Source organism: Paraburkholderia unamae, from assembly GCF_003268775.1.
GTDB classification, from domain to species: Bacteria; Pseudomonadota; Gammaproteobacteria; order Burkholderiales; family Burkholderiaceae; genus Paraburkholderia; species Paraburkholderia unamae.
The window spans coordinates 1-57671 of sequence record NZ_QLSU01000003.1; the positions used below are offsets into that span (position 1 = coordinate 1).

Below are 57671 nucleotides of genomic sequence, written 5' to 3' on the forward strand. Positions count from 1 at the left end.
TCCACGCGCACGCCGCTGAACGTGAGGTGGCCGTTCGAGACGTCGTCGAACACGGCCGCGTCGCGGTACTGCACGGGCTGCGTGAGGTAGCCGATGAAGCGCCACTTGCCGATCTCGTAGTCGGCCCACAGCGCGTCGAACGCCTGGCGCACGTTCGGGCCGTCTCGCACCGAAACGAAACGCTGCAAGTCGAACGCCATTTCCTGCCGCCCCACGCGCGCCTTGAACGTGCCGCCGCCCACGCCGTAGACGAACGCCACGAACGCCTGCTCGATGTCGAGCGGGTTCTTGTCCACCGGTGTGACGGAGTCCTTATCGAACGGCCGCGCGTCTTCGAGCTGGAAGAACGCCTGCACGTGCTCGCCGAAGCGCGCGTCGGCGTGGACTTCGGCGCGCTGGATCACCCAGTTGTCGGGGCGTGCGCTGCCAAGGCCGAAGAGCGGCGTGTTGTTGAGTTCGAACCGCTCGCGCAGGTTTGCGCCGAGCGAGAGATACCAGGTGGGATCGTTCCTCGAAAGCGGGATGTACTTGAGTCCGTCAAACGGCCTGTGCGGCAGGCACGGATTCGCGAGCACGCCCCAGTTTTCCTGCCAGCGGTTGAAGCCGGGCACGGGGCGCTTGACGTCGCATGCGCCAGCGGGTGCGTCGTCGGCGTACGCCGCGCTTACCTGGAGCGCGGCGAGCGTGGCAAGCGCCACGCTCGCGTAGCGACGCGTCGGCCCGCGCGCTTGCGACCGGGTTCGCCCCGTCACGCGCTTCATGGCGCTTGCGATTCGATTACGCATGCCGCTTACTTCGCGCGTTGATGAATCTCCGCGACGTAACCGCCGGGAAACTCGACCATGGCCGTGCGGCCTTCGGCGTTCTGCGCGGGCGCCACCAGCACCTTCACGCCGGCGGCCTGCGCCTTTGCGAGCGTGGCGTCGAGATCGGCGACCTCGTAGCCCGTCGTTTCGCGGCCATACGGGTAAGGCAGCTTGCCGTCGGTCACGAACACCAGCATGTTGCCGAAGCCCGATTGCAGACGCACGCGGCGAATCGTTTCACCGGGCTTGCCGATTTCGGCGCCGTCCGCCTGGCGGTTATTGGACACGATCTTGCCGTGCGAGAAGCGCACGAAGCGCTTGATGAAGTTCTGCGCCTCGTACTTCGACACATACACGCGATTGTCGGGCACGAATTCCAGCGGCGCATACGAAGGCGCTTTGGTGTGCCAATAGAGCTGCATCGTGAGACCGCCCGGCCACTGGATGATGGCGTCCTTGCCGATCGGGTCGTCGAACGTGTCGACGAGCACGTCCGCGCCCGCCGCGCGTGCGGCGCGCACCGCCTTGTCGATGTCGGTCACGAGATAGCCCGTGCGCTCGTTGCCGAACGGGTACGGAACGGGCGTCTCGAACGCGAACACCGAGAGCATGCCCACCGGCGTCTGCACGTATTGCGAAGCCGTCTTGCTGGGCGTGGGCGTGACCGTGAACACGGCGCGCGGCGAAGCCTTGCCGCCGAAGGTCGCGAGAAAGCTGTTCACGAAGGCGTCGATGTCGTTGCCCGAAACATAGACGTGCGTGGTGTCGTATTGCGCGCCAACGGAAACATCGGGCGCCTCGACCGGCTGCGGATAGTACGAGTACGTCGCGTCGTCTGCCATCGCGGCCGTGAAAGGCAGCGACAGACCCACGGCGATGCTTGCCGCAACGAGCGCCCGCAGCGAACGGTTGAATGAAATGAAGCTCAACGCAAACTCCTTGGTGATCCAGAGAAAATGAAGGGGGTGAAGCGCGACGGCCCGCCGTCACGCGCTTTCACGCCCGATTCGAAACGCGCCGCAAGCGAGCACGCCAAGCAGCACGAGCGGTACGATCAGCGCCCAGAACGCGCCGACCAGCCAGCCCAGCGCCCCGCCGCCCGCGCCCAGCGCAAACGCGAGCACCGGCGGCAGCGTGCGCACGAGCCGCGTGCGCGCTTCGCCCCGGTCCACGTGCGCGGTGCCGGGCGCGAGCAGATCGAACGCATCGATCACGGCCTGCGTGACATTGCCCGTCATCACCGTATTGGCGGCCACGCCGCGCGTCGCGAGGCGCGCGTGTGCGTTCTGCACGCCCATGCCGGCCGCGCCCAGCAACCCGCAAACGATCGTCAGGGGCGCGTTCGAGTTGGTGATGGGCGCGGCGACAATGCCTGCGACCATGAAGGCAACGAGGAAGGCGATCTGCAAGATGTAAAGCCCGACCGCGCGCGTGCTTTCGGGGCGGGCGCGCAACTTGTCGTCGAGCAGGCGCGCGACGACAATGCCGCTCACGAACGCGGGAAACGCCAGCAGCTTGATCGACAGGCCGTTGCCCGCACCCGCGAGCCCCGAGCCGATCAGGATGAAGTTGCCCGTGACGTGCGCGGTGAACAGACCGTACAGGGCCACGAAGCCAAGCGTGTCGACATAGCCCGCGACGAAAGCGAGCACGCCGTTCTCGCCGAGTAGCGAATCGAGCATGCTTCCCGCGAATCGTGCCCGCTCGCTTAGTGTTCGTTGCTGCATGATGCGTCGCTTGCGGGCGTGATGGTTTTCATGGTGCCGTCCTGTGCGCTCAACGCCGGGGCGTGAGGAGCGCACGAGAAGTGGCGGGACCGGCCCGCCACCAGTGCGGTCCCCAACGAGATCAGATACGACATGTAGCACTCTCCAGGCGTCGCCGGTGAACGGCGATGCGGACTAAAAAATGAGGCCTAAAGACGACGCCCCCCTGCATCCCCTACTCCAGCCAGGGCGAACCCAGGATCTGCCCGCAAAAATTGATGCGGCGGTAGTCGGGATCGATCCGGTCCAGCACGTCGGCACACTGATTGCCCACGGTCGTTTGCGGCCGAAAAGCGAGCCCGCGCCCGAAGGCGCAAATGACCTCCTGCTTGTAGCCCTTCCCGCGAGGAAACGTCGCGAGCACGCTTGCCCGCTCGTGCTCCGTGTACAGATGCAGGTTCGTGCCGATCAGATCGGTGCGAACCGCCGCCGCGAGCAGATCCGAAAGCGGCGTCACCCGTGCCGGAATGCCAGGCGACGTATGCAGGGCGATCGCCAGCCACGCATCATGCTGCTTCTGGCTGTTCGCGCCGTAGTGGTGCAGCAGATGCCGGGCCGCGTCGGCGCTGTCGATTTCATAGCGCATGGTCGAATGCGAGTACGCGGGGCTCAGCCCCATGTTCGCGTACATCGCACTGACGTAAAGCGAATCCGTGTCGCATTCCATGCCGCCGCGCTGCGCCCTGAGCATCGCGAACATGAACACCCGGTTGGCGTGCCCGATCAGGATGGGCGGCAACGTGGCGCATGCGCTTTCGACGGCCGCGGTCGCCACAGGCGTACGCGGAATCCGCACGCCAGCGACTTCGCTGACCGTGCGCCACGACGCTGTTTGCATAGAAGTCCTTCCGGATATCCCGATCGTTATTGACGGTTATCGACGTGAGCGCGGCGCGCGCGGCGTCGATGCGTTTCATGGCCGCGTGCTCCGGTTCAGAACGCGAAGCAACTGCAACCCAGCGCGCCCCAGAACCCGTTCTGGTCCGATACCGGGGCGTTGCTGCGCCACGCCCGGCCGTGCGCGTGCTGGTGAATGCCGCACAGGTTCACGCAGGCGTCGCTGCACGACTGCGCGGGCACGGCGGCATGGAGCGCGGTGACAGGCTTGTAGCGCGCGTAGCCGCCGAACTCGGCCACGGGCGACCACGAGGGGCTCACCGGCAGCGCGGGCGGGCTCAGGGCGTCGAACTCCGCGTCGGCATACACGATGCGTCCGCCCACGACGGTCAGCACCGAAGTCAGATGCTTGATCGACTCTTCCTCGATGGTGAAGAAGTCGTCGCTGAGCACGGCGAAATCGGCAAACTGGCCCGGCACGAGCGCGCCCTTCTTCGTTTCGTCGTTCGAGAACCACGCGCTGCCCACCGTGTAACGGCGCAGCGCTTCCATGCGTTCGAGCCGGTCGCGCTGCGCGTACATCGGCGTGCCGCCCACCGTGCGCCCCGAAACGAGCCAGTAGAGCGAAACGAACGGGTTGTAGCTCGCCACGCGCGTGGCGTCCGTACCCGCGCCCACGGGCAGGCCCGCTTCCAGCATCCTGCGCACGGGCGGCGTGTGGGCCGCGGCCTCCGCGCCGTAGCGCGCGATGAAATACTCGCCCTGGTAGGCCATGCGATGCTGCACGGCAATGCCGCCGCCCAGCGCCGCAATACGCTCGATGTTGCGCTCCGAAATCGTCTCGCAGTGGTCGAAGAACCAGCGCAGGCCGTTGAACGGCGTGTCGGCGTTCACGCGCTCGAACACGTCGAGGAAGCGGCTGATCGACTCGTCGTAGGTCGCGTGCAGGCGCCACGGCCAGCGGTTCTGCACCAGCAGGCGCACCACGCCTTCGAGTTCCTTCTCCATCTCCTCGGGCAGATCGGGGCGCGGCTCCAGGAAGTCCTCGAAGTCGGCGGCCGAAAAGACCAGCATTTCGCCCGCGCCGTTGACCTTCAGGAAGTCGTCGCCGTCGCCGGGCCGCGTGGCCTTCACCCAGCGCGCGAAGTCTTCGATCTCGCGCTTCGCGTTCTGCGTGAAGAGGTTGTAGGCGATGCGGATCGTGAGCTGCTCGCGGCGCGCCAGCTCCATGATGACGGCGTAGTCGTCGGGGTAGGCCTGGTAGCCGCCGCCCGCGTCGATCGCGCTCGTCACGCCCAGACGGTTCAACTCGCGCATGAACTGGCGCGAGGAATTCATCTGGTCGTCGATCGGCAGCTTGGGACCTTTGGCAAGCGTGGCGTACAGCAGGCCCGCGTTGGGCCGCGCGATCAGCATGCCGGTGGGATTGCCGCGCCGGTCGCGCTGGATCTCGCCGCCCGGCGGATTGGGCGTGTCGCGCGTGTAGCCGACAGCGCGCAGCGCCGCCGCGTTCAGCAGCGCGCTGTCGTAGAGGTGCAGGATGAAGACCGGTGTGTCCGGCGCGATGGCGTTGATCTCGTCGAGCGTGGGGCCGCGCTTTTCAGCGAACTGGAATTCGTTCCAGCCGCCCACCACGCGCACCCATTGCGGCGCGGGCGTGCGCGCGACCTGCGCGCGCAACATCTCCAGCGCGTCCTGCAACGACGGCACGCCGTCCCAGCGCAACTCCATGTTGAAGTTCAGGCCGCCGCGAATCACATGCAAGTGCGAGTCATTCAGACCGGGAATCACAGTGCGGCCGTTGAGATCGATACGGCGCGCGTCGTCGCGCGCCCATTGCATGACATCGCGCTCGTTGCCGGACGCGACGATCTTGCCGTCGGCAACCGCGAGCGCCGTGGCGAACGAGCGGCGCTCGTCCTGGGTCGCGATCTTGCCGTTGTAGATCACGAGGTCGGCAATACGCTGAGGTTGATCGGATGCGCTCATCGACGCTCTCCTGTGTCTTGAGTGAATTCTTTTGTAGTCCGAATCGCGTGTAACACTCGCGTCACACGCGCGCCACACCCCGCACCGGAGGGTCCGGTCTCGGGCGTGCAGTGGCCTGCCGAGACCACTTCGCCATGCGCCGCATCCGGAATATCGCTTCGGCTTTCAAGGACTTCGCAAAGGGTTCACTTTATGGAATCCGCACCTGAAAGTCCTGTGTAAAGCCTGAAGATTTATGATGGCTTTTCTGAGCGCGAGACGACGCGATTCAAGCCGCGCCGTGTTGGCGGCGCGGCTTGAATCACTTTCCCTTGCGCTTTTCAGCCGGGATCGTCGCGCACAGTCGGCGCGATGATCGTCAGGCCTTGAGGAAGGCGAGCAGATCCGCGTTGACCTGATCGACGTGCGTGCTGCACATGCCGTGCGGCGCGCCCTGGTAGATCTTGAGCGTGGCGTTCTTCACGATCTTCGCCGAGAGCTTCGCCGAGTCGTCGATCGGCACGATCTGGTCGTCGTCGCCGTGCAGGATCAGCGTGGGCACGCTGATCTTCTTCAGATCGTCGGTATAGTCGACTTCCGAGAACTGCTTGATGCACTCGTACTGGCCTTTGATCGAACCGGCCATGCCTTCGCGCCAGAATTCCTGCACGAGGCCTTGCGAGACCTTCGCGTTCGGGCGGTTGAAACCGTAGAACGGCGTGGCGAGATCGAGGTAGAACTGCGAGCGGTTCGCGGCCACACCCGCGCGAATGCCGTCGAACACCGACATCGGCAGACCGTTCGGATTGTTGGCCGTCTTCACCATGATCGGCGGCACCGCGCCGATCAGCACGGCCTTGGCCACGCGCTTCTCGCCGTGGCGGCCAATGTAGTGCGCGACTTCGCCGCCGCCCGTCGAATGACCCACGAGCATCGCGCCCTTCACGTCGAGCGCGTCGAGCACGGCGGCCAGGTCGTCGGCGTAGGTGTCCATGTCGTTGCCCTCGGAGGGCTGGCCCGAGCGGCCGTGGCCGCGGCGGTCATGGGCGATCACGCGGTAGCCCTGGTTCACGAGGAAGAGCATTTGCGCGTCCCAGGCGTCGGCGCACAGCGGCCAGCCGTGCGAGAACACCACCGGCGTGCCCGTGCCCCAGTCCTTGAAGTAGATCTGCGTGCCGTCCTTGGCGCTCACGTAGTTGCCGCCGTGATGATGACCCGTGCCGTGCGCGTGCGCAGGCGCACCGGCCGTGGTGGCCGCTACGGCCGGCAGGCTCGACATGGCGGCCATGGCGCCGGCCATGCCCGCGCCCGCGGAAAGAATGCGGCGGCGCGAGGTGAGAATGGTATCCGTATTGGTTTGCTGCGTAGTCATGTGTTCTCCGTCGTTGCTTCGCCGCGGAAGGCCCGGGCGAGCTCACTGCGTTCAGGCTGATAAGCGATGGGCGGACAAACCGTGAAACGTCGAGCGGTCTGCACCCCGATTTCGCTACCGCAGCTTAGCGACGCGGAAAAGCCATGTCTTTTGTGAAACCTGAAGAATCCTGAAACAGAACTTCAGAAAGCTGAGTGCGGGTGTTCCCCACACGCTATATGACGTCGGCCATGTCGATGTCGCGCAGCCCCGGCATGTCGAGTTCGCGGCGCAATGCGGCCAGCTTGCGCGTTTCGGGCAAGGACGGGGGCTCGCCCTCCTGTCCCTGCGCCGCATGCTCCCCGCCGAAGCGCTCGAACGGCGCGAGCAACGCGCGGGCCTCGCGAGGCGCGCCGTCCTGCGCCAGCGACTCGCCGAGATCGAGCGCCGCGCGCAATTCGAACAGCCACGCGCCCTGCTCGCGTGCCAGCGCCATCGCCTGGGCCAGCTTGCGATGCCCCGCCTCGATGAGGCGCGCGCGCGTCTTGTCGCCGGCTGCGTACCCCCCGCGCGCGCGAGAGAGGTCCACCTGGGCGCTCGTGCGCATCAGTTCGGCGTCGAACGCGTGGTCGCCATCCGAGGCGGTGCGCCGCTGCGCCTCGTCGATCGTCGCGAGCGCCTCGTCGAGCCGCCCTTCCCGCACCAGCGCTTGCGCGAACGACACGATCAGCGGCGAGGTGAGCCTGCGGAACCCGCGAGCCTCCAGGCTCGCCAACCCCGCTTCGAGCCGGGCGATCCCTTCCTCGTGGCGGCCCGCGTCCAGCGCGAGCTGACCCGCGAGGCATTCGCCGTAGTCTTGCCACGCGTCGAAGCGGTTGAGCGCCGCTTGCGAGCGCAGCAACGCCAGATGGCTCGCCGCGAGTTCCGACTCCCCGCACGCCAGCGCAATGGGCACCGCGACGACCGCGAGCAGATGGCACAGCGAAGGCTCCAGCATGTCCGCGCGCACGAGGTTGATCGCGCGCTCGATCAGGTCGAGCGCGAGCGTCGTTTCCCCCTGCATCCACACGATGCGCGCGAGCGTGCCCGTGCCGAAGATGCGCGGCTCCATGCCGAGGTCGGTGTCGGCACGGCTTTGCGGTCCCGTGACCTCCAGCGACGCGAGCGTGCGCTCCAGCCGCTCGCGCGCCTGTTCGAGTTCGCCGAAGCAATGCAGCGAAGCCGCCAGCGTCGCGCTCGCACAGAGTTTTTGCCACGCCGAACCACCCCGCTGCGTGCGCGCCTCGAAACGCGTGGCAAAGCGCAGCGACGCATGAATGTCGCCCGCGGTCATGGCCGCATTCCACAGGCCCCACATGGCGCGCGCCTCGAAAACGGCGTCCGCGCAACCCGTGGCCCGCTCCAGCACCCGGCGCCAAAGCGGGGCGGCGTCGGCGGCCGCGCCATCCGTCATCAGGAGCGCGGCCGCGTACGCGGAGCACACGCGCATTTCGCAGGTGGCATCCACGGCGCCCTTGGGCAATGCGTCGAGCGTTTCGAGCGCAAGCTGTGCGCGCTCGCGGCATTCGTGCACCAGCGAAGCGTCGAGCAGCGTGCCCACCAGCGAGCCCGCCAGCGCCACGCCCAGCGCCGCGTCGCCATCGGATGAAAACGCCCAATCCCACGCACTGCGCGCCGCGTCGAGCGAGGAATGCGCTTGCGCGCTCTTGCTTCGATGCGGCACGAGGGCCGAGCGATCTTCGATCTGCCGCTGCAAATAACGTAGATGGCGCTGCGCGACACGTTGGACTTCGCCTTCGTCATGGAGCTTTTCCATGGCATACGCGCGGGTCGACTCCGTGAGCCGGTACAGCGCGATCGCACCGTGAAACTCAACCGTGAGCAGCGATTTCGCGGCCAGTTCGCCGAGCGCCGTGATCGCTGCCGCGATCGGCACGCCGGGCTCGGTCGCCACGGCGCAAACGGCGTCGAACGCGAACGTGCCGGCGAAGAACGCGAGGCTGCGGAACAGCCCCTTCGCCTCGGCGTCGAGCAGCGCGTAGCTCCAGTCGAAGGTGGCCCGCAGGGTCTGGTGGCGCGGCAGTGCAAGACGCAAGCCGCCACTCAAAAGATCGAGCCGGTCGTCGAGCCGCGCCGCCACGCCCTCGATGCCGAGCGTCGCCACGCGCGCCGCCGCCAGTTCGATCGCGAGCGGCAGGCCCTCCAGTTGACGGCAGATGTCCGCCACCGCCCGGACGCTGGCTTCGTCTGCCGCGCAGCGCGGCGCGATATCGCGTGCGCGCTGAAGAAAGAGCTGAACCGCGCCATGATCGAGCATGGCTTCGACGGTATCCTCCGTGGCGGGCACGGCCAGCGGCTCGACGCGATAGACGGTTTCCGCACGGATGGTGAGCGGCTCGCGGCTCGTGACGAGCACGCGCAGCCAACGCGCGTGCGCGACGAGATTCTCGGCAAGCTCCGCCACTTCATCGACCACATGCTCGGCGTTGTCGAGCACCAGCAGCACGCCTTCCGGCGGCATTCTCGCGAGCAGCGCGCGCGTGTCCTGCAAGACTTCGGCGGGCCCCACCTGAAGGGCCAGGGCCATTGTAGCCAGCACGGACTCGCGCGAACTCGCGGAGGCCAGTTCGACGAAGCAGACGGTGCGCGCGAAATGCGCCTGCGCCATCTCGGCAACACGAATCGCCAGCGCGGTCTTGCCGATGCCGCCTGCGCCGACGAGCGTGACGACGGCCGACTCGGCCAGCTTCGCGACCACGTTCTCGACATCCGCGTCGCGGCCCACCAGCGTCGTGGGGCGGCCCGGCAGATTCGAGGCGAGCGTGCCCTGCTGCGCGAGCGGCGCTTGAGGAATGAGAATATAACCGCGGCCCGTGACAGTTTTGATCAGCTCGCGATCGGCCTCCAACGCCTTGCGCAACGCCGCGATATGCACTTGCAGGCGATTTTCCTCGACGATCTGGTCGGGCCAGACCGAGTCGATGATGTCGTCTTTGGTCACGATCGAGCCATTGGCCCGAAAGAGCACTTCCAGAATGTCGAACGCACGCGCGCTGATGCGCAGCGGCAAGCCGTTGCGCAGAATCTCACGCTGCTCGAAGTTCACGAGCAAGGCGCCAATTTTGATCATGGACGTTCCCTTGAGCCGCCGGACGAAGCGGCGCGATTACTGCCAATACTGACTGGTCAAGCCTGCCATCAACGATCACGCGACTGGATTGTAAGCGTGGCGTAACGCACGAGTCTTGAAGAAAAATGCACACTGAGTGCCGGCCGCGCTTGCCAGGCCAACCCGCTTGAAACAGCGAATAAAAGCATCGTATGCACCGTTTTGATGCAGGATACGATGGCCTTTGGACAAAACTGCTCAAACGGCGTCTTATCCGGCTGCGCAGACGGATTAAGAATTAACGGGATGCGCCTGGGTTAAGATGGGTTCGAACGGCCTTGCCCAACGGCCTGAATTCCCTCCAACTTGCCCCCAATTACCATCAAATCGCCATCGAATTGTCTTATTGGATGGCAATTAGCGTGATCGTGCGAATTTAAATGCCATTATCCTCAGACATGTTTTTTAGCGCTTGCAACGCCAATCGCGCGTTACGATATAATCATGCGAATTGTTTTTGACATGTGACGATTGCCGCGAGCGTGGTGACTTCACGCTGTTGCGCAACCGTACGAGCCATTCCGCACGAAAATCCGCCCAATGTCGCTCGCTAACGAAATCAGCCCGTCTCCCGCCGCTGCGCCGATCAAGCGCGACGGGCTCGGCTGTACCGCGAGCCGGTTGCGCAAGGATCTGCATATCGGCAGCGGCGACCTCCAGATCTACCGCAAGGGGATGGACGACGCCCGGGCGGAGCGCGTCTCGACCGAGGCCAGCGATCGCGGCTTTCTGGCCGGCATTGCGTTACAGGGCGGGCATCGGCGCCATCTGTTTCGCGGCGCGCGCAGCGAAGAGCGCCGCTTCGATTCGAGCTCGATTTATCTGCGCGACTTTTCCGAGCCGTATTCCGCCGAACTTCACGGCGATTTCGATTTCGTTCTGGTCGAGCTGTCGCCCGAATTCCTCACCCGTCTCGCCGACGAACACGATAGCCCCGTGATCCGCGGGCTCACCTGCTCGCCGCGGAAAAAAGACCCCGTCCTCTATCATCTTGCGAGCGCGCTGGCCGCAACCACCGACGCTTCCGGACCGTTGAACAAGTTGTTCGTCGACCACGTCGGCCTGTGCATCGGCATCCATATCGCCCGTCAATACGGCAACTTCGCGCACCATGAAACGCAGGCCAAAGGCACGCTCACGCCCGCACAGGAAGCGCGCGCAAAGGAGCTTCTGCTGCTGCGCTCGGACAGCGGCAACTCGATCGGCGACATTGCGAGCGAATGCCACCTCTCGCGCGCCTATTTCATTCGCGCGTTCGCCCGGACCACGGGCCGCACGCCGCATCAATGGCTGCTCGAACAACGCGTTACCGAAGCGCGCGTGCTGATCGAAACCACGGAAAAGCCGCTCGCGGAAATCGCCATCATCTGCGGCTTTTCGGATCAAAGTCACCTGAGCCGGGTGTTCCTCAAGCTATGCGGCGCCACGCCCGGCGCGTGGCGGCGCGCCGCGAGGCGCTAGGGCCTCGGGCCCGCTCGCACGCGCGAAGTTGCGCGCCACGCAATCTGGTGTTGCGCGGTCATGGCATTCTGTTCCCACGCCTTCCCGTATAGCCTGCTCATGACACATTTTTGTCTGGAGCACGCTTCGTGGAACGCACACAACTCGTCCTTGCGTACGACTTCATTTGCCCCTGGTGCCGGATCGGCCATCGCAACCTGAAGGCCGGCGCAAAGATAGCGGATTGCGAGAACCGCTACGACATCACCTTTCTGCCATTCGAACTGAACCCGGGCATGCCGCGCGACGGCATGAACCGCCGCGCCTACCGCACGCGCAAGTTCGGCAGCCTCGCGCATTCGGACATGCTCGATGCGACCGTGACGGCGGCGGGCGTGGCCGCCGGCGTTCATTTCGACTTCGGCCGCATCGAACGCACGCCCAATACGCGCCTCGCTCATCGCCTGATCCATCACGCGCTCGGCGCGGGCACGCCTGAACAGGCCGAACACCTCTACGACGCGATTTTCCGTGCGTACTTCGCGCAGGGCCGCGATATCGGCGACCTCGACGCACTGGTGGATCTCGCGGCGAGCCAGGGCCTCGACGCCGAGGCGGCACGCGCCTACCTCGGCTCCGACGCGGGCGACATCGACATCGAGGCTTCGCGCGTGAAAGCCGACGCACTCGGCATCCGCTCGGTCCCGACGATAGTCGTGGACAAATTCATCGTGAACGGCGCACAACCGCCGGTTGTGTTCGCCAAGGCGCTTCAAGGGAGATTCGCATGAGCCGTGATACTCAACAACACGCCGTCGTGGTGGGCGGATCGCTGGGCGGACTCGTCACCGCAGCGGCGCTGCGCGCGGCCAACTGGGACGTGACTGTCTACGAGGCTTCGGCGCACGAACTGGAAAGCCGCGGCGGCGGCGTCGTGTTGCAGCCCGATGTCACGCAGGCCTTCGAGTTCGCGGGCGTCGCCGTGCCGCATCCACCCGGCGTGCTCTCCGGCGACCGGATCTACCTCGATGAATCGGACCGCATCGTCAGCCGCTTCTATATGCCGCAAATGCAAACGTCGTGGAGCCTGCTCTACAAGGCGCTAAAGCGCGCGCAGCCGGACGGCGGCTTGCGCGCGGGCGAACGCTTCACCCGCTTCGAGGACGATGGCGAGCGCGTCACGGCGCACTTCGAAAGCGGCCACCAGCACACGGCCGATTTGCTGATCGGCGCGGACGGCGTTCGATCGACGCTGCGCACGCTGCTCGAACCCGAGACGCAACCGCACTATGCCGGCTATGTCGCATGGCGCGGACTGATCGAAGAACCGGACCTGCCCGCCTTCGCCGCCGATAAACTGCGCGATCGCTTCGCGTTCTCGGACGGCGTTGGGCACTCCGCGCTCGCCTACATGGTGCCGGGCGAGGACGACTCGACCGAGCCTGGCCGCCGCCGCTGGAACTGGGTCTGGTATCGCCGCTACGACACCAACGAACTGCAAGACCTGCTCGTGGATCGCGACGGCGTGCAACGGCCGTTCTCGCTGCCGCCTGGGACTGCCAGGCAAGCGGTCATCGACCGCCTGAAGGATGAAGCGCAAACGCTGCTCGGGCCGACGTTCCGCGCGCTCGTGCATGCCACCGACGTTCCGTTCATGCAGCCCATTGTCGACGTGCAAACGCGTTCGATGCGCTACGGCCGGGTGTTGCTCACGGGCGACGCCGCTTCGGTTCCGCGGCCCCACACTGCCGGCAGCACGGCCAAGGCGGCCGCCAACGCTTACGCCCTGGCGCTCGAACTGGAGGCGGCGCAGCAACCGCAACACGCGGGCGAAGGCGCGCTCAACCGGGCGCTCTCGCGCTGGAACGCGGAGCAACTGCGTGTGGGCCGCGCCATGACAACGCGAGGCATCATGCTCGGCAACCAGTTGATGCGCATTCCCGCGCACAGCGTTTAAACGACCGGACGCGTGAAGCCCATGAAAATTGCCATTGTCGGCGGCTCGATTGCGGGTTTGGCGACGGCGCTGACGCTGCGTTGCGTCGGCCACGAGGTCACGATATTCGAACGCACGGCCGCCGGCATGCGCGGCCACGGTGGGGGCGTGGCGGTCCTGCGCCAGATGATGCGTTTTCTGGAGCAGCATGGTCACGCCACGCGCAAGACGCTTGCCGTGCCGGTCGAGTGGCGGCGATGGCTGGCATCGGACGGCTCTCTCATCGAAGAAAGCCGCGAAATCGTGCCGTTTTCGTCTTGGGACGCGGTCTATCGCTCGTTGAGCGAGATGCTGCCGCCCGATGTCGTTCGCTATGGCGAAGCGGTCACGAACCTGCGAAACCGGCAAGGCGGCGTGGAAATCGAAATCAACGGACGTGAAACGCTCGCCGCCGATTTGCTCATTGCGGCGGACGGCGCGGGCTCCGGCATGCGCGCCATGCTGTTCCCCGATTATCGAGCGTCGTATGCCGGATATCTCGCCTGGCGCGGCGTGGTGGAAGAAGCGCGGCTTCCGGCGCCGCTCGTCGCCGAACTGGATAACAGCATCACGCTCCTGCGCGAACGGGATGCGTTGTTCATGACGTTTCCCATTCCCGCGCTGGATGGGGCGATCGAACCCGGCAAGCGGCGATTCAACTGGCTGTGGTATCGAAACGAACCCGACGCGGCGACGCTGAGCCGCCATCTAACGGATCGCGAGGGACATCGTCATCATGCCTCCGTGAGCCCCGGCGGGCTTTCGGCCGAAGCAACGGCGTATCTGCACGATTGCGCGCGCGCCGGGCTGCCGCCTGCCTTGCAGCAATTGATGACGCACACGCAGGCGCCATTCCTCCAGGCGATCTTCGACGCATCGAGTCCGTCGTTTGCCGTGGGACGCGTCGCGCTGGTGGGCGACGCCGCGTGCACGGTTCGCCCTCACACGGCCTCCGGCACCTCCAAGGCGGCCGACGACGCGATCACGCTTGCGCAAGCCTTGAGCGGCCTGAACCCCGCCGACGATATCGAAGGCGCGCTGGCAGCGTGGTCAACGGCGAGGCGCACGGCACTCGGCCCGCTCATCGCAAAGGGCAAGCAATTGGCGCAGTCGTTCGGGCTTGGCGCAATCACGCAATAGCGTGAGCGCGTAACCGCATGATGCAGTCGCGTCAGTCGATCGATGCCCTATTCCACCCGGCCCTCGATGAACTGGAGAAACGCCCGCACTTTTCGCGAGAGCCGCCGGTTGGGCAGATACGCCGCATAAGCGACGGCCTCGTCGCCCTGCGGCGTTACGCGGTAGTCCGCGAACAGATGCATGAGCCGCCCTGCGTTGATGTGCTCCCTGACCTGCCATTCGGGCAATAGCGCGAGCCCCTGGCCCGCGAGCACGGCTTCGAGCAGCATGTCGAGACTATTGGAAACGAGCCGCCCGCGCACGTTGATGCGTTCCTGCTCTCCCGCTCGCATGAACGTCCATGTTTGACGGGCGCGATAGCTGCCGCCGTACGCGATGCGCAGGCATTGATGGTCGGTCAGTTCGGCGGGCGTGAGCGGTACGCCGTTGTGCTCCAGATACTCGTGGCTCACCACCACCACGCGCGGATTCTCCGCCAGCTTTTTGGCAATGAGGTTGGGGTTATCGGAAGGCAGGCCGATCCGGATGGCGATATCGATACGCTCCAGCGCGAGGTCGATCATGTGATCGGCAACGACAATATCGAGCGCGACATTCGGATGCTCGCGCAAAAACGCCGCGAGGTGCGGCGCGAGCACGACGCGGTTATAGGCCGTGGGCACCGTGATGCGCAGCGTGCCGATAGGCGCGGCGCCGCTGTCGAGGATGCTTTCGTCGGCCTCGGTCAATCCGTCGAGCACCTTGGATACCTGCTCGACATAGCTCGCGCCCGCGTCGGTCAGGCTCACGCGGCGTGGCGTGCGCGTGAGCAGCGCCGTGCCGAGTTGCGCTTCGAGGGCGTCCATCAGGCGCGCCACCGACGAGGTGGCGACCCCCATGCGCTTCGCCGCCTTGGCGAATCCTCCGGCGTCTGCGACCTCCAGCAGGGTCTTGAGGGCTACGAGTTTATCCATGGCTCCATGATGCGCGTGTGGCGCGATGACATTGTGATGGGGAGGTTACACCCTAACGCCGCGCGGTTGTTGAATGCGTGTAATGAGCAATGCGACGCAAGCCGCTTTAAGGAGCCCGTTATGAGTTCCTTTAATCGTATTGCGCGCCACGCAACCTCATGACCGATTCTGTTGATATTCACGGTGTGCTTCGAGATCGATAGTCTTACGAATACCGCACGTGAGTATCAGGATTGGGACGCGGGCGCGTGAAAAAGCTATTGCAAACCGGACCGGGTGGAATAATGAAACGCATCGGAAATGTCGAAATCGATCTCGTGGCAAGAAAAGTCTATCGGTCAGGACTGGATATGACGCTGGGAACACGCGCTTTCGATATTCTCGAAGTCCTGCTTCTCGCGGAAGGCAAGCTCGTTTCCAAGGACGAAATCATGCGTAAGGTGTGGCCGGATTGCGTGGTCGAGGAAAACAGCCTGCACGTACACATGTCGGCCATTCGCCGGGCCTTTGGGAAGGACCGCGATCTGATCACGACCGTATCCCGGCGCGGCTACCGCTTGAAGCATGGCGAAGCCACGCCCGCAACCGGCGAAGCCACGCGCGCGAACACCGAGGAAAACCGTCATAACCTGCCCCGCACGCCCGCCAATCTGCTGGGCCGCGAGCAAGCCGTGGCGACGCTGTCGGCCCGCGTGTGCGAAACACGCCTGCTCACGCTGCTGGGAACGGGCGGCATCGGCAAGACGCGCCTGGCCGTGGCGTTGGGCTTCGAAGCGCTGGAAAATTTCAGCGACGGGGTATTCATGGTTTCGCTCGATTCCGCTTCGTGCAGCAAGGAAATGATCGCGAAGATCGCAGACGCAACGCTTGCGGGTTCGGTGCACCGTGCGCAGTCTCTGGCGTCGTTGACGCAGGCGCTCGCCGCAAAGAAGGCGCTCCTGATACTCGACGGCTGCGAGCTTCTGGTGGATGCGGTGGCGCACTGCGTGAACGCCGTGCTGAAAGACTGCCCCGGCATCCACATGCTCGTCACGAGCCGCGCGCCGCTGAATCTCTCCTATGAAGCGCGCGTGATCGTCCCGCCGCTCACGTCTTTAGCACCGGTTGTGCAAGCGAAACACGCCCCTGAATGCGCAGCGGTCGAGTTATTCCTCGCGCGTTTTTTTGCGTTGTGCGGAGGCCATAACATGAGCGAAGCCGGCATGGCCGCCGTGCGAAAAGTATGCAATTCGCTCGACGGCGTGCCGCTCGCCATCGAACTCGCCGCCGAAACCGCTGCGATAGTCGGACTCGACGCTTTCGCAGGCGACGTCGAGCGGCGCATCCTGGTGTTCGAGTCGCGCATGAAGGATTTGCCCGCACATCAGCGCACGCTGAGCGCGAATTTCCTGCGCAGCGAAACTACGCTCTGCGACCTGGAACGCATGGTCCTGCGGCGGCTTGCCGTTTTTCCGCGCGCTTTCGATGCGAGCGAAGCCGTTCGGATCGCCGCCGATTCGCGGCATGACGCGGCGTCCGTCGAGCATGCGCTTGCGTTGCTTGCGGAAAAATCGCTTTTGCTGCGCCGGCAAGACGGCATGAAAACACGCTTCGAAATGTTCACGCTGACGAGAATCTTCGCCCACGAGCGGCTCGCGGCGTGCGGCGAAGTGGCCGACATGCAGCGCAAATTCGATCGCCTGCGCAGGGAGCAAGACGGCCCTGCCGCGAAGATGCGCATCGTCGCCAGTCAGGCGTGGCCCTTCGCGGCAAGCCAGGGCCGGGCGCTCGACCCGGCTTGACGCGCTACCCGCTCACTTGCCGGCCGCGACGGCGTTGAGCGCTTCGAGCAGGCTCTCGGCGTCGCGGTCGCCGTCATAACGCCGGCCGTTGATGAACAGCGAGGGCGTGCCGTTGACGCCGCTGCGCAAGCCGCCGTCGAAATCGCCTTGAATGCGCTCGTCATACGCGCCTTCGAACGCCGACTTCAAGTCACCCGCGCGAAGTCCGAGATGCGCGGCGTAGGTCGTGAGCGCCCCGTCGTTCAGCGCGCTCTGGTTTTCATAGAGCACGTCGTGCGCCTCCCAGAAGCGCCCGATCGCCGCCGCGGCCTCCGACATTTCGGCCGCATGAAGCGCGTGAGGATGCATCGAAGTGAGCGGAAATTGCCGGAACACAAAGCGCAGACGCTCGCCCATCGCGTGCTGAACCGCCTTGATGACGGGATACATCGCGCCGCAATACGGACATTCGAAGTCGCCGTATTCGACGAGCGTGACCGGCGCGTCCGCGGCGCCCTGCACATGATCGGCGTGCCCCACGGGCACCGTGAGATGGCTCATGACAGATCCTGTTGCGGGGTGGAGGCGAGGCGCTGGAGGGCGTCGAGCACGCCGTCCACGCCCGGATTGATGCTGATCGGCGAGACTTCCGACCAGCGCACGACGCCTTCGCCGTCGAGCACGAAAAGCGCCCGTTCGCTCACGCCTTCCGCCGCGCGATAGACCCCGTAGCGTTTGGCGACCGCCCCCTTGGGCTCGAAGTCCGCGAGCAGCGGAAAGTGATAGCCGCGCTGCGCGGCAAAAGCGGCGTGCGACCACGCGCTGTCCACGGAGATGGCAACGAACTGCGCCTGATAGCGCTTGAACATGTCGAGCGCGGCATTGAACAAGCCCAGTTCGTCGCCGCAAACCGGGCTCCAGTCGGCCGGATAGAAGGCGAGGATGACCGGCGCGCCGCGCAACTCCGACAACGACATTTTCTGGTCCGGCGTGGCCGGCAACGTGAAGTCCGGCGCTTGCGCGCCGGGCGGTAGCGGTGAGGCGTGATGTTCGGCAAGCGACGTGTTCATGTTCTGGAACGCTCCTGATGGGCTTCGGTGAGTTGCCGCATGGCACGGCAACCGATGCGTTCCAGAATATCGCCCGACTCGACGGCCAGGCAATCATGCAATCGCATGGCGGTTTCACGAAAAAGATGGAGTGACCGAAACCTTCGTATAACGGCTTAACCGCAACGCCGCGAGCCGTCGCCTTCGCTTAACGACACGCTAATTTGAAGTCGGATATGCTGCCGTTCGGCCCCAACCATCGGCGTCCTTTTTTCCCTCTTTTGCGCTTCTCCCGCTCACTCATCGCACCCTGGAACCCGGCATCGTGACCAACGTCGAATTTTTCCACTATCTGCTCTTGTTGATCTGTGGAGCGGGCGCGCTGACATGGCTTGCCGATCGCATTGCCATTCCTCCGGCGGTCGTGCTGCTTTTTGGCGGCTGCGTGATTGCGATCGCGGGCAAGCGCGTGCCGCAAACGGACCCGGATCTGCTGCTTGCGGCCATCATGCCGCCGCTTCTGATGTCGAGTTCTTTCTATACCGCCTGGAAGGAGTTTCGCGGGGAACTGGGCACCATCGTTTCGCTCGTGCTGGGCGCGGTGACCTTCACGACGGTTGCCGTGGCGGTCACGGTCCACACCGTCAACCCGGCGTTGCCGTGGGCCGCCTGTTTCACGCTCGGCGCGATCGTCTCGCCGCCCGACGCCGTGGCGGCGAAAGCGATTCTGCAACGTTATCCCCTGCCCGCCAGGCTCGTCGCCGTGCTCGAAGGGGAAAGCCTTGTGAATGACGCTTCGGGCCTGCTGCTGTATCAAATGGCCGTGTCGGCGGCGCTCGCCGCCACCATCACGTTCGCCAGCGCGACGGGCCTGTTCTTCGAGCTGATCCTCATCGGCATCATCGTCGGGCTGCTGTGCGGCCACGTCATGTGCTGGGCGCTGCCGCGCCTGGGCGAGCCCATGCTGGGCATCGTCGTGACGTTCGTGATGGCGTGGGCGAGCTACGGCATCGCGGAAGCCGTGGGCGGCTCGGGCGTGTTGTCGGTCGTGACGTGCGGGCTCGTGCTGGGCATCCGCCAGCACCGCGTGTTCAGCGCCGATCTGCGCATCAAGGCGAAAGCGACCTGGGAAGCGGTCGTGTTCATCCTCGACGCGCTGGTGTTCATCATGATCGGCCTCGTGCTGCACGAGATCCTCGCGCGCGTCAATCACGAAAGCGCCGTGGTGATGGCCGGCCTGCGGGTCGCGCTGCCCGCAACGGCGGCCGCCATCGTCGCGCGGCTGGTCTGGGTGCTCGCCGCGGTCTGGTTGCCGAGCCGTTTGCGCGCGCGCCGTTCGGGCGGCGAGGCATGGTCGCTCGCCGAGGCCATCGTCATGGGTTGGGCGGGCATGCGCGGCGTGGTCAGCCTGGCGGCGGCCATCGCGTTGCCGGAGAATTTTCCGGGCCGCGACGTGATCGTCTTCAGCACCTTCCTGCTCATCATCGCCACGCTCGTCGTGCAGGGCGGCAGCCTCGCGCCGTTGATCCGCTGGCTCAAGCTGCGCCCCGCCGTGCGCCATACGATGTCCGAGCACGAAGCGCGCGCGCATTCGTTCGGCGCGGCGCTCGACGCGGCGAAGGACATGGCGAAACAAGGGCCCCATATTCCGCGCGCCACGCTCGATCGCCTGATCGCCGAATACAAGGTTCGCGTGACGGCGAACAAGGGCGCGCACCTCACCGGCGGGTTGCGGATCGAGGAGCGTGCGCAACTCTTGCGCATGGAGCTCGAACTCGTCGGCGTGACGCGCGGCGCGTTGCTCGATCTGCATCGCAACGGCCGGGTGGATGACGCCGTGCTCCATCGCATCGAATCGGAGCTCGATTTCGAGGAGATGCGGCTCATTCGTTTGCTGGAGCCCTAACGTCACGCAGGCTACAGAAGCGCTACGCTGCGCCCCTCACGAAGCCGGCGCGCGCCGCGCGAACACGCGCCGCGTGAGATCGAACGCGACGAGATTGCCCGACACGACCAGCACCAGGCCGACCACGGCCAGCAACGACCAGCGGTAGCCTTCGAATACCGTCGAAACCGCGAGCGCCACGATCGGGAACAGCACCGTGCAATAGGCCGCGCGCTCGGGCCCGATGCGCCCCACTAGCATCAGGTACGCGGTGAAGCCGATCACGGAGCCTGCCACCACGAGCCAGGCGAGCGCGCCGAGGTAGCGCGCGTCCATCTCGATGCGAAACGGCAGGCCCGCCAGCGCGCTGCCGGCCACGAGCACCGCGGTGCCGATCAGCATGGCCCAGCCGTTCGTGACGAGAGGATGCAGGCCCATCGACTGCATGCGGCTCGACAGCAGATTGCCCGCTGAAAAACACATCGTGCCGAGAAAGGCGACCGCCAGCCCGAGCCATACGGTCTGCTCGCCGAGATGCCCGGCCATCTGCTGCACGAACAGGCACACGATGCCGATCAGCCCTAGCACCGCGCCGCCCACCGCCGCCGGTTGCAACGGCCGCCCCATGAACAGGCGGCCATTGATCGAATTGAGCAGCGGCGCCGTGGAGAACACCACGGCGACGAGGCCGCTCGGCACGATGTTCTCGGCATAGTAGAAGCACAGGAAATTCAGGCAGAACAGCGCGAGGCCCTGGGCCGCCAGATAGCGCCATGCCGCGCGCGGCGGCCAGAGCGGACGGCGCATCGCGCGCAGCAGCGCGAACATCAGGAGCGCCGCGAGCCCGAAGCGCCAGGCGATCGAAACGGGCGCGGGCACGACGCCGAGTTGCCATTTGATGGCAATCCAGGTCGTACCCCAGATCAGCACGGTGACGAAGTAAAGCGCAAGATTCATGGACTTGGGAAAGCGTGGATTCTATGCGCTTACTATGGCGCGCTGCGCCGCCCGGCGCTTGTCCAAAATTGCGCTTTCATTTCGGGCGGCGCGGTGCGGCCCCTGGAGCGCGGCGTATACTTCCACCAGCGCTTCCACCAGCGCTGCGACCGTCGCGCCCCCTAATCCCTCAACGCCCGTTTGTTCGTGAACCGACCATGAATGCCCAGGTGCCCATCCCCGCGCTCGATCTCGCCGCGCCGCCGTTCGGGCTTCATTCGGTGTGCCGCACGCTGAGCGCGGCCAACGCCACGCTGGAGCGCTTCGCGTGGCTCGGCGACCGGCTCGCGGCGGCCGTGTGGACACGCGAAACGCGCGAAGCCGAGACCGTCTACGCGCAGCCGGGCCACCACACGCTATCGTGCTATCTCGACGGCGGCTACCGCACCGAACGGCAGAAACTGCCCGGCATTTACGGCGCGCCAAGCCGCCTGTGCGCGCTGCCGGGCGATCATGAATCGCGCTGGTGGGTGCGGGGCCACATGCATTTCATGCACCTCTATTTCCTGCCCGAGCACTTCACTCAGCGCGCCGTGCGCGAGCTCGACCAGGAGCCGCGCGAACTCACGCTGGCCGACCGCACGTATTTCGAGGACGGACGTATCGCCGAGCTGTGCCAGCGCCTCGCCAACGAAGACTGGGCGAATCCCGAAGGACTCCTGCGCAGCAACGAAACGGCCCATGAAGTGCTGAGCCTGCTGCTGCGCAGCCAGGGCGTGCGGCGGCCGGGCGTGGCGTTCAAGGGCGGCCTCTCGGTCGCCACGCGACGGCGTCTGCGCGACCATATCGACGCTCACCTGAGCGAGCCGTTGACGCTCGGCGCGCTGGCCGACGTGGCGTGCCTTTCCGAGTACCACCTTGCGCGCATGTTCCGCGCCTCGTTCGGGCAGCCGCCGCATGCGTGGATCGCGGCGCAGCGTCTCGAGCGGGCGCGGCGCTTGCTGCGCACGACCGATCTGCCGCTTGCGCGCGTTGCCGCGGACTGCGGCTATGCCAACGCGAGCCACTTCAGCCATCGCTTTCGCGATGCCTTCGGCGCCGCGCCCAACGCGTACCGCCAGGCGTTCAACCAGGCTTTGAACGCTTGCGACGCCGGCCGGTAACGCACGATGACCAAAGGAGACAACCATGGCCGAGCTTGTGACTTGCGTGTGGTTCGATGAAGGCCGCGCGCGCGAAGCGGCGCAATTCTACGCCGCCACGTTCCCCGACAGCCGCGTCGTGACGGGCCACGTCTCGCCCATACCGGGCGTGGGAGTGGGCGCGGAACTGCTGGTCGAATTCGTCGTGCTCGGCCGTCGATTCGTGGGCCTGAACGGCGGGCCCAACTTCAAGCCGAACCAGGCGGTCAGCTTCATGGTCGAGACCGATAACCAGGAAGAGACCGACCGCTACTGGAACGCCATTGTCGGCAATGGCGGCCAGGAATCGGAGTGCGGCTGGTGCCAGGACCGCTGGGGCTTTTCGTGGCAGATCACGCCCAAACGGCTGCTCGAATTCGTCGGCGGCGCCGACCGCGAAGCCGGGCGGCGCGCGATGGAAGCGATGATGACCATGAAGAAGATCGACATCGCCGCAATCGAACGCGCGGCGGCGGGATAGCCGGCGCGGCGTCCACAACGCCGCTGAAAGCCCAAACTGGCAAGCCGATGACCGCAAGATGGCGCGCGCGTCATATCGCGCATTTTTTGCGCTCCGCACGCGGCGAGCAGGGAACGATACCGGCGAGACACGCTCGTACGCGCATGGGCAGCGCAAACCGGCGAGCGCCGTAACGAACACTCACGACCCTCGTCACGCCTGCCCTGCTTTCATCGAGCGGTTCGCACGGATTCAACGCCGTGCGCATCGCCATGCTTGCGGGGGCAACATGGATTCTCGCCAGGGGCGTTCGATCGAAGTCGATTTTTTCCGCGGCATCGTGCTGATCGTGATCGTGCTCGATCACATTCCGGGCAGCGCGCTTTCGCATGTGATGCTGCACGCCTATGCGCTCTGCGACTCCGCCGAAGTGTTCGTGTTTCTCGGCGGCTATGCGTCGGCCGCGGCCTATATGGCCGTGCTCGCGCGCCGCGGCGCGAGCGCCGCGCAAGGCCGGTTCCTGCGGCGCGGCTGGGAGATCTATCGCGCCTATCTGCTCACCGCCCTGCTCACGCTGCTCACGGGCGCGCTGCTCGCGCTCCTGCATCTGAATCCGTCCGCCGCCGACCTGAGCGGCTGGGCGCCGTTCGCCACGCATCCCGTGCGCGAAACGCTCCATATCCTGCTGCTCGCGCGCCAGCCCTATTTGTCCAGCGTGCTGCCGATGTATGTCATATTTGCGCTTTGCGTGCCCGCCGTGGTGCCTCTGGCCCGCCGTGCGCCGTTCGCGGCGCTGTGCGGCAGCCTCATGGTCTGGGCATTCGCGCCGTTGTTCGCTACGCTGCTGGGCACGCTGTTCGGCGCGAACGTCGTCGCGAACTGGCCGTTCGATCCGTTCGCGTGGCAATTGATGTTCGTGTTCGGCATGCTCTGCCGCCTGCACCCCGCGCCGCCCGGCTTCAAGGGCTCGGCCACGGCGCGCTGGCTCGTACGGTGCGCCTTCGCCGCGGCGGTGGCGTTCGCGGCGGTAAAGCTCCTCATCCTGACCCAACCCATGCCCGGGGAAATGAAACAGCATCTGGCGTTCGCGCGTGTCGTCAACTTCATCGTCATCGCGATGGTGGCCGCGTATTTCGTGCATCGCGGCACCATCGCGCGCCTCGCCGCGCGCCTGCCCTCCGTCGTGACCGTGGGCCGCACGGGGCTCGTTTGCTTCGTGGGCGGCACGCTGATCTCGGTGGCTGTCGACACCGCCACGCCCCGCGCGCTGCACGGCGCGGCCGCGTTTGCGGCGGCGCTGGCCGGCGACCTCGTCGCGATCGGCGCGACGCTCATGCTCGCCAAGGCCTGGCGCGGCACGCTCGGGCGCCAGAAGGCGCGCGCGGCCGTGAACGGGGCCGGTTGCGGATGAGCCGTGCGGGCGGCGGCGTACTCGCGACCTTCAAGGCGCCGGCGCTCGCCGCGCTCCTCCTCGCCACCAGCGGCCACGCACTCGCCCAGCGCCCGGGCGCGCTGCCGCTGCATTGCACCGACCTCGCCGGCGCGCTGCTGCCGCCCGCGCGCATCGGCCTGCCGACCAACGGCGCGCTCGTGCAGAGCGCCGCGATGATCTCCGCCACCGCAAACGGCAATCTCAACGGCGACTATTGCCGCCTGACCGGCGTGATCCGCGCGCAGAGCGCGGGCACCCCGGACATCCGCTTCGAAGTGAACCTGCCGAGCCGCTGGAACGGCCGCGCGCTGCAATTCGGCGGCGGCGGCTACAGCGGCGTGGTCGTGACGGGCACCGGCCCGATGCCCTTTTCGCCCGACAACGCCCCGCTCAGGCGCGGCTACGCCACCTTCGGCGACGACTCCGGCCACAACGGCACGTCTTCCGAGGCGAACTTCGGCCTGCTCGAAGAAGCCGTGACGAACTTCGGCTACGCGCACCTGAAAAAAGCCCACGACGTCGCGCTCGCGCTCATCACGCTCGGCTACGGCCGCGCGCCGGAGCACATGTATTTCGCGGGCGGATCGACGGGCGGGCGCGAAGGCTACACGGTGATCCAGCGCTATCCCGACGACTACGACGGCGTGATCGCCAACGCGCCCGCACTCAACTTCTCCGGCGTGCGGCTGATCGGCGTGGTGGTCGGTCAGCACGAATACCGCACGCCTGGCGGCTATCTCTCACCGCCACTGCTCGAACAGGTATACGCGCGCGTCATGCAGGTGTGCGACACGCTGGACGGCGCCGCCGACGGCATCGTCAGCGACGTGGAGGCATGCCGCGCGCAAGAGCCGGAGATCATCGACTCGCTGCGCTGCACGGCGCAACCAGCGCCCGCAAGCGAGCCCGGCTGCCTCACGCCGCCACAGATCGCCACGCTCGAAAGCCTGCGCGACGGACTGCACCTGCCGTACCCGCTCGCCTGGAACGTGGACAGCTATCGCGGCTACAACGTGTTTCAGGGCACGCGCTTCACGAGCATGCTGGGGCTCGCGCATTCGGCGCAACGGCAGCCGCAACTGGGCTTCGTGTCCAACGGCTACCTGTACGCGCAGGGCGACGCCTACCTCAAGTACTTCGTCACGCACGATCCCACCTTCGATTCGACGAACTTCGACGCCGCGCGCCCCGGCCGCTATCGCGAGCGGCTCGTCGCGCTTTCGGCGACGATCGGCGCGATGAACCCCGACGTGTCGCGCTACCTGGCGCGCGGCGGCAAGCTCATCACCTTGCAGGGGCTGGCCGACGAAGTGATCAGCCCGAACCAGACGATCGCCTATTACCAGGGCCTGATCGGGCGCTATGGCGAGGAGCGCGTGGACAGTTTCATGCGCCTTTACATGGTGCCGGGCTACCAGCATGGCAACGGCGTGTTCATTCCCTCGGTGGACCTGCTCGGCGCGCTCGACGACTGGGTCACGCACGGCAACGCCCCCGAAACGCTGTTCACGACCGACATCGCGCCGGCCACCAACGGCCGCACGCGGCCGCTGTGCCGCTACCCGGCGTTCCCGCGCTATCTCGGCAAGGGCAACCTGAATAGCGCGACCAGTTTCACCTGCACGATGCCGTGACCGGCAACGCTGGTCCCGCGCGGCGACCACTGCGCGGATCATTTTGATAAAGTGCTTGCCCCAGAACCACTTATAAAATACATTGGTTTCTTTCGAACCAATCAGAAAGTCACTGGTTCGCCCTGCCTGGCCGGAGCCACCCGATACCCATGAAACCCACCCGAACGATTTCGACTGTGGAAGTCCACACCGGCGGCGAGGCATTTCGCATCGTCACGAGCGGCCTGCCGCGCCTGCCCGGCGACACCATCGTGCAACGCCGCACGTGGCTCAAGGAGAACGCCGACGAGATTCGCCGCGCGCTGATGTTCGAACCGCGCGGGCACGCCGACATGTACGGCGGCTACCTCACCGAGCCGGTGTCGCCGACCGCCGACTTCGGCGTGATCTTTCTGCATAACGAAGGATATAGCGACCACTGCGGCCATGGCGTGATCGCGCTGTCCACGGCGGCGGTCGAGCTAGGCTGGGTCCAGCGGACGATACCCGAAACGCGCGTCGGCATCGACGCGCCTTGCGGCTTTATCGAGGCCTTCGTGAAGTGGGACGGCGAGCACGCGGGCACGGTGCGTTTCGTGAACGTGCCGTCGTTTCTCTGGAAGCGCGACGTGAGCGTTGAAACGCCGAGCTTTGGCACGGTCACCGGCGATATCGCCTACGGCGGCGCTTTCTACTTCTACGTCGACGGCGCGCCGTTCGATCTGCCCGTGCGTGAGTCGGCGGTCGAAAAGCTCATTCGCTTCGGCGCGGAAGTGAAGGAAGCGGCGAACAAGGCATTCCCTGTTCAGCACCCCGAAATTCCCGAGATCAACCATATCTACGGGACGATCATCGCCAACGCGCCGCGCCACGCGGGCTCGACCCAGGCCAACTGCTGCGTGTTCGCTGATCGCGAGGTCGATCGCTCGCCCACGGGATCGGGAACGGGCGGGCGTGTCGCGCAGCTTTATCAACGCGGCGAACTGAAGGCCGGGGAAACGCTCGTGAACGAATCCATCGTCGGCACGGTGTTCAAAGGCCGCGTGCTGCGCGAAACCTCGGTAAAGGGCATGCCGGCGGTGATTCCGGAGGTCGAGGGCGAAGCCTATATCTGCGGGTTCGCGCAGTGGGTGATCGACGAGCGCGATCCGCTGACTTACGGGTTTCTCGTGCGCTGACGCTTCACGCTGCGGGAAAACGGCCTTGCCGCGCAGCGCGCCGCTCACACCGGCGCGATGTCTCGCTGCACGCGGTGAATATGCTGCTCCACGTAAAACGCGGCTGCGTCCGCGTCGCCCGTGACGATGGCTTCGTAAATCAGGCGGTGCTCGGCGACATACAGCCGGATGCGCGCGGGATCGTAAATGCCGTCGTCCTTGAGGCGCTTCCACAGCGACTGGTCCATCGTGTCGGCGATTTCCTGCGCGAGTTTCACGAGCAGCGCGTCGCCCGTCATCACCGCCAGTTGCCGATGAAACAGCCGGTCGCTGTTGTTCCAGAGCGCGCGCTGCTCGGCGTCGGCGATATCGGTGAGCGTTTCCATTTGCGCGAGATAGTGCTCGGCGAGCGGATCGCGTTGCTTGTGCGCGGCCGCCCGGCGCGCGATGGCGGGCTCCAGGATGAGCCGCACGTCCAGCGTGGCCGAGGGGCTGTAGTCGGCCTCGGCCCCATCGTTCGCCGCATCGTCGGGAGCCGTGGCGCGCGCGAGCACGTCGGGCGCGTTCCCGGACACATACGTGCCCGAGTTTCTGCGCGTGACGACAAGGCCCTCGTTCTGGAGCGCGCCAATCGCCTCGCGCACCGCCGGACGCCCGACGCCGAACAGCGCCGCCAGCTCGCGCTCGGAAGGCAGGCGCGACTCGGGCAGGTATCGGCCTGCACGAATCTCCGCGCGGATCTTTTCGGAAACCTGCTCGTAGATCTGAAGCGGACGGAAGGTCGCGGAGAAGTCGTTGCGTGCGGAAGCCATGACAGAACGTTGGAAATGTTGGTCGGCAATATACCACTTCGATGAAGGCCCCAAACCGCGCGCGGCTGGGGGCGGCATGCCATCATCCCATGGATCTTTTATAGACCACAATACGGACATCGGTTTATTTTCTGGGTTGAATTCCCGCCACGCGTGGTTTAAATTCAATCCACTTACACGACTCCCGACGCCAACATGTCCTCGCTCCCCCTCAACGCTTTCGACGCAGCGGCCACGGCCGCGCTGCTGGACTACCCAACGCTCGTGCAATCGCTGCGCGACACGATCGTGGACTACGCCGAGGGGAAAATCGTCAGCCCCGAGCGCCTTGTCGTGCCCTTGCAGGAAGGCGGCGTCATGCTCTCGATGCCGGCCACGGCCGCCGACATCGCCATCCACAAGCTCGTCAATGTGTGCCCCGGCAACGGCAAACGCCAGCTTCCGACCATCCACGGCCAGGTCGTCGCCTACGACTCGATCACGGGCGAAATGCTGTTCTCGCTCGACGGCCCGACGGTCACGGGACGCCGCACCGCCGCCGTGAGCGCGCTGGGCATCCTGTGCCTGCACGCGCAGGCACCGCAAGCCATCCTGATCATCGGCACCGGCAAACAGGCCGCCAATCACGTCGAAGCGTTCGCGACGCTGTTTCCGCAGGCCCGCCTGCTCGTCGCGGGAAAGACGACGGAAAGCACGCAACGCTTCGTCGATGCGCACGCCGAAGCCGCGCCGAATCTGCGCGCGCTCGAAGGCGACGTGCCCGACCTGGTGGATGTGGTCGTGACGGCCACGACGAGCAAGTCGCCGGTCTACACCCTGCCCGCGCGCACCGGCCGCCTTGTCGTGGGCGTGGGCGCGTTCACGCCCGATGCGGCGGAAGTGGGCAAAGCAACGGTCGACGGCAGCTTCGTGGTGGTCGACGATCCCCTGGGCGCGCGGCACGAAGCGGGCGACATCATTCAGGCCGGCTACGACTGGAGCCAGGTGCATGCGCTGGCGCAAGCACTTGAGAGCAAGCTCGCGCCCACCGCCCCGGTGTTCTTCAAGAGCGTTGGCTGCGCGGCCTGGGACCTCGCGGCGTGCCGCGCCGCACGCGTGCGGATCGGCGCCTAGGCGCGCAGGCGCAGCGCCAACGCCCGCGCTTACTGCGTCTCGCGCGTGAGGAGCTTGCGCACCCACTCGCGCAGCACGTCCACCTCGATCGGCTTGTGCAGCAAGGGGATGCCGTGCGCGGCGGCATCCACGAGCCGGTTCGGGTCGGTGTCGCCGCTCACGAGCAACGCGGGCAGGTCAGGATCGTTGTACTCGTCGCGCAGGGCTTCGATCAGATGCACGCCCGTTTCGTGGTCGCGCAGCCGGTAGTCGCTCACGATCAGCGCGGGCTTCTCGGGCAGCCCGACCACGCGTTCGAGCAGCACCGCCCGGCTCGCGCCGCTCACCACGCGATAGCCCCAGCTTTCCAGCAGCAGGCGCATGCCCGTTTCGTTCTGCGCATCGTCGTCGACGACCACGATCAGGCTCCCTTGCGTCGCATCGAGCACCGCGCGCGGCGGCAACTCGCGAGGCGGCGCGTCTTGCGCCGCGCCCGCGCGCACCGCGTTCGGGTCGCCGCGCGCCACGCTCAAGGCGAAGACCGTGCCCTTGCCTTCGATCGACTGCAAGCGCAGCGTATGCCCGAGCAGCGTCACCGTTCGCCGCACGATCGACAGGCCAAGACCGAGGCCCTTGCTGCGGTCGCGCTCGGGGTTGCGCAATTGATGGAACTCCCAGAACACGCGCTCCTGCTCGGCAAGCGGAATGCCGGGCCCCGTGTCCCACACCTCGATGCGCACCTGCTCGCCGCGCATGCGGCAGCCCACCAGCACGCGCCCCCGTTCGGTATGGACGATCGCATTGCTCACGAGATTGCGTAAGGTCCGCTCAAGCAGCACGGGATCGGAATGCAGCCACGCGCCGCTTGGGCGAATGCGCAGGTCCAGCCCCTTGTGCTGCGCCTGTGGCTCGTACTCGGCGCGTAGCTGGTCCAGCACCCGGGCGAGCGCGAACGGTTGCGCACGCGGTTGCACGACGCCCGCTTCGAGCCGCGAAAGATTCAGCAGCGCGTCGAACAACTGGCCCATGGACGTCGTTGCGCGCGCAATGTTATCGACGAGATAGCGGCCCCGTTCGGTCAGCGGCTCGTCGGCGAGCAAGCCGAGAAAGAGGCTCACCGCGTGCACGGGCTGGCGCAGGTCGTGGCTCGCGGCGGCCAGAAAGCGCGACTTCTCGCGGTCGCTGCGCTCCGCCGCTTCCTTTTCGAGCCGCACCTGCTCCAGCAGCGAGAGGTTTTCATAGCCGAGACGCAACGCGTCGACGTGCGTGCGGTGCATGCGGTGAATGAAGGCGAGCGTCGCGACGAGATAGGAGCCGCCTGCCGCGAGCATCGCGAGGTGGATGGCGGACGGCTTCAGCGCGAAGGCGATGAAGACGGGCGCGAACGCGGGCACCTCGAACGCATAGGCGGCCTCCAGTTTCATGTAGTTCGAATAGATCGCCCCCGTGCCGAGCCCAAGCAGGATTACCACGAAAAACAACTGGAATTCGAGCGGCACGACAAACGACCACCAGGCGAACGGAAAGCCCCAAAGCGCGCCCGAAAGCAGGTTGCCGACGATCGTGCGGCGCAGCCAGCGCGCGGCGGCGCCGGGCTGCTCGCGCGTATGGTCGAACCAGAGCATGGCGGCAAGGCGCCATGCGGCCACGGCGAGCGTCGCGCCAATCCAGACCCCCACTTGCAGCAGGGCCACCGCACCGCTCATCACATAGGCGCTCACGCACGCGGAAACGACGGAGCCCGCCAGCGCAAACGGAAAACTGCGCCGCAACGCGGCCACCTGGATTGCGCGCACGCGCTCGGTCGGCACGCCGCCGGTTTCGGCGGCGGCGCGGTAACGGGAACCGGCGGGCACGGGCGCGTCGCCGGGCCGTTGGGCGTCCTCCATCATGGTTGTTCCTGTCCGGGAAAAGAGGCGCTGCCGCAAACCGAAGGCCATCCGGCGGCGCTGTACGACGTCTGTAAGGTTTCTTACGCAACCTTATAGCACATCGGCGTTGCCTGGTTGCGCGCGCAACGAGGCAACCGTCGTGAAGCGCGGCGCTCAGGGATTGGCTACGCGGCGCGCGGCGTACGACTATCCGACGACGGGCGGGCGGCGTTCGATGGCTTCGACCTGGCTGATTAATCCTTCTACGTTGGCGATGGACGTTTCGAGGGTCGGCAGGAACGTGTACTGCCCCGGATTCACCTTGTTGCAAACGGCCCGATAGCGCCTCGCGATCGTCACGGCCTCCGATGCGTTCTGGCATACCGCCCGGCATAGCTGCGCCGCGACGGCGCTCCCCGGCTTCGCGTTGATCTCCCGAATGAACGTCTTCAGTTTCAGCACGCGATTTTCAAGGCCCGACTGCGCGAGGCGTGTGAGGGCAATGACGGCCAGCTTGAACTCATGGTCGCTCAACTTCGTGACGTCGGCCGGGCTTGTCACCTGCATCAGCCTGAAGGCCGCAAGCACCTCGTTACGGATCGCGGCGCTGTCCCGCGCGTCGAGGTTGCGAAGACGGGCAATCTCGCCGTGCTTTTGCTCGTACTGCGCAGGGTTCGCGAGTTTGCCGGCGAATTTCAAGGCGGCGGCGCCCACCGAACCGAATTTGAGCGCGCGGGCTTCCACGTCGCCCACGAACTGCTTCGGTTGAACGCCGCGGATTTCCGCGAAGTCCTGCACGATGTTCATCGCGGCCTCATGCGTTGCGCCGCTGTTGCGCGCAACCATGTACTTGCTGCGAATGCGCAGTGCGTCCAGATCGAACAGGCCGTTACGGATGGCGTTATCCACGCCGCCGAACTGCGCGAGCCGCTCGCGGAACTCCATCTTGAGTTCCTCGAATCCATAGCGCGATTTGAGCATGGAGTCCACACACATCGCGACTCCCTCTTGCACCCGCTTGTCGATGTTCCCCCAGTCGGCGAATGCGTCCAGCCCCTGCGCGATCTCACGGGTAGCGTGCTTGCCGATGGCGTTCTTGAGGTTCGCGGCAAACGAGAACTTTGTGCCCATTACCCTTTTGGGACTGCTCATCAGGTCATACTCGTCCTTCTTCAAACCCGGAGTCGGCGCGAAATCGTTCTGGATGATGTCCAAAGCCCATTCCCTGCGTGCCGTCACATTCGCGGGTGCCAGGTAGGTGCGCGGCTTGTAGGCCTGATTGGTCTCAAGCGAAGGCAGAACGGTGTCGTTGTCGATGGCGCTGATCGCGATCTGTCCCGTTGCGCTCCGCGAAATGAACGCGTTGCCGCCGTTCACGGTTTCGAAACGGTCGGCGTTGCCGAGCAGCGTATCGACCGCGAGGATCTTTCCCATGAGCCGAAGGAAATCGTCGTTCGTCAGGCATTCGCGCAGGAACTCGATCTTGTCTGGCGGCTCGCGTTTGTCCGTGAGTTCGGACATCGACGCGCCTTGCGCCGCCTGCATCACGATCAGGTAGTCCGCATTCACGTAGCTGTTGCGTCGAACCGTCAGGGTCGCGGCATCATTCGGATTCCTTTTCAGTTGCCGGTCGAAGTGGTAGGCGAGTATCTCGCCGATCTCCCGGAACTCGTCGCTGTCCCGCAGGATCACGCGGCTTTCGGGCGTTTGCGCCTGCCCAAAGCGCGCGAGCAGACGTTCGGCGAACAGCACGCGAGCGGGACTGCCCGTGCAGCCCTTGATGAACCGCATCGTGCCATCGCGAAGACGAAAGCGCGCGGTGCCGCCCTTGCCCCCGTCCTCGGGGATGTGGAGTTCCTGGTAAAAGCGCCAGCCCGTGAAAGCGTCGGCGGACGCGGTGTTGTTCTGGCGATGGGCCGAGGTGAACATGTTTTGTCTCCTGCTGGAAGGATGCGGCAGCGCTCGGCTATTGCCGTTCGAGCAACGCGATATAGCGCGTGAAGTCGCCTTCTTCGCGAATGATCTCGCGCATGAGTTCAGCCAGCGACATGTGCCCCCACGACACCGCGCGCCGGAGCAGATAAGGCGTGGGGCTATGCGGCTCGTGCTGCGCGAGGTAGTCGGCGATGGCCTGGAGCTGCTGGTACGCCTGCTCACGGTTTGCGATTTCACCGGCAGCGCTGGTGGCGCTGGTGGCGTGTATGCTCTGCGCCTGCGCGCGTACGTGCACGGGTGAAGGTTCGGCCGCTTCCGGGAGGGACAACACGCCGCCGCTCGCTTCCTCGCGCGCGACCACCCGTTCGCCGAGCAGGCCCGGCGCCACCCGTTCGAGCTGCAACAACGCATGCGCCACGCGAGCGAGCGAAGGCGCGTCATACCCCAGCCGCTCGTCGAGCGCGCACGTGAAGTCGCGCCATGCGTCGATCGCCTGCTGCGCATGCCGATGCAAGGCGGTGAGCGTCGCGGCATTGCCGCCGCGCGACGCATGGCTGGCGAGCACAGCGCGGGTCATCGGACCGGCCATCGCGCCATCCATCTCGTCGTCGGCGTAGACGGTCGTCGTCGCGCGCTGCCATTCGTCGAGGCTCACGGCGGGCGGGTCGCGTTCTTCGATATGCAGCAGCGGCACGTGCAGCGTAAGCAGCAGCGCGAACGCGTCGTTCATCCACACGAACGGCGCGATACGCGCGTCGATGTCGCCCGCTTCGATCAGCGGCCACGCCGTGTCCCAGTAACGCTCGACAAGCGCGATCAGGAGCCGCGTGCCCGCCACGAAACCCGCAAGCCCGTGAAGACGCGTCCACGCCTCGCACAGCCACGCCGCCAGTTGAAAGTCCTTGCTGCGCGCGGCGAGCGCTTCGCCGCACAGCGCCGCCACCGTCTGCCAGTCCGCCTTCGCGAGCGGACGCTCCCACTCGCCCATCGGCAGCGTCGTGTCGTCTTCGTGGCGAGCCTCGCGTATGCGCTGATAAACGGGCGTGTAGCGCAGCGCCACGCCCGCGCCGCCGCTTTCTTCCGGCAGCGGCGCGAGCAAGGCCTCGAATTGGGCGGCGAAATCGGGCGCCGTTTCGATCGGATAAGGCTGGTTCATAGCACGGTCCATTCCGGCGCGCGCGCCGGGAAGCCGCCGGGCCACGGCAACGGCGTTTTCTTGCCGGCCGGCATGAGGGTGATGCGCAGATACACGCGTCCGCGCGCGTCCTTCGGCAATGCCGCGAGGTCGGCCGGATTCGCCACGCCCAGCGGGAAATCGAAGCGCAGCAGTTGCGCCGCGCCCGCGCCGCGCGCGCTCGCATCGGGCACGCGCTGGCGCGCGATGAACGTGATCAGCGCCCACGGGTCGTTGAACTGCCAGGTGAGCGTGCGGCCGTCCGTCGTGTACGGGCGCTGCTGCGCATCGGCCACGGCGGTCAGTGGGGAGTCCTTCGCAAAGCGCAACACGAGCGTGACGGGCGAGCCGTAGTCCCAGTGCAACGTATGCGAACCTTCGGCCGTCGATACGATTTGCGCGCCGCTCGCCAGCGTCCAGTCCATCAACTGGTTCGCCGCCACTTCGCCGCCCCGGTTCGCACGGAACTCCACGTTCACGTCGTAACCGGCGCTCGCGCCGTCGTCGGCGGGATACAGCGGCGCAAGCAGCGCTTTCACCTGATCGAAGTCGTCGACGAACTGACGCACGTTGGCCGTGGTCGCCAGCTTGCGGCCGTTCGCGCCCGCGTCGCGCAGCAGCGCCGAGATCGGCTCGTAACGGCGCAGCACCTGGCCCAGTTCGCCATAGTCGGCCATGCCGGGGTCCGCGCGGTTCGCCACGCTCATCATGCTCGCGCTCGTGCCCGCGAAGGGCGCGCGCCCCGCCACGCTCTGGTTGAACGCCGTTGCAAAGCCGCCCCATTGCTGGCGCAGTTCCAGCGCATAGCCCTGCGTGCAGCGCGCGAGCAGGCTCGTGTAAAGCCGCGCGTGCAGCGCGGCGAAATAGTCGTCGCCCGCATTGCCCGAGGGACGGCCGCCGAACTTCGCCATGCAACCGCCCGCGCCGTTCTCAGCCGACACGGTCTGCACGAACTGCTCCAGCATCAGCAGGCTGCTGTTCGGGTTCTTCAGGCGATAGCGGTCGAGGTCGCGGTCAATCGCCTGCCAGCGCTGCGCGAGCGGCGAGGCGGCGTCGGCGGGCGTGAGCGCGGCGAGGTAACGCTGGGCCTGCTGGCCGAGCGCCTGCGCGCGCGCCGCCTGCTGCTCCAGATACGGTCCCACCGCACCGCCGTCCGGCACGCCGAGCGCCGCGAGCACGGGCGAAGCGGTGCGCGGCGCTTCCCACCCGCCGCTCGCGCGCGTCGCGTAGAGTTCGGAGCGCGTGAGCGCCTGATCGACGAGTTGCAGGTGCGCCATCGCGTCCTGCGAAACGAGCGTGTCGAGATCCTCGGCCTGCGCGTTCGCGCCCATCTCCGCGAGCAACGCCTTGATGCGCACGAGGCGCGGTCGCACGGCGTCGAACGCGGCGCTGTCCGCCTCGCCCATCACGGGCGTGACGACCGCCGCCGCCGCGGTCTGGTCGCTCACGAGCCGCGCGAACTGGAGGTCGAGCGCGCGGCCGATGGCGGGCTTCACGGCTTCGGGCACCTTGGCGAGTCCTTCGTCGAGAAAGCGCTTGCGCACGTCGCCGAGCGCGAGCGCCTGGTCGAGCTGCGCGCGGTCCCAGACGAGCGTGGAACCCGCGGGCACGGACGGCATGGCGAGGCCGCGCGGCGCGACCATGAAGGGCTGGTTCAGCAGTGCCGCGAGACTGTCGCGCAAGGCGAGGCGCGCGGGCGCGAGCGTATAGCGCACGTCCTTGTCGCTCCAGACCACGCCGCTGTCCACGCCGCCGAAGCGCAGCGCGAGATCGCTTCGGAGTCCCTGGAACGCCGCCGCGTCGCGCGTGCGGATGTCGGCCGCCGCGTCGGGGCCGAGCAGGCGATTCTGGGCCACGCGCGCGAGCGTGCGCTCGTACACGGGGCCGGGCGTGAACGTGGCTTGGCGCATCCAGTTGCCCTTGCCGGAGGCGAGCAGGTCCTGCTGCGCGTCGATGCCCTCGACGATCGCGCGGGCGTGCGCGCCCAACTGCGTGAAATTGCCCATCGCGGCGTCCGCGCCCGAGAGCCCGCCCAGGTTGGACGTCACCGTGCGCTCGGCCGCGAGCAGCGGATTGTTCGTGAAGAGGCGCGTGTCCAGTTGCGCCGCGCCCTTGCCGAGCGTGCAGCGCAGCGCCTGCTGGAGCGGCGGCAGCGCGAGCGCCGCCGATGTGTCGCCGCGATACGGCGCACGGCCGCCGGCATCGCGGTAGAAGTACGGCAGCGTGCCCGCCAGGTCGCCTTGCAACTCCGCGCCAAGCGCATAGCGCACGACGGTGCGCAGCGCCTCGGCGTTGCCGGGGGCGGGCCGCCGCAGGCTTTGCAGGGCCGCGAGCGCCGTATCGAACTGATCGACCGCGCCCACGTATTGCTGGAGCGTGCGCATCTCGGGCAGATCGTCGATGGAAAGACCGCCCGCGCCGGGCACCCGCGCATCGGCACGCGCTCCCGGCGGCGCGCAGTCGTCGCCGATGATCAGTTGACCCGTGCTCGGGTCGAGCGCGACGCCCGTCAACTGGCTCACGCGCGCGAACATCTCACGCTGTAGCGCGCTCACGGCGATCTCGCCGAACTCGCGCTCGAAGCGCTCGCGCACGCGCGCGTCGAGCGAGTCGACGACACGCCACGAGCCGGGCATGAACACCGTCGCGCCGGGCTGGGCGCGCAACTGCTGGTTCAGCCCGATCAGCGCGAGCGCCTTCGCGCGGTACCAGTCGGCGGGCAAGTCGAGCCCGCGCTGGGCCGCCGCCGCGCGCTCGGCGGCGTCGCTGCGCAATTGCCCGAGCGCCGCGACGAGTTCGCCGTTGCGCTGGCCCAGTTGCACCGTCGCCACGACGAGGCCCACGCCCCACACGCCGAGCACGGCGATGCCGCCCCAGCGCAAGGCCCGGTTCAGCACGGGCCGCGCGAGGTGCTGCGTGCGCGAGGGCCGCGTGAGGCCGTATTCGAGGAAGATCTTGCGGTCGAACAGGTCGCGCAGGAACGCGGGCTGCAACATCAGCGCGTCGAGCGGGCCGCCCGGTTCATGGCGGTCCGTGCGGTCCGTGTGTTCGTCCGCGCCGCGCTGCGCCGTCTCGCCCGTGGCGAACTCGGCCGCGAAGCCGGCTGCGAAGTCGGCCGCCATCAGCGCCTCGGGCTCGACCCACGGCAAAGCCGCCGCTTCGCGCGCCTGCGCGGCGGCCTCAGGTGCGCGCTGCGCGAACTCGCTGCTGTCGCCGGTCAGGTAGATACCGCGAAAGAAGAACGGCTCATGATAGGCGCTCGGCCGCAGCAGTTCGTCCACGTAGAGCTGGAGTTGCGCCTGCATCGCGCCGATGCGCGAAGGCAGCAGCAGGCATTCGCGCGCATCCAGATGGCCGGTGTCGAGCGCGAACAACTCCGCGCCCGTGTCGGACACGGCGCGCTCGATGCTGCTCATCGCCGCCCCCACCCAGTCCGACTGATAGGTGGTCGAGAGATCGTACGGCGAGGACCAGCCGAGCATGCTCGCGCGCAGCGGCTCGGGCAACGCGCGCGCGAAGGCCGCGAAGCCCGTGAGCGCCTCGCAGCCCGTCACCACCACGTAGACGGCAAAGCGCATGGCAAAGCGGTTTTGCGCGAGCCAGAGGCGGCGGTGCGCGAGCTTAGCGCGGCGCACGAGTTCGAGGCGCGCGTCGGCGTCTTGCGCGAGCAGCATCGCCGCGGGCACGGTGATCACCACCGAGTCGAACGGCCGTTGCTCGCGGTAGCTGCGGCACAGGCCGAGAAACTCGTCCCAGGGCTTTTCGTCGCCGTCTTCGTCGGGCGAGCCCAGATACACGGCCTGAATGTCGATCACCACGCCGCGATCGAAGAAGTGCCACGAAATGCCCTGCGTGGCCGCCGTGCTCGCCGCCTCCGCGCTCAGCGCGCTCGACACCCCCGCCTGGGCGATGGGCAGCGTGCGCGCGTCGTCGCCTTCGTTGAGCACCATGACCCACGGAATGTTGTAGCGCTCCGCGCGCGAGGCGATGTTCGCCTCGATCAGTTCCACCGCCTGGTGAAACGTGCTGCGCAGCGAATCCGCGCGCAGCCGCACGACCTTGCGATCGGCGGCGGGCTTTGGCTGCCCGTGGCGCATGGCGAAATACAGCACGGCGCCGAGCACCGCGCAGACCACGAGCGTGAGCGCGGCGATGGAGAGCAGGAAGAGATTGCTGGTCAGCATCGCACCCTCCTTCCGCCCATTACAAAGGATACCTGATGAATCCGCTTCATCGCCCCACCCCCGCCACGGCGTCGGCGTGAAGCGCCTCGCGCACGGGCCACGACTGCCACAGCCACAGCACCTCCGAGATCGCACACAACGAAACAGCCGCGAGCATGACCATCACGGCCCAGCGGCTCACCGTCGGCAGCTTGCGCGGCGCGATGTGCGAGAGCGTGTTCGCATAGGCGGCTTCGGCCAGCACGCGCTCGCGCCCGCCGAGATCGGGCCGCCGCTGGTAGATGAACTCATAGAGCTCCTCGCGGTAGCCGCGCAGCTTTTCTTGCGCGAGCGCGCCGCGAAAGCGCCCTTCGAAGCCCATGGCAAGCGCGAACAGATAGTGCCGCGCGACGGTGCGCCGCGAGGGCTCGCGCTCGGAAAGCAACTGCTCGATGCGGCTGAACACCAGGTCGCCCGCGATATTGCTGCGAAAGAGCGTCGATTCGAGCAGCCAGGCGGTCCAGCGCTCGCGGCCGCCCCAGGGCGTGTTGAGCAGGATCTCGTCGGCGAGCACCGCCTTGAGGTAGCGCGAGTCCGCGATGTTCTCCATCTCGAAGCGCGTGCTTTCGCGCCGCGACTGGAGCGTCTGCACTTCGAGCAGGTGCAGCAGATGCCGGCTCATGGCCTGGGCGGCAGCCTCCGCGTGCGTGCCGCCGTCCATTTCCGGCGCGGCGGGATAGCGCGCCTGCGCGCTCACCAGTTCGTCGAGAAACGCGCGGAACTGCTGCGTGAGGAGGTCTTCTTCTTCGGTGTCGATTCGGTTGCGTAGCATGCTGGGTCCGTTGCCTCGGGTATCGCTGTCTCAGCCCTTCACGAACAGCAGGATTTCCTGCGGCCGTTGCGCGCGCTCGCCTTCGTTGGGATTGCCGATCACGAGCGGTTCGTTCGGGGCCGTGAACGGCGGCTCCCAGCGGATCTCGAACAGCAGATAGCCGGAACCCGCGCGCACGCCGAGTTCCTCCGCATAGTCGATCGGCCGCCGCGCCGCGCCCAGCACGCGGCGGCTGCGCAGCGACGGGTAGACCGTTTGCGAGCCGATCACGGCGCCTTCCATCCACGCGAGCAGGTCGCGGTCGGACTGCCCGCGCAAACCCACCACGAGCCGCTCGCCGGCCCATTCGTCGCGCAGGCCCAGTTCGAACGCGCCATGCCGGAAATCGAACTTGCACTCGCGATACGCCTCGCTCACCTCGGAGGTCGCCTCGCGCAGCGCGCGCAGCAGCGGCTCGAATACGGCGCGCGGATCGGCGTGGTCGTAGTCGGGCGGCACGGGCGGCAGGCCGCCTGGGCGCAGCAGCGAGAGCGGCCCCGTAAGCTGCGCGAGCGCGAGAAAGAGCGCGAGCGGATGCAGGCGCGGCGTGCGCAATACCGCTTCCACGAGCGGCAACGCGCTCACGAGGCTGCGCAGCCGGTCTTTCAGTTCGAGTTGCGCGAGGCGGTCGTCCACCTGCGAAGAGGGGTTCGCCGTTTGACGCGCGATGAACGCCGCCTTGCCGCGCAACTGGCCGAGCAGCGCCGAGGTGGCGCGCCAGAGCGGATTGTCATGCGCGATTTCGAGCAGCGGCGGCAGGCGCTCGCCCAGCCGGATCACGTCGTTGTCCTTGTAGACCGAGCCGAGCCGCAATGCGACCCAGGCGGCCGCCGGCGGCTCGCCCGCCGCGAGCGCGAGGTTCGGCAGGCGGCGCGCGATATCGGCGGGTGGTGCATCGGACACCTGATCGTCCACGGACGCCCCCGCCGCCGAGCGAAAGCGGCGCACGGGCGCATCGCGCCGCAGACCGCCGGGCCCCGGCAGCACGAGCCAGAAGTCGAGCGGCCCGTTGGCGAGCTGCGCGGCGTGCGGTTCGAGCGCGAGTTCGAGCCGGTCCTGAGGGTTCGTCCCGGCGTGATACGAAACGGCGGTGCCGTCGGGCATGATGGCTTCGAGTTCGAGCACGCGCACGAGGCCCGCCGCCAGCAGGCCCTGATCGAACGTCAAACGCCGGACGCCCCAGGCGAACGGCGCCGCGGCGAGGGTTTGCCAGGCGACGAGCGAGTCGATGCGCGCGTCGAGCAACTGGAAATGCTGCGGCGAGAGCAGCATGCCCTCGAACCACTCCACGCGATCCACCACGCCGGACATCGCATCAGACATGGCGCCCTCCCGCTTCGGTCACGGCGCGCAAGGCGCAAGGGGCAAAGAGAAGTTGAACGGTCATTGAGCGGTCGATACGGTAAAAGCGTGATCGTCCAGTTGCACGACGAGGCGGCCACTGAACGTTTCGATGCGCACGCAGTGCGCGGCGGGGTCCGGATAACTCGCGAAGACAAACGCGGCCTTCACGCGCGGGCCGGACAGCGCGTCGCCGGGAATCTCCAGACGTTGTCCGGGCACGACTTCCCAACTGCTGTAGCGAATGCTTTTGGGGAACGCGGCGGCCAGCGTCGCGCGCGAGGCAAACCACTTCGCGCCCGGCAGTTCGGCCACGCGCGCGAGCATCGCGTCGTCGGTCACGAACACGACATCCACGGCCACGGGGCTGTTGTTGTTGGCGTCGTTGCTGGCCGCGAGCGTGAGCGTGGACCACGCGGCCTTCTCGCCGCTCATCCCCAGCATCGAGCAGCCCGAAAGCGCGGCCCCAAGGCAGACACCAAGGCACATGCCACGCAGGCGGACACACCACGCGAACCGGTCATGCCAAAACGTCATTTCGCCCCCACTCCAATTCCCATCAAGACGATCAGCGACGCAACGGTCATCGCGCAGCCCGCCACCAGCGCGAGCTGCCCGCGCGAGAGCGCGAAGCGCAGCGGTGCATGTACTGGTGGTTGCGCGCGCAACGGCTCTGGCATCACGCGCTCCGAAGGCAGCCCGGCGGAGACCAGCGCGATCACGGCGCATACGGCGAGCAGGCTCACCACGTTGCGCGGCCCCTCGCAGATCAGGTCGATCGTGACGAACAGCACGCTCGCCGCTTCGGCAGGCAATTGCAGCAGCGAGAGCACGACGCCCATGTAACCCACGGTCGCCACACCGCTCTTGCCCGACGAGAGAAACGCGGCCCCGACCGAGGCGAACGCGATCACGGCGAAGTCGCCCGCAGCGAGCGGCCGGTCATACAGGTTCGCCACGAATACGGTGGCGAGCGAGAAATAGAGCGCGGAGCCCGCGCGCACGAACACGGCGCCGAACGGCACGATCAGCTCGACAATGCCGCGACTGAACCCGAGCCGCGCGCTCATGGCCTCGATGGTGTGCGGAATCGACGCCGTCGCGCTGCCCGAGGTGAGGCCGACGAGTAGCGGCGCCTTGAGGCTCGCGACGATCTGCACGAGCGGCAGCCCGGCGCGCCGCGCGGTGAGCGCCGTCGCTGCGCCGCCGAGCACGGCGGCGCAGGCGAGAAAGCACACCAGAAAGCTGCCCATCGCCGCAAGCATGGCGGGCGGCGTATGCGCGCTCACCCACGCGGCCGTGCCGAACGCGAGCACCGGAATGAGCAGGTTGGCGCGCTCGATGATGATTTCGAGCGTGCGATACACGCCCTCGAACACATTGCCGAGCATCGACGTTTGTTCGCGCGAGAGCGCCGCGAACGCGAGCCCGAACAGCAGCGTGCCGGCGAGAATGCCGAGCGGATGCCCTTGCGCCAGCACGCGGTAGAAGTTATCGGGCACGGCCTCGCGCCAGCCGTAAGCACTCGTTTGCGAGACCGCCGCGTCCGCGCCGTCGAACAGCGTCACGCCCACTTCCTGCGCGTCGCCCGCGCTTTGGAGCAAGCGTTCGCCAAAGGTCGCGTAGGCGTGCTCCGGCAGATGCGCGCCCGGCATCGCCAGCGCCCCCGCGAGCGTGCCCGCCACGCCGCACAGCACCATGAGCCCGAGCGCCAGCGCGCCGATCGTGCCCACGCGCCACGCGGGGCGCGGCAGTTCGCACACCTGGCGCAGGCCGAAGAACGTCGCGACCACGAGCAGCGGCATCGCGGCCATGTTGACGACCGCGAGATAAAGCTGCCCGAACAGATACGCCAGCGCCCCGGCGGGCTCGGCCACGAGCCCGCAGAGCGCGCCCGCCGCCATGCACGCGAGCAACGCGAGCGTGCTGCCCGAGAGGGGCTTGAGCACGTTCATACCGGCCGGTTCCAGCCACGCGCGAGCGCGTAGTCGACTGTCGCCCGCGCGAGCGCACGCGTGCTGTCCACGAGCGGCAACGCCGCGTCGCGCAGCGCGCGGGCGGCGAGTGGAATTTCCGTGCACGCCATCAACGCGGCGTCCACGTCCTCTTGCGCGAGCGCCGCGAGCGCGGCCCCGAGGCGCGCCGCCGCTTCGTCGATGTCACCCGCCTTGACCGCAGCAATGCACGCGGCCACGTCGGCCTGCGCCGCCGCGCCGGGCAGCACCGGCTCCATGCGGCGCACGCCGAGCGCGCTCTGATAGAAGTCGGAGGCGAGCGTGCCGCCCGTCGCCAGCAACGCGACACGCCGCGCCTCGCGCGGCAGCGCGGCCACGCTCGCCTCGCTGATATGCAGGATCGGCGCGGCGCTGCGTTCGCTTAGCTGTGCGTACCAGTGATGCGCGGAATTGCAGGGGATGACGATCAGCGCCACGCCATTGCGATTGAGCAGGTCGATGCCGTCGATCAATGCGGGCAGCGGGTCCGCCGCGCCGTCGATGATCGCGCGCGAGCGGTCGGGCGTATGCGGCAGGTTCGCGACCACCATCGGCAGATGTTCCTGGTCGCAGGACGCCCCGGTCAGGCGCACGACCTGATCGAGGAAATCCACGGTGGCGAGCGGTCCCATGCCGCCCAGCACGCCTATGAGCGCCATTGCGGTCTCCTATATCTTCAACGGTCGCGGGCAGATCACGGCGACGGCCGCCGCGTTGCCGATCACGAGAATGAGCGTGCGCAGCATGTCGCACAGCGGGTCCACTGCCAGGAACAGGATGAACGCCGCTTCGAACGGCAAGCGCAGATACGCGCAGGTCATCCCCACCAGCGAAACGGTCACGAGGCCCGTCATGCCCGCCGAAGCGAAACCGGCCAGCACCGAAGCGAGCAGCACCGTGGCCACCTCGACCACGCCGAGCGTGTGGCCATAAAGCTGCGCGATGAACAGCGTGGCGCACACGTAATAGACCATCGGCCCCACGCGCAGCAGCGACACCGTGAGCGGCACGAGCAGTTCCACACGTGCGCGCGCGAAGCCCAGCCCGTCGACCAGGCTTTCGATCATGCTGGGCATGCAGGCGGCGCTGTTGCGCGTGGCGAGCGCGAGCGCGAACGGGGCGCGCAGCGCGTCGAGCGTCGCGCCCAGCCCGTGCGTGGAGCGCTTCCAGATGATGGCCGCCGCCAGCACGACCAGCACGGCCGAAGCCACGAAGAACGCCACCACGAACTGGAGCATGGCGTGCAGCGGCCCCATGCCCGACTTGCCGAGCTGCGCCGCGCTCATGCAGATGAGGATGAGCGGCAGCGGGTAGCTCAACCAGTGCATGAGCTTCTGGCACGCGTGATAGATCGTTTCGAGCGACTGGCTCAGGCCCGTCGAGATGCGCTCGGGCACGCGTCCGACCGCCAGCCCGAACAAGAGCGCGAACACCAGCGTCTTGAGCGCGTCGCCGCTCGCGAGCGCGGCGAAGATATTGGTCGGCACGAGGCTCGTGAGCACGTCGGAGAAGCTGAGCGACGTCGGCGGCGTGTCCGCGCCGTAGAGGTTCATCGTCGTGTCGCCGGCGGCGGGGTCGTTGCCGATCATCAGGCCGAACGCCTGCATCGTCGCGCTGGAGAGATTCGCGCCCGGGTGCAGCACGAGCAGCACCGCCGCGCCCACCAGGGCGACGATGGCCGAAGCGCCCGCGAACACGGCCACCACGCGCACGAGCAGGCGCGAAGCGCCGCCGTCGCGAAAGAGCCGTTGCAGGCTGAAGATCACGGCCGATATCATGAACGGCAGCGTGGTCATCTTGAGCAGTCCCACATAAATATCGCCGATCAGGGCGAGCTTCTGGGACGCCTCGGGCAACGCGAGCCCGAGCGCGCCGCCAAGGGCGAGACTGCCGATCACGACCCAGGGGTTCAATACGAAAGCGTAGATTCTGCTGAAGTTCATCGCGGGACTCGGGTGGATCGCATCACGGGCGGTGGGTCGATTGCAGCACGGTGCTGATGTCGAAGCGCCTCGTGCGCTCGGCGAGAAACTGGTTGACGAACGCGAGCAGCGCCGTGTCGGCAATGCTCACGCCGATGGCGAGCGAGTCTTCGAGATCGTCGAGCGTGACGACGCGCAGACGCAGCGAAGCGGTCGGGTCCCGCTTCAGCACGCGCTTGACTTCGAACTCGTCGCGATACGCCGCCGTCACCTCGCCACTGTCGAGCGCCTTGAGCACCGCCTCCCAGGTGGGATAGGTGCGCACCTGTGCGTGCGGGAAATTGGTCGTCACGTATTCCGCGTATGAGGAACGCGCGACGACGCCGATCGTGCTGTCGTAGGCGCGAATCACGTCGGGCACCGCGCGCCCTTGCGCGAGTTGCGCGAACTTCACGCGGTTGAGCAGCAGCGCGCGCTTCAGGCGAAGATAAGGTGTACTGAAGCTGATGACCTGTGCGCGCGGCAGCGTGCGCGAGAGCTTGCTGATGGCCAGGTCGGCCTGACCTGTGGCCAGCAGGTTCACCACGCCGTCGAAGCTGTTCGCGTCGCGGTCGAAGCGCACCTTCACGCCCAGCTTTTGCGCGATCTCGTGCGCGAGATCGATGTCGAGGCCGCTCAACTGCCCTTCGCGCGTCTCGAAGAACGGCGGCTGGTCGATGCCCAGCACCGCCACCACCAGTTCGCCGCGTTGCGCGATGCGCGCGAATTCGGGGGCGAGCAGGCGGCCGTCCGGCAACTGCACGAGGCCTGTCGAGGTGACGCGCTGCACCTGCACCGGCGCGGGCAACGCGGCGCTCGCGGCGGGCACGGCCGCGATCACGCCCACGGAAATGGGCGCGGCGGCACCGGCCCATGCAGATGCGGACAGCGCGAAGCCGAGCATCACGCTCAGTGCGCAGGCGAGGCGCGCAGCGGATCGTGAAGCGGATCGGGAGGCGGCGAACGAGACCGCCACGTCAAGGATGGTGCGCATATCAGGGATTGCTTGAAGAAGAGGAAGCGGCCGTGGGAGCAGCCGCCGACGATGCCACCGGAGCCGGCTGCGAGAAGTACCGCGCGCCGATCTGGACACCCAGCAGGAACAGCAACGCGCACAGCAGCAGCGTGCAGGCGGCGACGATCGTCACCATGCGCGAGGTCATCGAGAAAACGTACGGGTTCACCATCGCCCTCATGGAAGCTGGGTGGAAAACTGCACCGGGGCGGCGACCTGGATCACGCCACCCCATGCGCAGATGAGCTTCGAATCGTTCTGCAAGGCAGGCACGCCGCCCACCAGCACCGTGGGCGAGCCCGGCAGCCACGGCGCGGGCGTGACGGGCACGCACGGCATGGGCGTGAACACCCCGAGCGCGGCGGCCGTCGCACCGATCACGGCCGGATTCGCTGCGCAACAGCACATGCCGAACGGCAGCACGTTGAGAATGGCCGCGTGGTCCATGACCGTCGCGGCGGGCGTGCCCGCCGTCACGCCGCTGACCGGCAGCACGGCAAGCGCGGCGGGCGAGGTGCCGAAACTGCATTGCAAGGCCGAGCCGGCCGTCACGAGCATCGCCATGGTTAGCCCCTCACCCATTTCTCGAACTGCCGCAGCATCGGCGCGGAGGCTTTGTCAGCCGCTTCATGGCTTGCCGCCTCGCGCGGGGCGTCCGCCGCTTGCCATGCCTCCTGCGGCTTGCCCATGTCGTAGCGGCGCGATTCCTGCACGCTGCCGTCCTGTGCGTAGCGGCGCACCGTGCCGTGCAGCAGGTTCGCGCGATACGGCGTGGATTGCATGAGCTTGCCGTCGCGCGCGTAGTCGCCGGCCTCGCCATCGAGCCGCCCATGCGCATAGGGCGCGCGCCGCACCACTGCGCCGTCGTGCAGGAACACGGCTTCGCGCGTGAGTTGCCCCGCTTCGTAGTGCAGGCGCGCGCTCACCAGCCCGGCCGGGCACACGCAGAGGCTCGGGCCGTGCAGCACGCCGCCCGCGTAGTGCTGCTGGCTCGCGAGCCGCCCGTCCTGGTACCGCGACACCACGCCGTGCAGCTTGCCCGCCTCGTAGTGCGACTCCTGCAACAGCGCGCCTTGTGCATCGAAAATCCGGAACGGCCCCGAGAGCAAGCCGTGCGCAAAGCCGGCTTCCACGTGCGGCGCGCCGTCCTGCTGATAGCGCACCATGGGCCCGTGCGGCACGCCGCCCGCGAACGTGGTGCGGCTCACGATCCGGCCTGCGGCGTCGCGCTCCTCGACCACGGTGGACGCCTCGCGCGCCTGCGTTGCGCCATCGTCATGCGGATTCAGGGGCTTCACGGTGGTGTGGATCTCGCTCATCGCGCGCTCAATTCAGCTTCACAAGGCCGCCCTTGAGGGCGAGCAGGCCACCGCCGTCGACCGTCTGCGTGGCCGACGCCTTGTGTTCGATGGTGAGCCCTTCCACGGTGAGGCTCGTGCCCGCTTTCTGGCCGAACGAGGTCGCCGCCTCGGCGGCGAACGCCGCGCCCGATTTCAACGTGAAGGCCCCGCCCGACTGGATCGTGATCGAGCCACTCACGTCGATCACCAGATTGCCGCTCACGCGCAGCGTATGGTCGCCGCCGGTCTCCTGCGTGTAGCTCGCGTGGTTCGTGTGCGTTTCCTCCGCGCCGATTTCGAGCGTTCGCTGGCCCTTCACCGTGTGGCGCTCGTTGCCCGTTTGCACGTCGACGCTGCGATCGCCCGCTTTCACCACGTGCGTTTCCGCGCCCGCGATCACCGTGGTCGTGAGCGCCTGTTCGATCGCGACGTTCATGTCGCGCTGTGCATGCAGATAGAGTTCCTCCGCGCCCATGCGGTCTTCCATGCGGATCTCGTTGCCCGCCGCGCCGTTCTTCGACGAACGCGAACGCAGCACGCTTTGCGTATGCAAGTCCGGCAACACCACCGGCGTGACGTTCTGCCCGTTGTAGACCGCGCCCGTCACGAGCGGACGGTCGGGGTCGCCGTCCACGTAGCTCACCACCACTTCCTGGCCCACGCGCGGCAAAAACAGCACGCCCCAGCCATTGCCCGCCGACGCCTGCTGCACGCGCACCCAGCATGAGCTGTCCTGATCGGCGTCCGGCGTGGTGTCCCAGTGGAATTTGAGCTTCACGCGGCCGTAGGCATCGGTCCAGATTTCCTCGCCCGCCAGGCCCACGACCTTCGCCGTATGCGTGCCCGCCACGACCGGCAGCGGCGTCACGCAGGGCGCGCGAAACGGCGTGGCCTGAAGAAACGCCTCGAAGCGATTGACGTAGCCGTGGTGCGAGGCGTCGTGCGTCACCGCGCGCACGACGTAGCCCGTATTGAGCGCGTCGCCGCCGGGATGATCCGCCAGCGTGAAACGCGTGCCCGCGGCGAGGCTGTAGCAGTCGCACGCGCCGCTGCCCGCTTGCTGCGCGACCTCACAGGCCGCGCGTCGCACGGCGGCCTTGCGCTCGCCTTCGGCCGCATCGGCGTATTTGCCGGGGAACGTGTAGCGGCGTCCCTCCGGTGCCGTCGCGGGCGTGACGGGCCCGGTCGTCGAAGGCGACGCGTTGGCAAAATCGTAGTCGCCGAGCACGTGATCGTGCGCGACGAGCCGGTGCGTCATCTCGAACTCGCTCACGCGGTTCGGCTCGCCGCTCGCGCTGGCGGTGGTCGAGAAGTAGAGTCGCGCGCTGGTCGCGTCGGTGTGGTGGGCCGCTGCGCTGTCCGCCAGCACGAGCGTGTGCGCGCCGTTCGCGAACGTGAAGAAGTAGAAAATGCCTTCCTCTTCCATCAGCCGCGAAATAAAAGCGAACGGGCTCTCGTCGTACTGCACGCAGTATTCGCGCTGTGCGTAGGCCGTGCCGCTCAAGCGCGACTCGTACCGCACGCCCGCTGCGTCCAGCACGGTCTTCACGATCTCCGGCACGCTCTTATGCTGATGAATCACGCGGTCGCGCCCGAGCGTGAGCAGCCACACGCGCGGCGCAAGCTCGGCCGAGTAGAAGCCGTGCTGCGAGTCCGTGCCCGCATGCGCGAAGCGCACCACCACGCCGCTAAAGCAACGCACCGGGCCGCCCGGCGATTGCAGCGTGACCGTCACGATCTGGCCGACAATGCGCGCGGCGTCGAGCGCCTTGTTCAGCGAACGCATGCGCAACTCGAAGCGGAACAACTCGGAGATCGCCTCGCGTCCGCTGAAGCCGTCGAGCAGCAGGACATCTTCGCCAAACGGCGTCGAGACCGAGAGAAACGCACCCGCCTGCGTGATCGTGCGCGCCATGGCCGTCATGCTCCGCGCGCGTCGGTGAAGTGGAACGCCATGCCGCCCGCCGCGTCGAGCGCGAGATGCACGCGGCCAAACGGCTCCGCGAGCGAAATGCGCTCCAGCACACGCTGCGCCAGTTCGGGCAGCACGGCCTGGGCCAGAATGTGATCGACATTGCGCGCGCCGCTGTCCACTTCCTTGCAGCGTTGCACGATCTCCTGGGCGAGCGCGTCGTCCCACGTGAGCGTTGCGTGATGGTTGCGCGCGAAACGTTGTGCGATGCGCGCAAGCTTGAGTTCGACGATGGCGGCGATCTGGGCGTCGCCGAGCGGATAGTACGGCACGATCGCGAGCCGCCCGAGAAACGCCGGACTGAACTGGCGCAGCAGCGGCGGGCGCAGCCGTTCGACGAGCGCCTGCGGCGCGGGCCTGCGGCCGCCGTGGCACGCGTCGGTAATGACGTCCTGCGCCGCGTTCGAGGTGAGCAGGATGAGCGTGTTCTTGAAGTCGATGGGCACGCCCTCACCGTCCTCCATGATGCCCTTGTCGAACACCTGGAAGAACAGTTCGAGCACGTCCGGGTGCGCCTTTTCCATTTCGTCGAGCAACACGACGCTGTACGGGCGACGCCGCACCGCCTCGGTCAGCACGCCGCCGCGCCCGTAGCCCACATAGCCCGGCGGCGCGCCCTTGAGGCCCGAGACGCTATGCGCCTCCTGGAACTCGGACAGGTTCACGGTGATGACGTTGCGCTCGCCGCCGTAGAGCAGTTCGGCGAGCGCGAAGGCCGTTTCGGTTTTGCCCACGCCGCTCGGCCCCACGAGCATGAACACGCCCACGGGCTTGCCCGGATCGTCGAGGTCGGCCCGGAACGTGCGCACGCGGCGCGCAATGGTGTCGAGCGCCTCGTCCTGGCCCACCACGCGCTCGGCGAGCTTTTCCTGGAGGTGCAGCACGGTATGCAGTTCGTCGGCGAGCATGCGGCCCACGGGAATGCCGGTCCAGCCCGAGATCACCTCGGCCACGACGGCCGAGTCCACGCACACGGGCACCAAGGGCTCGTCGTTCTGCACGGCTTCGAGGCCCTTCTCCAGCCGGTGCAACGTGGCGGTCAACGTTTCGGCATCCTCATGGTCGTCGTTCGTGCCTTCATCCGTGACGCTCGCCAACTGTTCGGCGATCTTGCGCCGCCACGCGAGAATCTCGTCCACCGCGCGCTTTTCCGTGCCGAACTTTTCGGTGAGCCGTGCATGCTGCTCGCGCTCATCGCGCAACTGCCGCTGGGTGGCCGCGATCGCCTCGGCGCGCATCGCGCCCGTGGCCGCCTCGTGGCGCAGAATGCGCAACTGGTTCTCGGCTGTTTCGATCGAGCGGCCCAGCGCCTCGATCTCCTCGGGCACGCCGCTTTGACCGATCGCCACGCGTGCGCAGGCTGTGTCGAGCACGCTGATCGCCTTGTCGGGCAACTGGCGGCCCGAGATATAGCGATGCGAGAGCCGCACGGCGTCGCGTACGGCGTCGTCGAGAATCTCCACGCCGTGATGGGCCTCGAGCTTGTCCACCATACCGCGCAGCATGTCCACGGCCACCGGCTCGCTCGGCTCCTCGACCTTGACCACCTGGAAACGGCGCGCGAGCGCGGGGTCGCGTTCCACGTACTTCTTGTATTCGGCCCATGTCGTGGCCGCGATCGTGCGCAACTCGCCGCGCGCGAGCGCCGGCTTGAGCAGATTGGCGGCGTCGCCTTGCCCTTCGCTGCCGCCAGCGCCGATCAGTTGATGCGCCTCGTCGATAAAGAGAATCACCGGCGCGGGCGAGGCCTTCACCTCGGCGATCACCGACTTCAGGCGGCTCTCGAACTCGCCCTTCACGCCCGCGCCCGCCTGTAGCAGCGCGAGATCGAGCGAGCGCACGGAAACGTTCGCCAGCGCGGGCGGCACTTCGCCCTGCACGATGCGCTGCGCGAAGCCCTCCACCACGGCCGTCTTGCCCACGCCGGCCTCGCCCGTGAGGATGGGGTTGTTCTGGCGGCGGCGCAGCAGCACGTCGATCAACTGCCGGATTTCAGCGTCGCGGCCACGAATGGGATCGATCGCGCCCGCGCGTGCGAGCGCGGTGAGGTCCACCGCGTAGAGATCGAGCGCGCGCTGCGAGTGGATTGCGGGGCCGGCCCCGAGTGTCGGCATGGTCTGGCTGGCCGGAACTTCACCGCTTTGAGCGGCCTGCGTCCCCGCCGAAGGCAGATCGCTCGACGCGCCTCCCGCATCTTCAGCCGAACCCGCGAGAATCCCGCGCAGGCCTTCGCGCAGATGCGCGCGCGGAATCTTCAGCAGCGCGGGCGCCGATTCGAGCAGCAAGCCGCGCAGGCTGTCCACTTCGAGCAACGCGAGCGTGAGCGTGCCCGAGCGGATCTGTTGCTCGCCGAGCAGCATCGAGCTTAGCAACCACGCTTCCTGAAACAGCGGCGAGAGGTTAGGCGAGAGTGAGGGCGTGCGGCCGTTGCCGCGCTTGAACAATTCGACCGTTTTTTGCAGATGCGAAACGAGGCCCGCGCGCTCGACGCCGAAATGCGCGAGGATCGCCCGCAGGTCCGGCGCTTCGGTTTCGAGCAGCGTGAGCAGCAAGTGCTCGATATCCACGCTGAAGTGTGTCTGCCGCACGCACAGTTGGGCGGCCTGCTCCATCGCATGTTTGCATGCGGGATTCAGGCGGCTGAGCAAGGTGCGAATATCGATTTCCATCCGGGGGTCGCCTAACGGTTATGCGTGTGCCGCGCCGCCAGCGGCGCGCGCGTTGAATCTCACGGGTGCGGGTTGGCTGGCTCGCGCCGCACCGCCGAGCCACGACGTCCAGCCAAGCCGCGCCGCCTCATGCCCGCCGAGCGCGCACGCCGCGCGGCGCGGCGCGACATGCAGCACGAACTCGACGTCGAGGTCCTGCTGCGCGTGACGCCGCACGAGCCACAAGGCCAGCGCGTGCGCCTCGCCGCCCGGCAGCAGCGCGGCGAAGCGTTTGGGGGGCACGTCGAAAAACGCCATGCGGATACCGGCGTGCTGATCCCACGCGCGGCGGCCAAGCACGCAGGCGCGCCCAAGCCGTGGCGCCTGGCCGCTGCGCGTGGAACCGGTCAACCGCAACGCGTCCTGCGCCTCGACCTCGCGCCAGCGGCCCACGAACGATTCGCCCGTCACGCGCAGGCCGAGCCGGTCGCCCAGCACGGCGAGCAGGCCGCTCATCGAACGCGGCGCCGCGCCGAAAAGCCCCGCGTGACGCAGCCAGAGCTGCGCGCGTCCGGAGCCGCCAGCCTCGCCCTCGCCCTGTGCATCGAGCCCGAGATTGCCGAGCGCGTCGAGACACGCGGCGAGCGGCGAAGCCAGCGGTGAGCGCCAATTGAGCGCGGGCGTGTGTTTCTTGCGGCTGCGGTAAAGGAACGACAGAAAGCGGTGATTCAGGATGTCGAGCAGGTCGGCGCTCGCCTCGTCGCGCGCCGCGCGGTGAGCGAGCACCATCTCCGTGAACGGCAAAGGCAGCGGTCCACCCGCTCCGGCGAGCGTCATAGCGGGCGTGGCAAGCACGTATTCCGGCTTTCCTTCGCGCCCGCCCATTGATTCGCTATCCGTATCATTGATTCTCTCGTCGCGCGCGTGTGCGCTTGTTCCACGCTCACGCACGCTGCGCACGTCGCTCGCCTCGAACGCGAGCGACACATGCCCCTTGAGGCGAATCGCTTCGCGCGCGCCGTCACCGTGTCCGGGCGGATTGGCCCACGGCGTGGCCCGCTCCAGCAGGTTGATGGCCTGGAACAGGTCAAAGCCCTGAGGGTGCGCGCGCAGGCGGGCGATCAGACGAGCGGCTGGCAGCCGGTCATCGGTTCCCATTGCTTCCATGTCTCGTCTCCGCGGCGCACCACGAGCCGCACGAAGGAATTGATCGATGTGTAAAGCGCGAAGAAGCGCGCGAGCACCGCGCCCATCAGCAGCGGCGAGCCGCCGACGAACGCGTCGGCGTCGAACTCCACGGCCACTTCGGTGCCCCGGCAGTAGCCGCGCCATGCCTCGGTTCCCAGATGCGCGTTCACGCTGCGCGCATGCAGACTCTTGAGCCCGCGAATCTGGTCCTGTTCGCGCGCGCGATCGGAGGCAAACAGGCGCAACAGGTCCTGCACTTGCCGCCGCCCGGTCGCGCCGCTCACGAGCGACTGGTGATTGAGCGTGAGCAGGGAGACGAGCCGCCACAGCGTTTCGCTGCCGAGCGGCGGCGTGCGCTGCGCGGTGGGCTCGTAAAGGCAGCGCACGCGCACGTTCGGCGCGGCGCGCTCCACGCTCATGCGCGCGCCCACGCTCAACTGCTGCGCAAGGCGCCGGTTCGTGCACAGCACGTTCGCGTAGACGACCGGGCCTTGCGGCGAGCGCCAGCGGGGACCCGCATCGACGAAACTCAGATACGTGTCCGTGCCCGCGATGTCACCGCGCAGGCTGCGCTCGCGCCGCGCCACCCAGCAGGGCGTCGCGCCGTTCGCGCCCGCGTGGGCATCCGTGTAATCGGCTGCGGCAAACGAGGGAATCGTCTCGGCGCTCGCCCTGGTGGGATCGCTTGCCACGACCGAAACGACCGAGTGGATTTCCGTGACCGCCTCGCGCTGCCGGTCCGCCACGAGCCGGTACTCGTAGTGACGATGATCGATGGCGATGGGCTCGCTCGTCTGCGCGAACAGATTGACGACCGGCGTGCAACCGAGCCGGAAATGCTGCGCGCCGATCGCCGCGAGCCCGCGCGCCGCGCCGTTGAGGCGGAGCACGATTTCGCAGCCTGGGCCCGCCACGGGCAAGCCGTCGGGCAACAGCAGATCGAAGAAGTGGAACTTGCGTGGAAACGCAAAGTACTCCTGCATGAGTCCGTATGCCGGCTGCGCGTGGGGCGGCAGCGGCAGCACGGCGTGCTCGGGCGCGTAGCCCACTTCGCGCCACGCCGCGCGGCGCAACGGCACGACCGCGCCGTTCGGCTCACGCAACGCGATGTCCGACACGCCGGGCGCGAGCAACTCATAGAGCGGCATCGTCGTCATCCAGTCGCCGTGCAAATGAATGCGCAGGCTGTCGAGTTCCAGTTCGTTGCAGTGCACGCCCGCCTCGCAGGCGAGATGCAGGCGCAGCGTGGCGTCGTCGCCCAGGCTCGCGTCGGCGATTCGCAGCGGCCACAGCGTCGTGTCCCACTCGGTGCGAAAGCGGCACACGTCACCCGTTTCGGCGCGCGCGTGCAGGCCGGTGTGACGCGGCACCGGAAAGCCCGCTGTCACCTTGCCCTGGCTCGGGTCGAGCTCGAATTGCGCAATCGTCATGGAGGGCACCGGCTGCACGAGCGAGGGACACACGTTTTCCAGCAACGCCGAAGCCACTTGCGGGAACGTCTGGTCGAGATCGCGGTGCACGCGCGCGGCGAGAAACGCGCTCGCCTCGATCAGGCGTTCGGTGTGCGGGTCGAGCGATTCCGCGCCGTGCAGGCCGAGGCGTGCGGCGACTTTCGGATAGCGCGCGGCGAAGTCCGCGCCTTCGTGGCGCAGATAGGCGAGTTCGCGCTTGTAGTAATGGAGAATGTCGTCGGACACGGTTTCAGCCATGATCGTTGCGCGGGTCGGGTGACGGGTCGGCGATCGAAAGCGCGCCCCCGGCGAGCTCGAACGCGACATGACTGATGCGCTCGCCCGCGCGCATCGTGGCGCGGATGGTGAGCACCGCATCGTTGGCATGACGATCCGTTTCGTTGAAACCCACGGCGACGTCGACGAGGCGCGGTTCGAACCACGCGATCGCGCGCGCGACCGCGGCGGCGATGGCTTCGCGGTCCGCGCCCGAACGCAAGGTGCGCGCCGAGAAGTCGGGCAAGCCATAGTCGATCGCGCTGCCGTCTCCCGCGAGCCACGCTTCGTAAGGCTGGCGTGCGCGCGTGTTCAGGAGCCGCGCCAGATCGCGTGCGATCGACGCGCGCAACGCGTCCTCGTCCGGCAGGTACGCTTCGCCTTGCGCACCAAGCCGGTCGAAAAGAGGCATGGGTGTACCGTTGTCGATGGCCGACATCTCGTGATGACGCTCGTGCTCGTGCGTTTCACGACGCGCGGGACCGATCGCTCACGATCCGCCCCGCGACGCCGCACGCTTCAGCTCTTGGGCGGCGTGATGGCCTTGTTGGTTGCCAGATCCCAGCCGAAGGCGGCGGTGCCCTTCTTGTCCGCCGTCGTATCCTGCTGCGTGTATTCGGCGGTGACCTGCGTGAAGTTGATCGAGAGGTTGTCCATCATCGCGCCGCCCGCGGAACTGTTGATCACGGAGATCATCGCGTTCTTGAGCACGTACTTCATGTGCAGCATGAACTTGCCGGCCTCGTTGCGCCCGACGAGCACCGTTGCGTCGCCGAGCTTCGTGCCCGCCGCGCAGGCGCTATAAAGCGCGGGCGTGGACTGGTCCGAGTATTTGGCGATCCCCACCTCGTTGAACGACGGGCGGCCGAGCGTGCGCTCGCTCTTGGCCGGATCGGGCGAAATCGGCAGGGCGAGCCCGAACGAAAAGCTCTCGATAATGATCTTGTCGGTGTGCTCGTCGAGCCTGGAATTGCCTTTGATGTCCTTCAGTTCAAGCAGAATCGTATCCATGTGGTCCCCCGTTCAATCTATGATGCGTGGCCCCGCACGGCGCACCCCCGCGCAACCGTGCAGCGTCCAACCCTCGTTCGTGGCGCGGCTTAGGCGGCCGCTGCGGGCAATTCGGCGACAAGCCGGATCGACGCAGTCAGTTCTTCCATCTGGAAATGCGGACGCAGGAAGCAGGTCGCGCGATAGGCGCCCGGCTTGCCCGGCACCTCCGTCACGTCCACACGCGCTTCTCCCAGCGGATAACTGACCTTCTGCGCGTGCGATGCCGACGGATTGATGAGCACGTAGTCGGCGATCCAGTTGTTCAGGTAGTTCTCGATATCGGCGCGCGACTGGAACGAGCCGACCTTGTCGCGCATGATCACCTTGATGTAGTGCGCGAAGCGCGAAGCGGCCAGCACATAGGGCAGGCGCGCGGAAAGCTGCGCGTTGGCGTTCGCCGCGTCCTTGTTGTAGACCTTCGGCTTGTTGACGGTCTGACTGCCGAAGAACGTGGCCGAGTTCGAACCCTTCGAATTCACGATCGAAATGAAGCCCAGGTCGCTCAGTTCCTTCTCGCGGCGGTCGGTGATCGTCACTTCGGTCGGGCACTTCAGCACCACGTCGCCCTCGCCCGTCGTGTACGTGTGCGCAACGAGCCCTTCCACGCGGCCGCCGCCTTCCACGCCGCGAATTGCCGTGGCCCAGCCGTACTTCGCAAAGGCGTCGGTGATGCGCAGGCCCAGCAGCCACGCCGAGTTCGCCCACAGGTATTTGCTGTGGTCGGTGCCGTCCACGTCCTCCTCGAAGTTCAGGTTTTCGAGCGGATTCGTCTTCGCGCCGTAGGGCTGGCGCGCCGCATAGGACGGCAGCACGAGCGACACGTAGCGCGAATCTTCCGTCTCGCGAAAACCGCGCCAGCCCGCAAGCTCGGCGCTCTCGAAGGTCTTGGAGAGGTCGCGCGTAACGCCCAGGTCGGTGAACGACTTGAGGTCGAAGAGGCTCGGCGCGGCGGCGGCGATGAACGGCGCGTGCGCGGCGGCGGCCACCTTCGACATGCGTTCGAGCAGCGCGATGTCCTGCGGGTCGCGGCCGAACGTGTAGTCGCCGAGCAGGAGCGAATACGGATAGCCACCGAACGTTCCGTACTCCTCTTCGTAGATTTTTTTGAAGAGCAGGCTCATGTCGTGATCGACGGCGGATTCGAGATCCTTGAGCAGTTCCTTCTTCGTGACGTTCAGGAGGCGCAGCTTGAGGTTGCTGCCCGTTTCCGTGCCGTACACCATGTCGTGCAGGCCGGTCCACGAAGCCTCCAGCGCCTGGAACGCCGGGTCGTGCATGATGGCGTTGAGCTGGTCCGAGAGCAGCGCGTCGATTTCGGCCACGCGTTCGTTGATCATCGCCACGACGCTCTTGTCCGGGCTCGTGCGCATGCCTTCGTCGAGAATCTGCGAGGCGAGCTGGCCGATCAACTGCTTCGCATACACCCGCTGCGAAGGCTCGACCGCCATGTTGCCTTCCTGAACAATGCGCTCCAGCAGGCTCAGCCCGCTTTCTCCGGCCGCTTCGAGCGTGACTGTGCCTTCGCTGGCCGCAATATCGGCCGCCGTGTTGCTGGTCATTTCCCTACCCCCGATTGATGCCGTTGCGCCCGCAACGACCGTGGCTGTGCCTGTTATGCGGCCGGTGCTTCCGGCACGGCGTGGGCCGCGAGGCCTTCGCCCGACTGTGCCTGGCTTTGCACCTGCTTCAGTTCTTCCGAGCTTTGCACGATGCGCTCGAGCATCGAGTCGAGTTCGTCGTTGCCGTCGAGTTTGGCGAGCAGGTCGCGCAGTTGCTGGCGCGCTTCGAGCAGCTTCGCGAGGCGCGGCACCTGGCGCACGATGGCTTCCGGATGAAAGTCGGCGAACTTGTCGAACGTGAGTTCGAGGCGCAGGCTGCCCTCGCCCTTCGCGGTGTCGGGCACCGAAAGGTCGAGGCGCGGGCGGATCTTGCCCATGATCGAGTTGAAGTTGTCGCGGTCGATCTCGACGAGGCGGCGCTCCTTGAGCTTGGGCAGCGGCTCGGCGGGATGACCCGAAAGATCCGCGAAAAGACCCACTACGAACGGCAAATCGCGCTTTTCGATCGCGTCGCCGGTCTCGACGTCGTAGGTGATCTGAACACGTGGCGGGCGATTGCGTCCCACCCACTTTTGCAGGCTATTGGACATGCTGGTCTCCGTAAAGAAGCCGAAACCGCCGGCGTTGGCCGTTGGCTGGCAGCGCAGGCAATCTTACGAAGAATGTTTTTGGGCCGCATTGGCCTAAAGTACAGGTCGCCGAAAAAATCGGCGAGCGCGTGGGAGGCGTGTGGAAAGGCCGTGGACAGGCCCTCGCTGGCCTGTAGTGGCCCTGATAAGGCGTGACGGATGACTGCGGGGACTTACTGGGGCTTGCCGAAGAGGCCGCCGCGACGCGCGATGAGCGTGGCCTGCGTGCGGTTGAGCGCGCCGAGCGCGGTGAGCACGGCGGAAACGTGCGCCTTCACGGTGCGCTCGGTCATGCCGAGATGATCGGCGATCTCCCGGTTGCGCAGCCCGTTGCACACGAGGCGCAGCACCTCGCCCTGGCGCGGCGTGAGTGTGCTCAGCAGCGTGGCCTCGTCCGTGTGCGCGGCGCTGCGCATGGGCGTCAGCGGCGGCACCCGGATGACCGTTG

General features: G+C 66.9%; 47 protein-coding genes (1 of these 47 running past the window's edge). 12 read left to right on the forward strand and 35 right to left on the reverse strand.

Translation table 11 applies throughout. The features are described from left to right. From C7401_RS05235 to C7401_RS05265, 7 genes are all read right to left on the reverse strand, one after another. Positions 1–785, reverse strand: a 785-nt coding sequence (locus tag C7401_RS05235) for an alginate export family protein (protein WP_258396897.1), incomplete at its 3' end; no start/stop codon positions are given. A gap of 5 nt (positions 786–790) precedes the next feature. Further along, positions 791–1648 (reverse strand): VOC family protein, encoded by an 858-nt coding sequence (locus C7401_RS05240; RefSeq protein WP_373864425.1) that lies wholly within the window; start codon positions 1646–1648, stop codon positions 791–793. 144 nt (positions 1649–1792) lie between these two features. Then, entirely contained in the window at positions 1793–2533 is a 741-nt protein-coding gene (locus C7401_RS05245; RefSeq protein ID WP_112170310.1) for a YoaK family protein, read from the reverse strand. Positions 2534–2747: 214 nt separating this feature from the next. After that, entirely contained in the window at positions 2748–3410 is a 663-nt protein-coding gene (locus C7401_RS05250) for an HD domain-containing protein (RefSeq protein WP_112170311.1), read from the reverse strand. 95 nt (positions 3411–3505) lie between these two features. Beyond that, a complete protein-coding gene (locus C7401_RS05255) occupies positions 3506–5398 on the reverse strand; it encodes an amidohydrolase (RefSeq protein WP_112170312.1) in 1893 nt (630 codons plus the stop codon). A 358-nt stretch (positions 5399–5756) separates the two neighbouring features. Beyond that, the gene (locus tag C7401_RS05260) at positions 5757–6749 is read right to left on the reverse strand and encodes an alpha/beta fold hydrolase (protein WP_112170313.1); all 993 of its coding nucleotides are present in this window, start codon (positions 6747–6749) and stop codon (positions 5757–5759) included. 214 nt (positions 6750–6963) lie between these two features. Next, complete coding sequence (locus C7401_RS05265) at positions 6964–9858, reverse strand: ATP-binding protein (RefSeq protein ID WP_112170314.1); 2895 nt, start codon at positions 9856–9858, stop codon at positions 6964–6966. A gap of 579 nt (positions 9859–10437) precedes the next feature. Here C7401_RS05265 and C7401_RS05270 point away from each other — a divergent pair. The 4 genes from C7401_RS05270 (at position 10438) to C7401_RS05285 (ending at position 14452) form a co-directional block, all read left to right on the forward strand. Then, complete coding sequence (locus C7401_RS05270; RefSeq protein ID WP_112170315.1) at positions 10438–11358, forward strand: helix-turn-helix transcriptional regulator; 921 nt, start codon at positions 10438–10440, stop codon at positions 11356–11358. A 128-nt stretch (positions 11359–11486) separates the two neighbouring features. Further along, positions 11487–12128: a DsbA family oxidoreductase gene (locus C7401_RS05275; protein ID WP_112170316.1), complete on the forward strand. Its 642-nt coding sequence runs from the start codon at positions 11487–11489 to the stop codon at positions 12126–12128. Next, on the forward strand, positions 12125–13294 hold the full coding sequence (locus C7401_RS05280; RefSeq protein ID WP_112170317.1) for an FAD binding domain-containing protein: 1170 nt from the start codon (positions 12125–12127) through the stop codon (positions 13292–13294). The genes C7401_RS05275 and C7401_RS05280 overlap by 4 nt, the downstream gene beginning before the upstream one ends. Positions 13295–13315: 21 nt before the next feature. Next, the gene (locus C7401_RS05285) at positions 13316–14452 is read left to right on the forward strand and encodes an FAD binding domain-containing protein (RefSeq protein ID WP_112170318.1); all 1137 of its coding nucleotides are present in this window, start codon (positions 13316–13318) and stop codon (positions 14450–14452) included. A 47-nt stretch (positions 14453–14499) separates the two neighbouring features. On the opposite strand, the gene C7401_RS05290 is transcribed toward C7401_RS05285, so the two are convergent. Continuing rightward, positions 14500–15405 carry a LysR family transcriptional regulator gene (locus tag C7401_RS05290; RefSeq protein ID WP_112170319.1) on the reverse strand — a complete coding sequence of 302 codons (906 nt, stop codon included), beginning with the start codon at positions 15403–15405 and terminating at the stop codon, positions 14500–14502. Between the two features lie 248 nt (positions 15406–15653). Here C7401_RS05290 and C7401_RS05295 point away from each other — a divergent pair, with 248 nt between their 5' ends. Further along, complete coding sequence (locus C7401_RS05295) at positions 15654–17186, forward strand: ATP-binding protein (protein ID WP_146757883.1); 1533 nt, start codon at positions 15654–15656, stop codon at positions 17184–17186. 12 nt (positions 17187–17198) lie between these two features. On the opposite strand, the gene C7401_RS05300 is transcribed toward C7401_RS05295, so the two are convergent. Both C7401_RS05300 and C7401_RS05305 read right to left on the reverse strand, forming a co-directional pair. Continuing rightward, positions 17199–17726 carry a DsbA family protein gene (locus tag C7401_RS05300; protein WP_112170321.1) on the reverse strand — a complete coding sequence of 176 codons (528 nt, stop codon included), beginning with the start codon at positions 17724–17726 and terminating at the stop codon, positions 17199–17201. Then, positions 17723–18235, reverse strand: coding sequence for a redoxin domain-containing protein (locus C7401_RS05305; protein ID WP_112170322.1), 513 nt, complete (start codon positions 18233–18235; stop codon positions 17723–17725). Before C7401_RS05305 ends, C7401_RS05300 begins: the two co-directional genes overlap by 4 nt. 304 nt (positions 18236–18539) lie before the next feature. Here C7401_RS05305 and C7401_RS05310 point away from each other — a divergent pair, with 304 nt between their 5' ends. Further along, complete coding sequence (locus C7401_RS05310) at positions 18540–20120, forward strand: cation:proton antiporter (protein ID WP_112170323.1); 1581 nt, start codon at positions 18540–18542, stop codon at positions 20118–20120. A 36-nt stretch (positions 20121–20156) separates the two neighbouring features. Here C7401_RS05310 and C7401_RS05315 read toward each other — a convergent pair whose 3' ends face one another. Beyond that, positions 20157–21056, reverse strand: coding sequence for a DMT family transporter (locus tag C7401_RS05315; RefSeq protein ID WP_112170324.1), 900 nt, complete (start codon positions 21054–21056; stop codon positions 20157–20159). A 197-nt stretch (positions 21057–21253) separates the two neighbouring features. On the opposite strand from C7401_RS05315, the gene C7401_RS05320 reads away from it, so the two are divergent. The 5 genes from C7401_RS05320 (at position 21254) to lhpH (ending at position 26899) form a co-directional block, all read left to right on the forward strand. Beyond that, positions 21254–22198, forward strand: a complete 945-nt coding sequence (locus C7401_RS05320; RefSeq protein ID WP_112170325.1) for a helix-turn-helix domain-containing protein — start codon at positions 21254–21256, stop codon at positions 22196–22198. A gap of 25 nt (positions 22199–22223) precedes the next feature. Beyond that, positions 22224–22697: a VOC family protein gene (locus C7401_RS05325; RefSeq protein ID WP_112170326.1), complete on the forward strand. Its 474-nt coding sequence runs from the start codon at positions 22224–22226 to the stop codon at positions 22695–22697. 268 nt (positions 22698–22965) lie between these two features. Continuing rightward, entirely contained in the window at positions 22966–24087 is a 1122-nt protein-coding gene (gene opgC, locus C7401_RS05330) for an OpgC domain-containing protein (protein ID WP_112170327.1), read from the forward strand. After that, positions 24084–25742 carry a tannase/feruloyl esterase family alpha/beta hydrolase gene (locus tag C7401_RS05335; RefSeq protein WP_112170328.1) on the forward strand — a complete coding sequence of 553 codons (1659 nt, stop codon included), beginning with the start codon at positions 24084–24086 and terminating at the stop codon, positions 25740–25742. Before opgC ends, C7401_RS05335 begins: the two co-directional genes overlap by 4 nt. Before the next feature lie 149 nt (positions 25743–25891). Then, positions 25892–26899 (forward strand): trans-3-hydroxy-L-proline dehydratase, encoded by a 1008-nt coding sequence (lhpH, locus tag C7401_RS05340; RefSeq protein ID WP_112170329.1) that lies wholly within the window; start codon positions 25892–25894, stop codon positions 26897–26899. 44 nt (positions 26900–26943) lie between these two features. Here lhpH and C7401_RS05345 read toward each other — a convergent pair whose 3' ends face one another. Next, complete coding sequence (locus C7401_RS05345) at positions 26944–27690, reverse strand: FadR/GntR family transcriptional regulator (protein WP_112170330.1); 747 nt, start codon at positions 27688–27690, stop codon at positions 26944–26946. Between the two features lie 195 nt (positions 27691–27885). Here C7401_RS05345 and lhpI point away from each other — a divergent pair, with 195 nt between their 5' ends. Then, positions 27886–28803, forward strand: coding sequence for a bifunctional Delta(1)-pyrroline-2-carboxylate/Delta(1)-piperideine-2-carboxylate reductase (gene lhpI / locus C7401_RS05350; protein WP_112170331.1), 918 nt, complete (start codon positions 27886–27888; stop codon positions 28801–28803). Positions 28804–28832: 29 nt separating this feature from the next. Here lhpI and C7401_RS05355 read toward each other — a convergent pair whose 3' ends face one another. The 23 genes from C7401_RS05355 to C7401_RS05465 form a co-directional block, all read right to left on the reverse strand. Further along, positions 28833–30674: an ATP-binding response regulator gene (locus C7401_RS05355; RefSeq protein ID WP_258396899.1), complete on the reverse strand. Its 1842-nt coding sequence runs from the start codon at positions 30672–30674 to the stop codon at positions 28833–28835. Between the two features lie 186 nt (positions 30675–30860). Further along, positions 30861–32582, reverse strand: coding sequence for a protein kinase family protein (locus tag C7401_RS05360; protein WP_112170332.1), 1722 nt, complete (start codon positions 32580–32582; stop codon positions 30861–30863). Positions 32583–32619: 37 nt separating this feature from the next. Then, the gene (tssA, locus tag C7401_RS05365) at positions 32620–33744 is read right to left on the reverse strand and encodes a type VI secretion system protein TssA (RefSeq protein WP_112170333.1); all 1125 of its coding nucleotides are present in this window, start codon (positions 33742–33744) and stop codon (positions 32620–32622) included. Further along, positions 33741–37946, reverse strand: a complete 4206-nt coding sequence (locus C7401_RS05370) for a type VI secretion system protein (protein WP_112170334.1) — start codon at positions 37944–37946, stop codon at positions 33741–33743. Before C7401_RS05370 ends, tssA begins: the two co-directional genes overlap by 4 nt. A gap of 46 nt (positions 37947–37992) precedes the next feature. Then, a complete protein-coding gene (locus C7401_RS05375) occupies positions 37993–38757 on the reverse strand; it encodes a DotU family type IV/VI secretion system protein (RefSeq protein ID WP_112170335.1) in 765 nt (254 codons plus the stop codon). Between the two features lie 30 nt (positions 38758–38787). After that, positions 38788–40119: a type VI secretion system baseplate subunit TssK gene (gene tssK, locus C7401_RS05380; protein WP_112170336.1), complete on the reverse strand. Its 1332-nt coding sequence runs from the start codon at positions 40117–40119 to the stop codon at positions 38788–38790. A 60-nt stretch (positions 40120–40179) separates the two neighbouring features. Beyond that, positions 40180–40674, reverse strand: a complete 495-nt coding sequence (locus tag C7401_RS05385; protein WP_258396901.1) for a hypothetical protein — start codon at positions 40672–40674, stop codon at positions 40180–40182. Continuing rightward, positions 40671–42092 carry a dicarboxylate/amino acid:cation symporter gene (locus C7401_RS05390; RefSeq protein ID WP_112170338.1) on the reverse strand — a complete coding sequence of 474 codons (1422 nt, stop codon included), beginning with the start codon at positions 42090–42092 and terminating at the stop codon, positions 40671–40673. The genes C7401_RS05385 and C7401_RS05390 overlap by 4 nt, the downstream gene beginning before the upstream one ends. Beyond that, positions 42089–42790, reverse strand: coding sequence for a cysteate racemase (gene cuyB / locus C7401_RS05395; RefSeq protein WP_112170339.1), 702 nt, complete (start codon positions 42788–42790; stop codon positions 42089–42091). The genes C7401_RS05390 and cuyB overlap by 4 nt, the downstream gene beginning before the upstream one ends. Before the next feature lie 9 nt (positions 42791–42799). Further along, positions 42800–44074, reverse strand: a complete 1275-nt coding sequence (locus C7401_RS05400; RefSeq protein WP_112170340.1) for a dicarboxylate/amino acid:cation symporter — start codon at positions 44072–44074, stop codon at positions 42800–42802. Positions 44075–44096: 22 nt separating this feature from the next. Next, positions 44097–45086 carry an ABC transporter substrate-binding protein gene (locus tag C7401_RS05405; RefSeq protein WP_112170341.1) on the reverse strand — a complete coding sequence of 330 codons (990 nt, stop codon included), beginning with the start codon at positions 45084–45086 and terminating at the stop codon, positions 44097–44099. A gap of 1 nt (position 45087) precedes the next feature. After that, positions 45088–45243 carry a hypothetical protein gene (locus C7401_RS05410; protein WP_220092808.1) on the reverse strand — a complete coding sequence of 52 codons (156 nt, stop codon included), beginning with the start codon at positions 45241–45243 and terminating at the stop codon, positions 45088–45090. 41 nt (positions 45244–45284) lie between these two features. Further along, positions 45285–45671, reverse strand: a complete 387-nt coding sequence (locus C7401_RS05415; RefSeq protein ID WP_112170343.1) for a DUF4280 domain-containing protein — start codon at positions 45669–45671, stop codon at positions 45285–45287. A 2-nt stretch (positions 45672–45673) separates the two neighbouring features. Then, on the reverse strand, positions 45674–46426 hold the full coding sequence (locus tag C7401_RS05420; RefSeq protein WP_258396902.1) for a toxin-antitoxin system YwqK family antitoxin: 753 nt from the start codon (positions 46424–46426) through the stop codon (positions 45674–45676). A 7-nt stretch (positions 46427–46433) separates the two neighbouring features. Beyond that, a complete protein-coding gene (gene tssI, locus C7401_RS05425; RefSeq protein WP_112170691.1) occupies positions 46434–48362 on the reverse strand; it encodes a type VI secretion system tip protein TssI/VgrG in 1929 nt (642 codons plus the stop codon). A gap of 5 nt (positions 48363–48367) precedes the next feature. Then, entirely contained in the window at positions 48368–51088 is a 2721-nt protein-coding gene (tssH, locus tag C7401_RS05430) for a type VI secretion system ATPase TssH (RefSeq protein ID WP_112170344.1), read from the reverse strand. Positions 51089–51106: 18 nt separating this feature from the next. Beyond that, positions 51107–52234 carry a type VI secretion system baseplate subunit TssG gene (gene tssG, locus C7401_RS05435; protein WP_112170345.1) on the reverse strand — a complete coding sequence of 376 codons (1128 nt, stop codon included), beginning with the start codon at positions 52232–52234 and terminating at the stop codon, positions 51107–51109. Then, positions 52189–53964: a type VI secretion system baseplate subunit TssF gene (gene tssF, locus C7401_RS05440; protein ID WP_112170346.1), complete on the reverse strand. Its 1776-nt coding sequence runs from the start codon at positions 53962–53964 to the stop codon at positions 52189–52191. Before tssF ends, tssG begins: the two co-directional genes overlap by 46 nt. Further along, complete coding sequence (tssE, locus tag C7401_RS05445; protein WP_258396904.1) at positions 53957–54394, reverse strand: type VI secretion system baseplate subunit TssE; 438 nt, start codon at positions 54392–54394, stop codon at positions 53957–53959. Before tssE ends, tssF begins: the two co-directional genes overlap by 8 nt. Positions 54395–54501: 107 nt before the next feature. Next, a complete protein-coding gene (locus C7401_RS05450; protein WP_112170348.1) occupies positions 54502–54993 on the reverse strand; it encodes an Hcp family type VI secretion system effector in 492 nt (163 codons plus the stop codon). Positions 54994–55082: 89 nt separating this feature from the next. Further along, positions 55083–56594, reverse strand: a complete 1512-nt coding sequence (tssC, locus tag C7401_RS05455; protein ID WP_112170349.1) for a type VI secretion system contractile sheath large subunit — start codon at positions 56592–56594, stop codon at positions 55083–55085. Between the two features lie 53 nt (positions 56595–56647). Further along, complete coding sequence (gene tssB / locus C7401_RS05460) at positions 56648–57184, reverse strand: type VI secretion system contractile sheath small subunit (RefSeq protein ID WP_112170350.1); 537 nt, start codon at positions 57182–57184, stop codon at positions 56648–56650. Between the two features lie 212 nt (positions 57185–57396). Next, positions 57397–57671, reverse strand: partial view of a response regulator transcription factor gene (locus C7401_RS05465; RefSeq protein WP_112170351.1) — the end only. The gene runs 388 nt beyond the window's last position; only the last 275 of its 663 coding nucleotides appear in the window; the start codon falls outside the window, past its right edge; it ends in the stop codon at positions 57397–57399.

What these genes read in the sequence shown, in the direction of transcription:
- C7401_RS05320 (WP_112170325.1), top strand. Translation starts at nt 21,254, where the DNA reads ATGAATGCCCAGGTGCCCATCCCCGCGCTCGATCTCGCCGCGCCGCCG.
- C7401_RS05360 (WP_112170332.1), bottom strand. Translation starts at nt 32,582, where the DNA reads ATGTTCACCTCGGCCCATCGCCAGAACAACACCGCGTCCGCCGACGCT.
- tssA (WP_112170333.1), bottom strand. Translation starts at nt 33,744, where the DNA reads ATGAACCAGCCTTATCCGATCGAAACGGCGCCCGATTTCGCCGCCCAA.
- C7401_RS05315 (WP_112170324.1), bottom strand. Translation starts at nt 21,056, where the DNA reads ATGAATCTTGCGCTTTACTTCGTCACCGTGCTGATCTGGGGTACGACC.
- tssI (WP_112170691.1), bottom strand. Translation starts at nt 48,362, where the DNA reads ATGGCGCGCACGATCACGCAGGCGGGTGCGTTTCTCTCGGTCTCGACG.
- C7401_RS05355 (WP_258396899.1), bottom strand. Translation starts at nt 30,674, where the DNA reads ATGATGGAGGACGCCCAACGGCCCGGCGACGCGCCCGTGCCCGCCGGT.
- C7401_RS05285 (WP_112170318.1), top strand. Translation starts at nt 13,316, where the DNA reads ATGAAAATTGCCATTGTCGGCGGCTCGATTGCGGGTTTGGCGACGGCG.
- C7401_RS05450 (WP_112170348.1), bottom strand. Translation starts at nt 54,993, where the DNA reads ATGGATACGATTCTGCTTGAACTGAAGGACATCAAAGGCAATTCCAGG.
- tssE (WP_258396904.1), bottom strand. Translation starts at nt 54,394, where the DNA reads ATGCCTCTTTTCGACCGGCTTGGTGCGCAAGGCGAAGCGTACCTGCCG.
- C7401_RS05260 (WP_112170313.1), bottom strand. Translation starts at nt 6,749, where the DNA reads ATGACTACGCAGCAAACCAATACGGATACCATTCTCACCTCGCGCCGC.
- C7401_RS05270 (WP_112170315.1), top strand. Translation starts at nt 10,438, where the DNA reads ATGTCGCTCGCTAACGAAATCAGCCCGTCTCCCGCCGCTGCGCCGATC.
- C7401_RS05375 (WP_112170335.1), bottom strand. Translation starts at nt 38,757, where the DNA reads ATGCTACGCAACCGAATCGACACCGAAGAAGAAGACCTCCTCACGCAG.
- C7401_RS05325 (WP_112170326.1), top strand. Translation starts at nt 22,224, where the DNA reads ATGGCCGAGCTTGTGACTTGCGTGTGGTTCGATGAAGGCCGCGCGCGC.
- C7401_RS05250 (WP_112170311.1), bottom strand. Translation starts at nt 3,410, where the DNA reads ATGCAAACAGCGTCGTGGCGCACGGTCAGCGAAGTCGCTGGCGTGCGG.
- C7401_RS05240 (WP_373864425.1), bottom strand. Translation starts at nt 1,648, where the DNA reads ATGGCAGACGACGCGACGTACTCGTACTATCCGCAGCCGGTCGAGGCG.
- C7401_RS05290 (WP_112170319.1), bottom strand. Translation starts at nt 15,405, where the DNA reads ATGGATAAACTCGTAGCCCTCAAGACCCTGCTGGAGGTCGCAGACGCC.
- C7401_RS05335 (WP_112170328.1), top strand. Translation starts at nt 24,084, where the DNA reads ATGAGCCGTGCGGGCGGCGGCGTACTCGCGACCTTCAAGGCGCCGGCG.
- cuyB (WP_112170339.1), bottom strand. Translation starts at nt 42,790, where the DNA reads ATGGCGCTCATAGGCGTGCTGGGCGGCATGGGACCGCTCGCCACCGTG.
- C7401_RS05385 (WP_258396901.1), bottom strand. Translation starts at nt 40,674, where the DNA reads ATGACGTTTTGGCATGACCGGTTCGCGTGGTGTGTCCGCCTGCGTGGC.
- C7401_RS05280 (WP_112170317.1), top strand. Translation starts at nt 12,125, where the DNA reads ATGAGCCGTGATACTCAACAACACGCCGTCGTGGTGGGCGGATCGCTG.
- C7401_RS05300 (WP_112170321.1), bottom strand. Translation starts at nt 17,726, where the DNA reads ATGAGCCATCTCACGGTGCCCGTGGGGCACGCCGATCATGTGCAGGGC.
- tssC (WP_112170349.1), bottom strand. Translation starts at nt 56,594, where the DNA reads ATGACCAGCAACACGGCGGCCGATATTGCGGCCAGCGAAGGCACAGTC.
- tssB (WP_112170350.1), bottom strand. Translation starts at nt 57,184, where the DNA reads ATGTCCAATAGCCTGCAAAAGTGGGTGGGACGCAATCGCCCGCCACGT.
- lhpI (WP_112170331.1), top strand. Translation starts at nt 27,886, where the DNA reads ATGTCCTCGCTCCCCCTCAACGCTTTCGACGCAGCGGCCACGGCCGCG.
- C7401_RS05345 (WP_112170330.1), bottom strand. Translation starts at nt 27,690, where the DNA reads ATGGCTTCCGCACGCAACGACTTCTCCGCGACCTTCCGTCCGCTTCAG.
- C7401_RS05400 (WP_112170340.1), bottom strand. Translation starts at nt 44,074, where the DNA reads ATGAACTTCAGCAGAATCTACGCTTTCGTATTGAACCCCTGGGTCGTG.
- C7401_RS05390 (WP_112170338.1), bottom strand. Translation starts at nt 42,092, where the DNA reads ATGAACGTGCTCAAGCCCCTCTCGGGCAGCACGCTCGCGTTGCTCGCG.
- C7401_RS05265 (WP_112170314.1), bottom strand. Translation starts at nt 9,858, where the DNA reads ATGATCAAAATTGGCGCCTTGCTCGTGAACTTCGAGCAGCGTGAGATT.
- C7401_RS05415 (WP_112170343.1), bottom strand. Translation starts at nt 45,671, where the DNA reads ATGGCGATGCTCGTGACGGCCGGCTCGGCCTTGCAATGCAGTTTCGGC.
- lhpH (WP_112170329.1), top strand. Translation starts at nt 25,892, where the DNA reads ATGAAACCCACCCGAACGATTTCGACTGTGGAAGTCCACACCGGCGGC.
- C7401_RS05255 (WP_112170312.1), bottom strand. Translation starts at nt 5,398, where the DNA reads ATGAGCGCATCCGATCAACCTCAGCGTATTGCCGACCTCGTGATCTAC.
- C7401_RS05410 (WP_220092808.1), bottom strand. Translation starts at nt 45,243, where the DNA reads ATGGTGACGATCGTCGCCGCCTGCACGCTGCTGCTGTGCGCGTTGCTG.
- tssH (WP_112170344.1), bottom strand. Translation starts at nt 51,088, where the DNA reads ATGGAAATCGATATTCGCACCTTGCTCAGCCGCCTGAATCCCGCATGC.
- opgC (WP_112170327.1), top strand. Translation starts at nt 22,966, where the DNA reads ATGGATTCTCGCCAGGGGCGTTCGATCGAAGTCGATTTTTTCCGCGGC.
- C7401_RS05420 (WP_258396902.1), bottom strand. Translation starts at nt 46,426, where the DNA reads ATGAGCGAGATCCACACCACCGTGAAGCCCCTGAATCCGCATGACGAT.
- C7401_RS05370 (WP_112170334.1), bottom strand. Translation starts at nt 37,946, where the DNA reads ATGCTGACCAGCAATCTCTTCCTGCTCTCCATCGCCGCGCTCACGCTC.
- C7401_RS05405 (WP_112170341.1), bottom strand. Translation starts at nt 45,086, where the DNA reads ATGCGCACCATCCTTGACGTGGCGGTCTCGTTCGCCGCCTCCCGATCC.
- tssF (WP_112170346.1), bottom strand. Translation starts at nt 53,964, where the DNA reads ATGGCTGAAACCGTGTCCGACGACATTCTCCATTACTACAAGCGCGAA.
- C7401_RS05245 (WP_112170310.1), bottom strand. Translation starts at nt 2,533, where the DNA reads ATGCAGCAACGAACACTAAGCGAGCGGGCACGATTCGCGGGAAGCATG.
- C7401_RS05305 (WP_112170322.1), bottom strand. Translation starts at nt 18,235, where the DNA reads ATGAACACGTCGCTTGCCGAACATCACGCCTCACCGCTACCGCCCGGC.
- tssK (WP_112170336.1), bottom strand. Translation starts at nt 40,119, where the DNA reads ATGTCTGATGCGATGTCCGGCGTGGTGGATCGCGTGGAGTGGTTCGAG.
- tssG (WP_112170345.1), bottom strand. Translation starts at nt 52,234, where the DNA reads ATGGAAGCAATGGGAACCGATGACCGGCTGCCAGCCGCTCGTCTGATC.